The sequence below is a fragment of the Alcanivorax sediminis genome (assembly GCF_009601165.1).
Taxonomy (GTDB): domain Bacteria; phylum Pseudomonadota; class Gammaproteobacteria; order Pseudomonadales; family Alcanivoracaceae; genus Alcanivorax; species Alcanivorax sediminis.
This window is the reverse complement of the sequence record NZ_WIRE01000001.1, coordinates 3,038,855-3,096,525: the sequence shown is the minus strand read 5'-3', so window position 1 is coordinate 3,096,525 and position 57,671 is coordinate 3,038,855. Positions and strand designations below refer to the sequence as shown.

General features: G+C 53.8%; 48 protein-coding genes and 1 tRNA gene (2 of these 49 running past the window's edge). 43 read left to right on the top strand and 6 right to left on the bottom strand.

Features of this window, described 5'->3' with window-relative positions:
- The 27 genes from GFN93_RS14135 to galE form a co-directional block, all read left to right on the top strand.
- Positions 1 to 138, top strand: the end of a protein-coding gene (locus GFN93_RS14135) for a capsule assembly Wzi family protein (RefSeq protein WP_153501665.1). 1,395 nt of this gene lie to the left of the window's left edge; only the last 138 of its 1,533 coding nucleotides appear in the window; the start codon falls outside the window, past its left edge; it ends in the stop codon at positions 136 to 138.
- 24 nt (positions 139 to 162) lie between these two features.
- Complete coding sequence (locus GFN93_RS14130; RefSeq protein ID WP_153501664.1) at positions 163 to 1,293, top strand: polysaccharide export protein; 1,131 nt, start codon at positions 163 to 165, stop codon at positions 1,291 to 1,293.
- Positions 1,293 to 1,721 carry an arsenate reductase/protein-tyrosine-phosphatase family protein gene (locus GFN93_RS14125; protein ID WP_153501663.1) on the top strand — a complete coding sequence of 143 codons (429 nt, stop codon included), beginning with the start codon at positions 1,293 to 1,295 and terminating at the stop codon, positions 1,719 to 1,721. The genes GFN93_RS14130 and GFN93_RS14125 overlap by 1 nt, the downstream gene beginning before the upstream one ends.
- A 216-nt stretch (positions 1,722 to 1,937) precedes the next feature.
- Positions 1,938 to 4,148 carry a polysaccharide biosynthesis tyrosine autokinase gene (locus GFN93_RS14120; protein WP_235901857.1) on the top strand — a complete coding sequence of 737 codons (2,211 nt, stop codon included), beginning with the start codon at positions 1,938 to 1,940 and terminating at the stop codon, positions 4,146 to 4,148.
- Between the two features lie 498 nt (positions 4,149 to 4,646).
- Positions 4,647 to 5,921: a Vi polysaccharide biosynthesis UDP-N-acetylglucosamine C-6 dehydrogenase TviB gene (gene tviB / locus GFN93_RS14115; protein ID WP_153501662.1), complete on the top strand. Its 1,275-nt coding sequence runs from the start codon at positions 4,647 to 4,649 to the stop codon at positions 5,919 to 5,921.
- 351 nt (positions 5,922 to 6,272) lie between these two features.
- Positions 6,273 to 7,298 (top strand): NAD-dependent epimerase/dehydratase family protein, encoded by a 1,026-nt coding sequence (locus GFN93_RS14110; RefSeq protein WP_153501661.1) that lies wholly within the window; start codon positions 6,273 to 6,275, stop codon positions 7,296 to 7,298.
- Positions 7,295 to 8,509, top strand: a complete 1,215-nt coding sequence (locus GFN93_RS14105; protein WP_153501660.1) for an oligosaccharide flippase family protein — start codon at positions 7,295 to 7,297, stop codon at positions 8,507 to 8,509. Before GFN93_RS14110 ends, GFN93_RS14105 begins: the two co-directional genes overlap by 4 nt.
- Positions 8,506 to 9,504, top strand: a complete 999-nt coding sequence (locus GFN93_RS14100; protein WP_153501659.1) for an ATP-grasp domain-containing protein — start codon at positions 8,506 to 8,508, stop codon at positions 9,502 to 9,504. Before GFN93_RS14105 ends, GFN93_RS14100 begins: the two co-directional genes overlap by 4 nt.
- The gene (locus GFN93_RS14095) at positions 9,497 to 9,970 is read left to right on the top strand and encodes an LbetaH domain-containing protein (protein ID WP_153501658.1); all 474 of its coding nucleotides are present in this window, start codon (positions 9,497 to 9,499) and stop codon (positions 9,968 to 9,970) included. The genes GFN93_RS14100 and GFN93_RS14095 overlap by 8 nt, the downstream gene beginning before the upstream one ends.
- A gap of 11 nt (positions 9,971 to 9,981) precedes the next feature.
- Entirely contained in the window at positions 9,982 to 11,115 is a 1,134-nt protein-coding gene (locus tag GFN93_RS17590) for a glycosyltransferase family 4 protein (protein ID WP_153501657.1), read from the top strand.
- 2 nt (positions 11,116 to 11,117) lie between these two features.
- Positions 11,118 to 12,296, top strand: a complete 1,179-nt coding sequence (locus GFN93_RS14085; protein WP_153501656.1) for a hypothetical protein — start codon at positions 11,118 to 11,120, stop codon at positions 12,294 to 12,296.
- Positions 12,293 to 13,420 (top strand): glycosyltransferase family 4 protein, encoded by a 1,128-nt coding sequence (locus tag GFN93_RS14080; protein WP_153501655.1) that lies wholly within the window; start codon positions 12,293 to 12,295, stop codon positions 13,418 to 13,420. Before GFN93_RS14085 ends, GFN93_RS14080 begins: the two co-directional genes overlap by 4 nt.
- Positions 13,420 to 14,049, top strand: a complete 630-nt coding sequence (locus GFN93_RS14075; RefSeq protein WP_153501654.1) for a sugar transferase — start codon at positions 13,420 to 13,422, stop codon at positions 14,047 to 14,049. The genes GFN93_RS14080 and GFN93_RS14075 overlap by 1 nt, the downstream gene beginning before the upstream one ends.
- The gene (locus tag GFN93_RS14070) at positions 14,046 to 14,678 is read left to right on the top strand and encodes an acetyltransferase (RefSeq protein WP_153501653.1); all 633 of its coding nucleotides are present in this window, start codon (positions 14,046 to 14,048) and stop codon (positions 14,676 to 14,678) included. The genes GFN93_RS14075 and GFN93_RS14070 overlap by 4 nt, the downstream gene beginning before the upstream one ends.
- Before the next feature lie 2 nt (positions 14,679 to 14,680).
- Positions 14,681 to 15,856: a DegT/DnrJ/EryC1/StrS family aminotransferase gene (locus GFN93_RS14065; RefSeq protein ID WP_153501652.1), complete on the top strand. Its 1,176-nt coding sequence runs from the start codon at positions 14,681 to 14,683 to the stop codon at positions 15,854 to 15,856.
- 244 nt (positions 15,857 to 16,100) lie between these two features.
- A complete protein-coding gene (locus tag GFN93_RS14060) occupies positions 16,101 to 17,534 on the top strand; it encodes an MBL fold metallo-hydrolase (RefSeq protein ID WP_153501651.1) in 1,434 nt (477 codons plus the stop codon).
- 725 nt (positions 17,535 to 18,259) lie between these two features.
- The gene (locus GFN93_RS14055) at positions 18,260 to 20,218 is read left to right on the top strand and encodes a polysaccharide biosynthesis protein (protein WP_235901856.1); all 1,959 of its coding nucleotides are present in this window, start codon (positions 18,260 to 18,262) and stop codon (positions 20,216 to 20,218) included.
- A gap of 639 nt (positions 20,219 to 20,857) precedes the next feature.
- Positions 20,858 to 21,031 carry a hypothetical protein gene (locus GFN93_RS14050; protein WP_153501650.1) on the top strand — a complete coding sequence of 58 codons (174 nt, stop codon included), beginning with the start codon at positions 20,858 to 20,860 and terminating at the stop codon, positions 21,029 to 21,031.
- 47 nt (positions 21,032 to 21,078) lie between these two features.
- Positions 21,079 to 22,851, top strand: coding sequence for an SLC13 family permease (locus GFN93_RS14045; protein WP_328594684.1), 1,773 nt, complete (start codon positions 21,079 to 21,081; stop codon positions 22,849 to 22,851).
- A gap of 91 nt (positions 22,852 to 22,942) precedes the next feature.
- Entirely contained in the window at positions 22,943 to 23,299 is a 357-nt protein-coding gene (locus GFN93_RS14040) for a four helix bundle protein (RefSeq protein WP_153501649.1), read from the top strand.
- Between the two features lie 58 nt (positions 23,300 to 23,357).
- Positions 23,358 to 23,978, top strand: a complete 621-nt coding sequence (cysC, locus tag GFN93_RS14035; protein ID WP_153501648.1) for an adenylyl-sulfate kinase — start codon at positions 23,358 to 23,360, stop codon at positions 23,976 to 23,978.
- A 160-nt stretch (positions 23,979 to 24,138) separates the two neighbouring features.
- The gene (locus tag GFN93_RS14030; protein ID WP_153501647.1) at positions 24,139 to 24,516 is read left to right on the top strand and encodes a VanZ family protein; all 378 of its coding nucleotides are present in this window, start codon (positions 24,139 to 24,141) and stop codon (positions 24,514 to 24,516) included.
- Positions 24,509 to 25,387: a UTP--glucose-1-phosphate uridylyltransferase GalU gene (gene galU / locus GFN93_RS14025; protein WP_153501646.1), complete on the top strand. Its 879-nt coding sequence runs from the start codon at positions 24,509 to 24,511 to the stop codon at positions 25,385 to 25,387. The genes GFN93_RS14030 and galU overlap by 8 nt, the downstream gene beginning before the upstream one ends.
- Positions 25,387 to 26,664, top strand: coding sequence for a UDP-glucose dehydrogenase family protein (locus GFN93_RS14020; protein ID WP_153501645.1), 1,278 nt, complete (start codon positions 25,387 to 25,389; stop codon positions 26,662 to 26,664). The genes galU and GFN93_RS14020 overlap by 1 nt, the downstream gene beginning before the upstream one ends.
- A gap of 2 nt (positions 26,665 to 26,666) precedes the next feature.
- Positions 26,667 to 28,319, top strand: a complete 1,653-nt coding sequence (gene pgi, locus GFN93_RS14015; RefSeq protein WP_153501644.1) for a glucose-6-phosphate isomerase — start codon at positions 26,667 to 26,669, stop codon at positions 28,317 to 28,319.
- Positions 28,320 to 28,427: 108 nt separating this feature from the next.
- Positions 28,428 to 29,807 carry a phosphomannomutase/phosphoglucomutase gene (locus GFN93_RS14010; RefSeq protein ID WP_153501643.1) on the top strand — a complete coding sequence of 460 codons (1,380 nt, stop codon included), beginning with the start codon at positions 28,428 to 28,430 and terminating at the stop codon, positions 29,805 to 29,807.
- A gap of 17 nt (positions 29,808 to 29,824) precedes the next feature.
- Entirely contained in the window at positions 29,825 to 30,844 is a 1,020-nt protein-coding gene (galE, locus tag GFN93_RS14005) for a UDP-glucose 4-epimerase GalE (protein ID WP_153501642.1), read from the top strand.
- Positions 30,845 to 30,856: 12 nt separating this feature from the next.
- Here galE and GFN93_RS14000 read toward each other — a convergent pair whose 3' ends face one another.
- Both GFN93_RS14000 and GFN93_RS13995 read right to left on the bottom strand, forming a co-directional pair.
- On the bottom strand, positions 30,857 to 32,134 hold the full coding sequence (locus GFN93_RS14000) for a sugar transferase (RefSeq protein ID WP_153501641.1): 1,278 nt from the start codon (positions 32,132 to 32,134) through the stop codon (positions 30,857 to 30,859).
- 78 nt (positions 32,135 to 32,212) lie between these two features.
- Positions 32,213 to 33,199 carry a glycosyltransferase gene (locus GFN93_RS13995; protein WP_153501640.1) on the bottom strand — a complete coding sequence of 329 codons (987 nt, stop codon included), beginning with the start codon at positions 33,197 to 33,199 and terminating at the stop codon, positions 32,213 to 32,215.
- A 173-nt stretch (positions 33,200 to 33,372) separates the two neighbouring features.
- On the opposite strand from GFN93_RS13995, the gene rfbB reads away from it, so the two are divergent.
- From rfbB to GFN93_RS13940, 11 genes are read left to right on the top strand one after another with little or no spacing between them, the layout of a single operon-like run.
- A complete protein-coding gene (rfbB, locus tag GFN93_RS13990) occupies positions 33,373 to 34,434 on the top strand; it encodes a dTDP-glucose 4,6-dehydratase (RefSeq protein WP_153501639.1) in 1,062 nt (353 codons plus the stop codon).
- Positions 34,431 to 35,300, top strand: a complete 870-nt coding sequence (gene rfbA / locus GFN93_RS13985) for a glucose-1-phosphate thymidylyltransferase RfbA (RefSeq protein WP_153501638.1) — start codon at positions 34,431 to 34,433, stop codon at positions 35,298 to 35,300. The genes rfbB and rfbA overlap by 4 nt, the downstream gene beginning before the upstream one ends.
- Entirely contained in the window at positions 35,300 to 35,701 is a 402-nt protein-coding gene (locus GFN93_RS13980) for a sugar 3,4-ketoisomerase (protein ID WP_153501637.1), read from the top strand. Before rfbA ends, GFN93_RS13980 begins: the two co-directional genes overlap by 1 nt.
- Positions 35,694 to 36,158: an acyltransferase gene (locus GFN93_RS13975; RefSeq protein ID WP_153501636.1), complete on the top strand. Its 465-nt coding sequence runs from the start codon at positions 35,694 to 35,696 to the stop codon at positions 36,156 to 36,158. Before GFN93_RS13980 ends, GFN93_RS13975 begins: the two co-directional genes overlap by 8 nt.
- Complete coding sequence (locus GFN93_RS13970; protein WP_153501635.1) at positions 36,155 to 37,270, top strand: DegT/DnrJ/EryC1/StrS family aminotransferase; 1,116 nt, start codon at positions 36,155 to 36,157, stop codon at positions 37,268 to 37,270. The genes GFN93_RS13975 and GFN93_RS13970 overlap by 4 nt, the downstream gene beginning before the upstream one ends.
- 3 nt (positions 37,271 to 37,273) lie before the next feature.
- A complete protein-coding gene (locus GFN93_RS13965; protein ID WP_153501634.1) occupies positions 37,274 to 38,575 on the top strand; it encodes a flippase in 1,302 nt (433 codons plus the stop codon).
- Between the two features lie 7 nt (positions 38,576 to 38,582).
- Positions 38,583 to 40,202, top strand: coding sequence for an aldolase catalytic domain-containing protein (locus GFN93_RS13960; RefSeq protein WP_328594681.1), 1,620 nt, complete (start codon positions 38,583 to 38,585; stop codon positions 40,200 to 40,202).
- A complete protein-coding gene (locus GFN93_RS13955) occupies positions 40,199 to 40,891 on the top strand; it encodes an acylneuraminate cytidylyltransferase family protein (RefSeq protein ID WP_153501633.1) in 693 nt (230 codons plus the stop codon). Before GFN93_RS13960 ends, GFN93_RS13955 begins: the two co-directional genes overlap by 4 nt.
- On the top strand, positions 40,888 to 41,550 hold the full coding sequence (locus GFN93_RS13950) for an HAD family hydrolase (RefSeq protein ID WP_153501632.1): 663 nt from the start codon (positions 40,888 to 40,890) through the stop codon (positions 41,548 to 41,550). The genes GFN93_RS13955 and GFN93_RS13950 overlap by 4 nt, the downstream gene beginning before the upstream one ends.
- Positions 41,547 to 42,434: a hypothetical protein gene (locus GFN93_RS13945; RefSeq protein ID WP_153501631.1), complete on the top strand. Its 888-nt coding sequence runs from the start codon at positions 41,547 to 41,549 to the stop codon at positions 42,432 to 42,434. The genes GFN93_RS13950 and GFN93_RS13945 overlap by 4 nt, the downstream gene beginning before the upstream one ends.
- Complete coding sequence (locus GFN93_RS13940) at positions 42,431 to 43,336, top strand: glycosyltransferase family 2 protein (protein WP_153501630.1); 906 nt, start codon at positions 42,431 to 42,433, stop codon at positions 43,334 to 43,336. The genes GFN93_RS13945 and GFN93_RS13940 overlap by 4 nt, the downstream gene beginning before the upstream one ends.
- Here the strand turns inward: GFN93_RS13940 and GFN93_RS17480 are convergent.
- From GFN93_RS17480 to GFN93_RS13925, 3 genes are all read right to left on the bottom strand, one after another.
- Entirely contained in the window at positions 43,330 to 44,391 is a 1,062-nt protein-coding gene (locus GFN93_RS17480; RefSeq protein ID WP_153501629.1) for a glycosyltransferase, read from the bottom strand. The genes GFN93_RS13940 and GFN93_RS17480 overlap by 7 nt on opposite strands.
- Positions 44,392 to 44,908: 517 nt before the next feature.
- Positions 44,909 to 44,984: transfer RNA gene (locus GFN93_RS13930), tRNA-Asn, on the bottom strand.
- Positions 44,985 to 45,052: 68 nt separating this feature from the next.
- Positions 45,053 to 46,243 carry a pyridoxal phosphate-dependent aminotransferase gene (locus tag GFN93_RS13925; RefSeq protein ID WP_153501628.1) on the bottom strand — a complete coding sequence of 397 codons (1,191 nt, stop codon included), beginning with the start codon at positions 46,241 to 46,243 and terminating at the stop codon, positions 45,053 to 45,055.
- Between the two features lie 400 nt (positions 46,244 to 46,643).
- Here GFN93_RS13925 and uvrB point away from each other — a divergent pair, with 400 nt between their 5' ends.
- Positions 46,644 to 48,662, top strand: coding sequence for an excinuclease ABC subunit UvrB (uvrB, locus tag GFN93_RS13920; RefSeq protein ID WP_153501627.1), 2,019 nt, complete (start codon positions 46,644 to 46,646; stop codon positions 48,660 to 48,662).
- Positions 48,663 to 48,804: 142 nt separating this feature from the next.
- Here uvrB and cysZ read toward each other — a convergent pair whose 3' ends face one another.
- Positions 48,805 to 49,581, bottom strand: coding sequence for a sulfate transporter CysZ (gene cysZ, locus GFN93_RS13915; RefSeq protein ID WP_328594679.1), 777 nt, complete (start codon positions 49,579 to 49,581; stop codon positions 48,805 to 48,807).
- Between the two features lie 551 nt (positions 49,582 to 50,132).
- Between cysZ and smc the strand changes: the two genes are divergently transcribed.
- From smc to GFN93_RS13895, 4 genes are all read left to right on the top strand, one after another.
- Positions 50,133 to 53,630 (top strand): chromosome segregation protein SMC, encoded by a 3,498-nt coding sequence (smc, locus tag GFN93_RS13910; RefSeq protein WP_153501625.1) that lies wholly within the window; start codon positions 50,133 to 50,135, stop codon positions 53,628 to 53,630.
- Positions 53,631 to 53,702: 72 nt separating this feature from the next.
- A complete protein-coding gene (zipA, locus tag GFN93_RS13905) occupies positions 53,703 to 54,617 on the top strand; it encodes a cell division protein ZipA (RefSeq protein WP_153501624.1) in 915 nt (304 codons plus the stop codon).
- Positions 54,618 to 54,868: 251 nt separating this feature from the next.
- The gene (gene ligA / locus GFN93_RS13900) at positions 54,869 to 57,202 is read left to right on the top strand and encodes an NAD-dependent DNA ligase LigA (RefSeq protein ID WP_328594678.1); all 2,334 of its coding nucleotides are present in this window, start codon (positions 54,869 to 54,871) and stop codon (positions 57,200 to 57,202) included.
- Positions 57,199 to 57,671, top strand: partial view of a transglycosylase SLT domain-containing protein gene (locus tag GFN93_RS13895; RefSeq protein ID WP_153501623.1) — the 5' portion only. The gene runs 112 nt beyond the window's last position; only the first 473 of its 585 coding nucleotides appear in the window; it begins with the start codon at positions 57,199 to 57,201; its stop codon lies off the right edge, out of view. The genes ligA and GFN93_RS13895 overlap by 4 nt, the downstream gene beginning before the upstream one ends.

The window sequence follows — 57,671 nt, the reverse complement described above, 5'->3', positions numbered from 1 at the left end:
ATGCGTATTGGCCACCCCCTGCTGGGTGGAACGGCCCACTGGCTTCTCTCCGCCAGTGATGAGCCCATTGTGACTCCCTTTGAAGAACGTGAACGCTGGACTGCCGGGCTACAGTGGACCCGGGATTTTGCGTGGTAATCCATAAAGATAATGAAGACTGCAATGAACGCATTGGTTAAAGGTTTGTTGGTTTCCGGTTTCGTCCTGATGGCAGGCTGCACCCTTGTGCCCGGCTCCCACATCTCGCCAAACCAGGGCTGGTTCCAGGATGATGACGGCAGCGACGATGCCGAGCCGCTGCCCGATACGGTGAAAGTCCACGCCATCACCACCAATATCCTGCGTCAGGAACAGCAGCACAAGCCTGAGCCCGCCAGCGAGCTGCTGTCCGAACCCGAATCCTATGATTACGTGGTCGGCATCGGGGATGTACTGCAAATCACCGTTTGGGATCACCCGGAACTCACCATCCCTGCAGGCTCCATGCGCAGCCCCTCGGAATCCGGTAACTGGGTGCATAACGACGGCAACATCTTTTATCCCTATGTGGGCAAGATTCAGGTAGAAGGCCTGCGTGTTACCGAAATCCGGGATCTGATCGCCAGCCGAATTGCCGAATACATTGAAAACCCGCAGGTAGATGTCACCGTAGCAGCGTTTCGCAGCCAAAAGGTTTACGTCACTGGCGCCGTGAAACAGCCCGGTGCCTATCCTGTTACCAACGTGCCCCTGCGACTTCTGGATGCCGTGAATGCTTCCGGTGGCGTCACCGAATTTGCCGACTGGACTGATGTCACCCTCACCCGGGAAAGCAAGGAATATCGTCTGTCCCTGCGCGCCGTCTACCAGGAAGGCAACCCGGCCCACAATGTACTGCTGAAAGAAGGCGACGTAGTGCATGTGGCCAGCAACGCTGACAACAAGGTCTTTGTCATGGGCGAAGTCATGCAAGCCCAACCGGTACCCATGACCCGCAATGGCCTGAGTCTGGTGGAAGCCTTGTCTGCCAGCGGCGGCTACAACCAGGAAATCGCTGACGCCTCCGGCATCTTCGTGGTCCGTCGCGCCCCGCCAGGCAGCGAGCATCTGGTCGATCTGTATCAACTCAACGCCAAAGACGCCACCGCCCTGATTCTGGCCGACAGCTTCCCGCTGCAACGCCGCGACATCGTCTATGTCACCGCCGCGCCGCTGTCTCGCTGGAACCGGGTAGTGAAACAGATCCTGCCCACCTTCCAGACCATCTACTATGGTGCGCTGGCAACAGACCGTGTACGGGATCTGGACGAATAATGTTTAACCGTATTCTGGTGGTCTGCGATGGCAACATCTGCCGCAGCCCCACCGTGGCCTTCATGCTGCAGGTTCTCAAGCCGGAAAAGACGATTTCGTCCGCGGGGCTGATCGGCCTGGTGGGGCAGGGCATGGAGCCCACCGCCCGAGCGGTGGCAGAAGACAATGGTCTGGTATGCGGCGAGCATACCGCCCGCAAGCTGAGTAGCGAGATCTGTCGCGATAGTGACCTGATCCTGGTCATGGAAAGCCGTCAGAAAGAACGCCTGGCGCAAAGTTACCCGGAAGCGAGCGGCAAAACCTTCCTGCTGAGCCACTGGAACGGCAAGCACGATATCCCGGACCCGTACAAACGCGGCCGTGACGCCTTTGAAAGGATCTACCCAATGATGCAGGCCGCCACACAGGCCTGGTCGGAAAAACTGTAGGGCAGCTGCGAGCGACTAGCTATGAGCTGCGAGGAAAAGACAAAACCCGTAGGAGCCCACTGTGCTCGTCAGGGTATAAGAGGCGAATTGGGCGGAAGCCCAGTCTTTGCTTTTCCTCAAAGCTCGTAGCTAGTGGCTCATAGCGTGAGGCCTGCAGCTTGAAAAAATCGCCTGCAGGCATACGCCTACGGGAAAAGACTAACGGATATCGATTGAATGGCAGACAACAGCAGCATGACACAACGCCAACATCAGGCTTCCGCTATGGCAGACGAAATCGACCTTCATCGCCTGTGGGGCCTGCTGGTAGACCACCGCTGGGTGATTATCGGCACCACCGTGCTGGCCTTTGTGCTTGGTGCCGCCTATGGCCTGCTCGCCACTCCCATCTATAAAGCCGATGCCTTGCTGCAAGTCGAAGACAAGCAGGGTGGGGTGCCCGGTTTCTCGGAACTGAACGAACTGTTCACCGAAGAATCCTCGGCCGATGCGGAAATCCAGATCATCCGCTCGCGGATGGTGCTGGGCCAGGTGATCGAACAGCTGCAGATGAATATCGAGGTAAAGCCGGATCGGTTGCCCCTGATCGGCAGCCTGGGCGCCGCGGCACCCGCAGCAGAATTCCTGCCCAAACCCCTGTTTGCCGGTTACCGTGACAGCGAAACCTTTGTCACCATCACACAGTTCAGCGTGCCGGAGAGTCTGCAGGGCAGAGCCTTCACCCTGATCGCCGAAAACGGCCAGCCCGCCCTGTACTTCAATGGTCAGATGGTGGGCACCGCTCCCCTGGGTACACCGATCAAAAGCGAAGATGGCCGAATTACCCTTGAGCTGGGCGAATGGCAATACGGCAACGAGCCGCTGGTTCTGGTTCAGCAGCCGATGGCAGAAGCCGTAAACCGGTTACGTAGTCGGCTTTCCATCAGCGAGCAAGGCAAGTCCACCGGCATCATGGCCATGGCCATCACCGGTTCCCACAAGGCTCGCATCCAGAAAATTCTCGATGCCATTTCGGAAACCTACCTGCTGCAGAATATCAAGCGCATGTCGGCCGAAGCGGAAAACAGCCTGAAGTTCCTTGATAACCAGCTGCCGGAAATCAAGGGCAAGCTCACCGAAGCCGAAGAGAAGCTCAACCAGTACCGGCTGGAAAGTGAATCCGTTGATCTCACCCTGGAAACCCAGTCCGTGCTGGAGCGCCTGGTTGCCATCGAAGCCAAGCTCAACGAGCTGAAAATCAAGGAAAGCGAAATTGCCGCCCGCTTTACCCGCGAGCACCCGGCCTACCGCACCCTCATTCAGCAGCGAGGCTCCCTGGAGCAGGAAAGGCAGCAGCTCAATAACCAGATCAAGGAGCTGCCGGAAACCCAGCAGGAAGTCCTGCGCCTGATGCGCGATGTGGAAGTGAATCAGGAAATTTATGTGGGCCTGCTCAACAAGGTGCAAGAGCTGCGCATCATGAAGGCGGGCACGGTAGGTAGCGTGCGCATTATCGATCAGGCCATGGTTCAGCCTGGGGCCGTCAAGCCGAAGAAGGCGCTCATCGCCATCCTGGCCGCCATGCTGGGGGCCATGGGCTCCATCGGCATTGTTCTGCTCAAGGCGGCCTTCAATAAAGGCATTGAAACCCCGGATCAGCTCGAAGAGCAGGGTATCTCCGTCTACGCCGCCGTGCCGATATCGGAGGCCCAGTCCAAAACCGATCGCCTTGCCCTGCTGCGCCGCAAACGCAAACAGGTGCAGAAAACCATCCCGCTGCTGGCGACAACCGTCCCCGAAGATCTGGCCGTAGAAGCTTTGCGCAGCCTGCGCACCAGCCTGCATTTCGCCATGCTGGAAGCCAACAACAAAGTACTGATGATTTCCGGCCCCAGCCCGGGGGTGGGGAAATCCTTTATCGCGGCCAATCTGGGGGCTGTGCTGGCGCAAGCGGGCCAGAAGGTCGTGATTGTGGATGCGGACCTGCGCAAAGGGCACATGCATCGCTACTTTGGCGGTGGCAATGAGAAAGGCCTGTCTGATTACCTTTCCGGCCAAGTTCAGCCGCAAGACATCCTCCAGGCAACGGCTACGGCAAATTTATCGTTCATTTCCCGTGGCCAGGTGCCGCCCAATCCTTCTGAATTGCTGATGCAAGCACGATTGAAACAACTGGTGGATACCCTGAGCAGCGAATACGACCTGGTGTTGATCGATACCCCGCCCATCCTGGCTGTTACCGATGCCGCCATCGTCGGCCAGCTGGCGGGCAGCAGCCTGCTGGTTACCCGCTATGGCATCAACAGCGTGAAGGAAGTGGATATTGCGCTCACGCGTTTTGCCCAGAACAAGGTGGAAATCAAAGGCGCCATCCTCAACTGCATGGAGCGCCGCGCCACCAACGAATACGGCTATTACGCCTACGAATACGGCAAAAGCAACGATTAAGGGAAAGCAGCTGCGAGCTTTGAGCTACGAGCTGCGAGGAAAAGACAGAACCGTAGGAGCCCTCTGTGCTCGTCAGGGTATGCCTGCAGGCAAAGGTTTTATGTAGGAGCGCCGCTTGAGGCGCGAACCGCCGAGGCGGGGCCCGAAGGGCCAGGTTTTCACCCGCACCAGCGGGTAAAGCAAACCCTTCGTCCCTCACCAAGCGCAGCGAAGGAACGCACGAAGTGCGGCCCCGAAGGGGTGAGCGCAGCGAATAACCGGAACTCCTACAAAGGGAAAAAACTTCGCTATGCTTGCATGGCGATTCGGGCGAAGCCCGAGGGCGGAAGCCCTGTTTTTTGCTTTTCCTCGAAGCTCGCAGCTCATAGCTAGTAGCTAGTAGCTTCACAGGATCGCCTGCAGGCAGGCTCCTACGGCGAAATTGGCGAGACCGGCGAAATCGGTAAGCTCGGCAACACAGAACACCAAACCAGCACCATAGCCGGACAGGACAGCGAAATGGAATTGGCAAACATCAAATTGGCCATCATCGGCCTGGGTTACGTGGGGTTACCTCTCGCCGTGGAATTCGGCAAGCACCGCGCGGTGGTGGGCTTCGACATCAACCAGTCGCGCATCGATGCCCTCAACGCGGGCCACGATGCTACCCTGGAAGTGGACAACGACGAACTGGCCAGCGCCAGCCAGCTTTCCTTCAGCGCCGATCCTGCCGCCCTGAACGACTGCAACGTCTACATCGTCACGGTGCCTACTCCCATCGATGAGCACAAACGCCCGGATCTCACCCCGCTGATCAAGGCTTCCGAAACCATCGGCAAAACGCTTAAGCGCGGCGACATCGTCATCTACGAATCGACCGTTTACCCCGGCGCCACTGAAGAAGATTGTGTTCCTGTACTGGAGCGAGTCTCCGGCCTTACCTTCAACAAGGATTTTTTTGCCGGCTACAGCCCGGAGCGCATCAACCCGGGCGACAAGGAGCACCGCGTCACCACCATCACCAAGGTGACCTCCGGCTCTACGCCTGAAATTGCCGAACTGGTCGATCAACTCTACGGCTCCATCATCGCCGCCGGCACCCACAAGGCCTCCAGCATCCGTGTAGCCGAAGCCGCCAAGGTAATCGAAAATACCCAGCGCGATCTCAACATCGCGCTGATCAACGAACTGTCCATGATCTTCACTCGAATGGGCATCGATACTGAAGAAGTGCTGCAAGCCGCCGGCACCAAATGGAACTTCCTGCCGTTCCGCCCCGGCCTGGTGGGCGGCCACTGCATCGGGGTAGACCCGTACTACCTCACCCACAAGGCTCAGGCCATTGGCTACCACCCGGAAATCATTCTCTCCGGCCGCCGCATCAACGACGGCATGGGCCGTCACGTGGCCAGCGAACTGGTAAAAGCCATGCTCAACCGCTGCATCCAGGTCAACGGTGCCCGGGTATTGGTCATGGGCCTTACCTTCAAAGAGAACTGCCCGGACCTGCGCAACACCCGTGTGGTGGATGTGGTGAATGAACTGCAGGACTACAACATCCAGGTCGATGTTCACGACCCCTGGATCAACCCGGCAGAATCCGAACACGAATACGGCATCACCCCGGTAGAAAAACCGGAGCAGGGCGCTTACGACGCTATCCTTCTGGCAGTAGGCCACAGCCAGTTCAAAGCCATGGGCGCACAGGACATCAGAGGTTTCGGCAAACCCGAACACATCCTCTACGACCTGAAATACACCCTGCCAAAGGAAGAGGTAGACCTGCGGCTGTAAAAGCAGCGATGAGCTATGAGCTACGAGCCACGAGGTTCAAGCTACAAGCTACAAGGAAAAGAAAGAACCGTAGGAGCCTGCCTGCAGGCGAAGAACTAAATGTAGGAGCCTCGCTTGAGAGGCGAATATCCCGAACGGGCGAGCGAAGCGAACATATCGCTGTAGGAGCACCACTTGAGGTGCGAACCGCCGCAGGCGGGGCCCGAAGGGCCAGGACAAAGGGGCGAAGCCCAGGGCGGTACCCCGCCTTTGACTTCCCTTGTAGCTTGTAGCTTGCAGCTCATAGCTCGCAGCTCGAAGCTCACAGCTAGTAGCTCGCAGCTAGATAACGAACAAACGAATGGAACCAACATGACAACCCGCTACGAAAAAGTGCAAGCAGATTTGAAAGCCAACCCCAAAACCTGGCTCATCACAGGCGTAGCAGGTTTTATTGGCTCCAACCTGCTGGAAACCCTGCTGCAGCTGGACCAAACTGTCATCGGCCTGGACAACTTCGCTACCGGCCACCAGCACAACCTTGTCGAAGTGCAAGGCGAAGTTACCCGAGAGCAATGGACTCGCTTCACCTTCATCGAAGGCGACATCCGCAACCTCGAAGACTGTAAAAAAGCCGTCACTGGCGCAGACTACGTTCTCCACCAGGCAGCGCTGGGCTCCGTACCCCGTTCCATTGAAGACCCAATCACCACCAATCAGGCTAATATCGATGGTTTTCTGAACATGCTGGTGGCAGCCAAGGATGAAGGCGTCGAAAGCTTCACCTACGCCGCCTCCAGCTCCACCTATGGCGACCACCCAGGCCTGCCCAAAGTCGAAGACAAGATCGGCAAGCCCCTGTCACCCTATGCCGTCACCAAATACGTTAACGAACTCTATGCCGATGTCTTCGCCCGCACCTACGGCTTCAACACCATCGGCCTGCGCTACTTCAACGTGTTCGGCAAACGGCAAGACCCCAACGGCGCCTACGCCGCCGTCATCCCCAAATGGACCGCCGCCATGATCAAGGGCGAAGAGGTCTTCATCAACGGCGATGGCGAAACCAGCCGCGACTTCTGCTTTATCGAAAACGTGGTGCAGATCAATCTGCTGGCCGCTACAGCACAAGATGATGCTAAAAGCCAGGTCTATAACGTGGCGCTGGGTGATAGAACCACGCTGAACACACTATTTGATGCGTTAAAAGTGGCCTTGAACGAATGTGGGGTCCAATACGGAAAGGACCCCGCGTACCGAGACTTCCGTGCTGGCGATGTGCGTCATTCTCAGGCGGATATAAATAAGTCGAAGGAAAGATTGGGATATGAGCCTGCATATCGCATCTACGATGGCATCGGCAAGGCCATGCCTTGGTATGTAAGTGACTTGACATGATGGACCAAGCCAAGCGGCGCGTTGTGAAAAACATGTTCTCCCTACTTTCCTTAAAGGGAGTCGATGTTCTCGTGCCGCTGGTGGTAACCCCGTATCTCGTGAGGGTTGTAGGGCTTGAAAAATTCGGGCTGATAGCCTTTTCTCTTTCATTTGCCGCATATTTCGGGGCGTTAATCAATTACGGGTTCAATATTACTGCGGCAAGAGATATCGCTAGGTGCCGGGAGAGTGGCGAAGAGGTATCCAGGATATATAGCAACACCATGGCGGCGATTGGAATCTTATCGGTTTTTACGCTGCTTCTGTCGTCGATGCTGATCGCATTAATGAATGTAGATGAATGGCTTTTTTTTGGTGCCGTTTTTCTGGTGATTTTTCAGTCTTCACTGCCTGTTTGGATGTTTGTCGGCCATGAGAGAATGACGCTAGTCGCAGTGCTGGGGGCTTTTTCCAAGGTAGTGTATGTTTTCTCGTTGTTTGCCTTGGTGCAAAGCGAAGATGACTACATTTATGTTAATGCTCTTTACGCTGCGAGTGCCTTACTCACGCTGATTCTCTCCATGGTCCTGGTCAAGTTACTGCTAAAAGTGAATTTTTCCGGGGGGGGGGTGAAAGGTGTTAAGTCCAGCTTTAAATCCGGGTTCTCGGTTTTTGTTATGCAGGTGTCTCCTGTCCTATACAACAACTCCTCCACTTTTATTCTGGGTTTGGTGGCCGCCCCGGCAGCTGTGGGTGTTTATAGTGCAGCGATGAGGGTGGTTGAGGTGTGTATAACTTTGGGGCGGCTTATTGCAAATGCATTTTTGCCTTATGTAGCGGTAGATATGAGGTCTAGGCATGGCTACTTTGCAAAGCTGATGTTGTTGATTGGCGGCGTAGCTACATTAATGACTTTTGTGTTTTCTGAATTTATATCAACTCTGCTTTATTCAACGGAAGGGGCGCAGGTTGCCATTTGGCTAGAGTGGCTTTCTCCCAGTATTTTATTTGGCTTTTTTTATTTGGTTTATGGTGTGGGTTACATGCCGCTGGCGGGTCAAGAAAAGGCTGCGGCAAAAATATCATTAACTGTTTCTTTAGTAGGGCTTTTAATGCTGTTGGTTTTCGTGCCGATGTTTTATTTGATGGCGGTTGTCTTGGTTTTGGTCGGATCAAGGTTTTTGCTGGCCGTAATTTCATATTGTTATTACAGAAAGAGCTTGCTTGTATGAAGCCCAATGTTTACGTGGCAACACTGCCTAATGGTTTTTTTGGTAGCGCGGGCTCCAGTTGGAAATCCCTTTCGGCCACTGAAATAGTTGAGGATTTAATGTGTTCCGGGTATGCAGCGAAGGTTATATCTGTTGACCAGATACCTCGCTTGGATCTAAAGCCTGATGATGTTGTTTTTTATACATCATCCGACGACCCTGATATAAGAACCTATGTCAAAGATCACATTTACTTGGCATCCAAGTTTTGTAAAGTAGTTCCATCAATGGATGTGCTGATGGCGCATGAAAACAAGGGTTTTCAGCAAATTTACAGAGAGAAAATGGGGTTTGGTGGCTTGGAGGGGACATATTTCCTTCATAAAGATGAAGGCCCCAAAAAGTACCCTTTTGTATTTAAAACGTCTAATGGTGCCGGGAGTGCAGGGGTTGAGTTAATTAAACATGAGCAAGACCTGAAAAAAGTAAGAGGAAAGTTTCGCGTTGGTCTAATGAGGTTTCTTATTAATCTTGCTAGAAAAATAAAGCTGACACCTAGTGAGTACGCTATATACAGCTATCGAAATAAAGGGAAGTGTCTGAGTGTCTCTCAGCAGTTTGTTCCAGACCTTGCTGGTGACTATAAAGTCCTGGTGTTTGCCAATAAATACTTTGTCCTGAGGAGAGGGGTGAGGAAAAACAGTTTTAAAGCAAGTGGTAGCGGTATGTTTGAGTTCCCTGTTTCTGGCGATCTCCCCTGTGAAGTGCTTTCTTTTGCCGCTGATGTTTATAGAAGACTGGATTCCCCCTATGCCTCGCTTGATATCGCAATTTCATCGGGGGTTTGCTATTTGATAGAGTATCAGGCTACCAATTTTGGCCCCTATACGCTGGTTAACTCTCCAGGGTTTTATTCTATGGTGGGGGATAAGTGGGCGTATACGGAGGGAGGGAGTGATCTCCAGAAATGTTTCTCTGAAGCGATGATTGATTACTTGAGAAAGTTCGATGTTTGAAATAATAAAGTCCGATATAAAAAATAATCATAGAGCCGGGCTTTTGGCTGTGTTGCTATTGGTGAACTACAGGTTTGGTCGTTGTTTGATGTTGAAGAAAAAGACATTGCGGTTTTATTGGATTCCATACATTTGGTGCCTTTTGTTATCTCGTGGCCTGAGTTTGGTCTTTGGTTGCTCGGTCCCATTCTCCGCGCAGATTGGTAAATCCGTTGTTTTTAAACACGGTTTTTTTGGCGTTTTTATTTCGGGGTTGGCAGTTGTGGGGGATGGATGTGTGATTTTTCACCACGTTACAATTGGGTCAAATTTCGGATCAAGGAAGAATCTCGGTGCTCCTACGATTGGAGACAATGTGTTGATTGGTGCTGGCGCCAAGGTAATTGGCCCGCTTCGAGTTGATGACGAAATGGTGGTTCCTGCTGGATCTGTGGTTTTCTCCGATGTTCAGAAAAGGCATAGATAAGAGGCGGGCAAGTGATTAAAGTTCTTCATGTTATTGTTGGCCTCAATGTTGGTGGTGCTGAACTCATGCTTCAGCGGTTAATCAATAATAGCTCTGATAATGTTGAGCATATGGTTGTTTCGTTGACCACCAAGGGGAGGATAGGCGAGGAGCTTTCAGCGCGGGGAATTGTGGTTCGCTCTCTGGGGTTAAAGGGCCTGCTGACACTCCCTGGTTGTTTTTTTAATCTTCTTCGTATCGTCGCAAGTATTAAACCTGATGTGGTGCATACATGGATGTATCATGCTGACTTTCTCGGCGGATTGGCTGCTTTTTTGGTCGGCAGAAGAAATGTCGTCTGGTGTGTGAGAAGTACCAATATTGAACTTGCAGGGAATAAGGCAACGGTGTTGCTCAGGCGAGTATGTGCTTTTTTTTCACATATTATACCGCGGAAAATTATCTACGCGGCAGAGGCATCCCGGTTGGCTCATGAACGGCTTGGATACTGTGAAAAGAAATCCCTGGTAGTTCCTAATGGTTTTTTGGTTAATGATTTTTTGGGTAATGAGCACTGTAGAGATGAGGTCAGATCTGAGCTGTCAATAGAAGAAGGCGATATTTTAATTGGAACGGTCGGTCGTTATCACCCTGTAAAAGATCATGCAACTATGATTGCTGCTTTGAGTGCTTTGGTGAAAACTCGCCAGAACTTGAGGTTGGTAATGGTGGGGAGAGGGCTGGACAGCTCTAATATGGAGCTTTTGGCCTTGCTGGAACAATGGGGTGTAACCGACCAGTGTATCTTGCTTGGTCAGCGCTCAGATGTGGCCAGGCTGATGTCGGGGTTTGACATTTTTTGTCTTCACTCTATCTCTGAAGGGTTCCCTAATGTTTTGGGTGAGGCCATGCTTTCCGGGCTGCCTTGTGTTGTAACCGATGTAGGGGATGCATCATTTCTTCTTGATGATGCGAGGTTTGTTTCCAAGTCGAGAGATGTTGGCGAGTTGGTTGAGAATATGCTTTTGATGTTTTCACTTTCGGGCCATGAAAGAAAAAATATTGCTATAAGAAATAGAGACAGGATATTAAATGGTTTCTCGATTGAGAGCGTTGTGTCAGTGTATCGAGAAATTTACCAAAATATTGGATCTGATCGTAGTTGATAATGCCTATTCAGCTATATACGGAAAGTTATGAGTTGCTGTATGTGATGAATGTCGTCATGGCAGGGGCGCTTACTATTCCTCTGGTTGCTCGTTTTTTCAAAGTATCGATTTCATATGCCGCAGTTCTTTATGTTTGGCATTCCTTGTTTGCTGTGGCTTATGCGATGTTTGTTGTGGCCAATGGGGGTGACGCAAGGGAATATTACTTGCATAGCTTTAATGAACCATCTTTTTCTTTGGGTACGCATGCTGTAAGGGTCGGTGTTTCTTTTTTAAGTGTGGGTTTAGGGTACCCATTTTTAGCCTGTTCCTTAACTTTTGCATTTTTGGGCTATTTAGGAGTTGTCGCTTTTTACAGTTCTCTTAAGGAGGTGATGGCCACAGAGGGCGGGTGGTGGAGCTGGTTTATAGCAATGATTCCTCTTTTGCCATCATTGAACTTCTGGTCAGTAGGGCTTGGGAAAGATTCAGTGTCATTTTTCTCAATATGTATGATTTTGTGGGTTTCTTTTAACTTAAATAAAAGGTGGGGGTATGCAATCGTCCCGTTTTTACTGCTTTTTATTGTGCGGCCGCATATTGCCGGAATGGTTGGGGCCGCTTTTGCTGTTTCTTTTCTTTTTCGGCGTGGGATTACATGGCCTCAACGTGTCATTATTGGTGGGTTAGCGCTTCTTGTTTCTGCTTTTTTAGTCCCGTTGGCTCTTGATTATTCAGGTGTTGAAGGGGGTAGGCTTAGTGATGTTTCTGATTTCATTGAGGGAAGAGAGGGCGCCAATTTAAAGGGCGGCGGTGCTGTTGATATTTCGAATATGTCATTGCCTGAAAAAATGTTTACCTACCTGTTCCGCCCCACGCTGATTGAGGCCCGCAATCTGTTCTTTTTGGCGGCGGCGCTGGATAACACCATCTTGTTGTTCCTGTTTGTTGCCGGTACCTGGGCGTTGATCAAGAAACCGTTGCCCCCTTATTTGAGGGCTCACAACAGGATGTTCCTCTGGATTTACTCGCTGTGTGCCTGGCTGATTCTGGCGATGACGACGGCGAACCTGGGTATCGCCCTGCGACAAAAATGGATGTTTGCTCCCATGCTGATTTTTTTGCTGATTTCGGTGATTGGCCGTTCACGGTACCCAGCCGAGTCTGACGCTCCGGCTATTGAAGGGAGCAACCGATGACAAAGCCGGTTTTTTTGCTGGTGGCCAGTTTCCCGGATTCATTGATCAAGTTTCGTGGTCCGTTGATTGAGGCGCTGATTGAGACGGGATGCACGGTACATGTGGCGGTGCCAGGGCTTGATGCTGAATCCGATATTGCTGCACGCCTTTCCGGTTTGGGGGTAACGGTTCACGATATCCCGCTTGAGCGTACCGGTTTGAATCCAGTGAGGGATCTTGCTGCTGTGCAGGCATTGCGCAAACTGATGGGACGGATCCGGGCTGATTATGTACTTGGCTACACGATCAAGCCGGTCATTTACGGCACCCTGGCGGCCTGGTTGAGTGGGGTTCGCCATCGCTTTGCCCTGATTACTGGTTTGGGGTATGCCTTTACCGGTGAGGCGACAGGGCTGCGCAAGCTGTTGCGTGCTTTGATTCAGCAGTTGTATCGGTTTTCTCTGTCTCGCAATCGGTTGGTGTTCTTCCAGAACCCGGATGATGAGGCCCTGTTCAGGCAGTTGGGTCTATTGAAGCCCGCCATTCCTTCCCGTGTGGTGAATGGCTCTGGTGTCGATGTGGCGGAGTACGGGGTGTCGCCGCTGCCTGAGCCGCCGTCATTTCTTTTGATTGCCCGGCTTCTCGGTGACAAGGGCGTGCGTGAGTACGCCCAAGCCGCTGCTTTGGTAAAAGCGCAGTATCCTGATGCGGTGTTCCGGCTGGTGGGCTGGATTGATGATAATCCGGATGCGATACACCAGTCTGAGCTGGATGAGTGGGTGGCAACGGGTACGGTGGAGTTTCTTGGCAAGCTTGCAGATGTTCGCCCGGCAATTGCAGATAGCAGTGTGTACGTGTTGCCTTCTTACCGTGAAGGAACGCCACGCACCGTGCTGGAGGCCATGGCCATGGGGCGGGCTGTTATTACTACCGATGCTCCAGGATGTCGGGAAACTGTGGTTGATGGCGATAACGGATATCTTGTGCCGGTGCAGGACGTTGCAGCGCTGGCGGATGCCATGATGAAGCTGATTGAAAACCCGGATCGTGTTGTCTCAATGGGGGGACGATCACGTCAGATTGCCGAAGAGAAGTACGATGTGCATAAGGTGAATGCGGTAATGCTCAAGGAAATGGGGCTGTGATGAAACGGTTGATGGATATCGTGGGTGCCCTGTGTGGACTGCTGGTGCTTGGCCCGTTGATTTTGCTGTTGGCCTTGCTGGTCAGGGTGAAACTGGGTAGCCCGGTGCTGTTTCGGCAGGTTCGCCCCGGAATGGATGGCCGTCCCTTTGCAATGGCCAAATTTCGGACCATGACGGATGCCCGTGATGCCAGCGGTGACCTGCTGCCGGATGCGGATCGACTGACAGGCATTGGTCAGTTTCTTCGTTCCAGTAGTCTGGATGAGCTGCCTGAACTCTGGAACGTGCTGAAGGGGGATATGAGCCTTGTAGGGCCACGCCCTTTGTTGATGGAATATCTTCCTCTGTATTCAGATCGCCAGGCGCGCCGGCATGAGGTGCGCCCGGGGATTACCGGCTGGGCCCAGATTAATGGCCGCAATGCATTGAGCTGGGAAGACAAGTTCGAGCTGGATGTGTGGTATGTGGACAACCGTACTCTGTGGCTGGATGTCAAAATCCTGTTTCTTACCATGTGGAAGGTGGTAAGGCGAGATGGCATCAGCCAGGAGGGTGAGGCAACTATGTCCAGGTTTGAAGGTGAGAACTGTCGAAAAACCAATACGGATTCTTACAGGGAGAAAGCATGAAACCGGTTGTTGTCATTGGATTTGGCGGTTTCGGCCGAGAGATCGCTTGGCTTGCAAAGGAATGCGGCCGTTCAGTATTGGGTTTTCTTGATGATGGTATTGAGCCCGGCAGGAAAGGTGATTACGCGGTACTTGGGCATTCCTCTACATGGGTAGATTATCCTGACGCTGAGTTTGTAGTAGCGATTGGTAATCCGCGTGTAAGGCGCAGGGTTGTTGAAAGGCTTGACGCAGAGGGCATGGATAAATTTACGACATTAGTCCACCCCTCCGTCAAGATGGATGACAGTGTAGTAATTGGTGAAGGGGCACTTATTTGCGCGGGCTGTATGGCCACAGTCGATATTAAAATCGGTCGCCATGTGATACTCAACCTGAATGTTACTGTTGGGCACGATGATGTTATTGAAGACTTTGTAACTGTCGCTCCAATGGTTGCTCTCTCTGGAAATGTGACCTTGGAGTCTGGCGTTGAGGTTGGAACAGGCGCAGCTATCAGGCAGGGGGTCGTGATGTCTTCTGGTTCAATGCTGGGTATGGGAGGTGTCCTTACCAAGGACGCTGAGCCAAATAGGGTTTATATAGGCTCACCCGCCAAGCCATTCAAAGAACTACCTGAGTTTATCTGATTATGCTTAACGGCCCTTTCTCTCCCTGGCCTTCCTTTACCCAGGAAGAAGCCGATGCGGTGTCTCGCGTATTGCTTTCCAACAAGGTGAATTACTGGACTGGTCAGGAGGGCCGTGAATTCGAGCGCGAGTTTGCCGCCTTTGCTGGTGCCGAGTATGCCATTGCGGTGGCCAACGGCACTCTGGCGCTGGATCTGGCGTTGAAGGGGTTGGGAATTGGTGCGGGGGATGAGGTGGTGGTGACGCCGCGTACCTTTCTGGCCTCTGCCACGTCGGTAATCAATGCCGGGGCAACGCCGGTGTTTGCAGATGTGGATGCGGATAGCCAGAACATTACGCCTGAAACGGTGGCGGCGGTGATTACTCCGAAGACCAAGGCCATGATTTGTGTGCACCTGGCCGGCTGGCCCTGTGATATGGATGGCATGATGGCGCTGGCAGAACAGCATGGTCTTTATGTGATTGAGGATTGTGCCCAGGCCCATGGCGCAACGTACAAGGGCAAGCCGGTGGGTGGCCTTGGCCATGTGGGTTGTTGGTCGTTTTGCCAGGACAAGATCATGAGCACCGGCGGGGAAGGGGGCATGGTTACCTGTAATGACCGTGCACTTTGGTCGCGCATGTGGAGTTTCAAGGATCATGGCAAGAGCTGGGAGGCGGTGTATGAGCGTGAGCATGCGCCGGGTTTCCGCTGGTTGCATGAGAGTGTGGGCACTAACTGGCGGATGACGGAGATGCAGGCTGCCATTGGCCGTATTCAGTTGAAGCGCATGGCGCTATGGACGCAGCTGCGCCGGGCCAAGTGCGAGGCGATCTGGGATGCTGCGCGTTCCTGCACCGGCCTGCGGGTGCCTGAGGTGCCAGCGGAGATTGGCCATGCGGGCTACAAGTGCTATGTGTTTGTTGAGCCGGATGCGTTGTCTGCGGGTTGGGACCGTGACCGGATCATGAATGAGATTGCCGCCTGTGGGGTGCCGTGTTTTTCCGGGTCTTGCAGTGAGGTCTATCTGGAGAAGGCATTTGCGGATCTTGGCCTCGGGCCGGAGGAGCGGCTGCCGGTGGCACGGGAGCTGGGGGAGACCTCGCTGATGTTTCTGGTGCATCCTACGTTGACGGCGGATGAGATTGCTCGAACCTGTGATGTGTTGAAAAAGGTGATGGAGTTGGCGACGCTTTAGGTGATGAGAGAGCAGGCTTGCGCCTGCGGCCTTCGGCCGGATCGCCATGCAAGCATGGCTCCTGCAGCGGAGGTTTGCCGGTTTTTGTAGGAGCCTATGCTTGCATGGCGATGGAAGGGCAGCGCGCTGCGAGTGATGCTTTTACTGAGGTAAGTTTAAGGCTGCCCCAGGATGGGGTGTGTATAAAAGCATGGGCCTGTGCGCGGCTGCGAGCAGCGTGTCGCATGAAGCGGGGTTAAAAGACATGGATTGTCGTGATGCGCTCCGGGATGGGGGCTTTCCGTTTGTAGTGCACCACGGTGCGGTGCAGGGGGTGACGGGCTCTGCCCATGAGTGGGTGGTGGGTGAGTCGGCGTCTATGCTGATTGACTGTGGGTTGTTTCAGGGCCGCGATGCCGGCCCGGCTGGCGCGTCTGCGTCAGATCTTTCTATTGATTTCGATATTTCCCGGATTCAGGCGGTGGTGCTGACCCATGTGCATATTGATCACGTGGGGCGGCTGCCGTGGCTGTTTGCGGCGGGGTATGACGGCCCAGTGTATTGCAGCGAGCCTTCGGCGCGGTTGTTGCCGATTGTGCTGGAAGATGCGTTCCGGCTGGGGATCAGCCGCCAGCCGGAACAGGTAGACGCCTTTCTGCGCTTGCTGGACCAGCGGCTGGTGCCGGTGCCTTATGAAGCGTGGACCGGGTTGGCGCTGGGTGATGAAAAGGCCTTTATCCAGCTGCTGCCTGCCGGGCATATTCTGGGCTCTGCGTCGGTGTCCTGTCGGGATTCGCAGGGGCATGTGACGGTGTTTTCAGGGGATCTGGGGGCCAGGCTGGCGCCGATTCTTCGCTCGGCTCAGTCTCCCTACCGGGCGGACTGCCTGGTGATCGAGAGTACCTACGGGGATCGTTTTCATGAGGGCAGGGCGGCGCGCTCTGCCCGGCTTGAGCGTGCGCTGGTGCGCTCCATGGAGGACAAAGGCACCTTGCTGATTCCTGCGTTCAGCATTGGCCGTACGCAGGAGTTGCTGTATGAGCTGGAAGGGCTGATTCATCGTCACCGTTCAGCACCGCTGAATGAGCACCTTGATTGGGATGAGCTACCCATTGTGCTCGATTCACCGCTCGCCAGCCGGTTTACCCAGGTGTACCGGGAGCTGGATGCATTCTGGGATATGGAGGCACGGGAGCGGCTGGATGAGGGGCGTCAACCATTGAGCTTTGATCAGATGCTGACAGTGGATGATCATGATGCCCACATGCGTATGGTGAGGCATCTGGCGGACAGTGCCCGGCCTGCGGTGGTGATCGCGGCCAGCGGCATGTGTGCGGGCGGGCGGATCGTGAATTACCTGAAAGCCATGCTGGAAGATGCCCGGCACAACCTGTTGTTTGTGGGTTACCAGGCCAGGGGGACGCCGGGGCGAACCATTCAGCAGGAGGGGCAGGGGGGCGAGGTGACGCTGGATGGTGAGCGGTATGCCATTGCATTGCCTGTGACCTCCATCAGCGGTTATTCCGCCCATGGTGATCAGCGTGACCTGTTGGATTTTGTCGCGGGTATGGAAGACAAACCACGGCAAGTGCGAGTAGTGCATGGCGACCCGGAGGCCAAGGCGGGGCTGAAGAGTGCACTGGAAGAACAGTATGAGCGGTGGGGGCTGCCGGTTGAGGTGGTTTGCCCCGAAGGGTGAGCCGCCGGCCTGCGGCCGGATCGCCATGGCGAGCATAGCTCCTACAGGGGGAGGAGAGGAGTTCAACCCCCGGTGCGCGGGTGCTTCACTTGTAGGAGTCCATGCTCGCATGACGATGGTTTACGGGCTCTTGCCCGTCGGCCTGCGGCCGGATCGCCATGGCGAGCATAGCTCCTACAGGGGGAGGAGAGGAGTTCAAACCCCGGTGCGCGGGTGCTTCACTTGTAGGAGTCCATGCTCGCATGACGATGGTTTACGGGCTCTTGCCCGCCGGCCTGCGGCCGGATCGCCATGGCGAGCATAGCTCCTACAGGGGGAGGAGAGGAGTTCAACCCCCGGTGCGCGGGTGCTTCACTTGTAGGAGTCCATGCTCGCATGACGATGGTTTACGGGCTCTTGCCCGTCGGCCTGCGGCCGGATCGCCATGGCAAGCATAGCTCCTACAGGGGGAGGGGAGGAGTTCAACCCCTGGTGCGCGGGCGTCGGATATCAGAATGTAATAGAACGAAAAAAGGTCAAGATTGTGTGCTGGCCAGCACGGATTGCCGATTGAATGGCGTGTCTAATATTGCTTTCTGGATGCAGCGAATGACATTCAAATGTCACTTTTGCATTGGAATATATGGACACGCGCCTATAATGTTTCGCAATTGAGAATGTGAATTGAGTCGCATTGAGGCTCTCGCCTGGTCTGGCGGTTGCGTTGGTCACATGGATGGACCTGAATGTCGAGTAAATGGCTTTACCCTTCTGTTTATCGACTGGTGTCGATTTCGCGCTTCTTCAAGCGCTGCATCATGCTGGCGGCGGATCTGGTTGCGCTGCCGCTGTTGGTGGCTGTGGCCTACGGTTTGCGTTTGAATACCCTGGCCCCGCCGATCCATGACCTCTGGCTCTTTATCGCCGCTCCGCTTGTTGCGGTGCCGGTGCTGTACCTGACGGGCTTCTATCGTTCCATCGTTCGCTATCTGGGCGCTGAAGTTGCCTGGTCGTTGCTGACCGGGGTATTGGTGTCGGTGGCGGTGTTGGCAGGGGCGTCCTATATGGTGCCGGATGCTTCGGTTCCCCGTTCAGTGTTCCTGATCTGGGGCATGCTGGGCATTCTGTATCTTGGTGGCAGCCGTTTTCTGATGCGCCGTTTCCTGGTGAATGTGCTGGGCGGCGCGCTGAATCGTCAGCCGGTGGCGGTGTTTGGAGCAGGCCATGCCGGTGCTCAATTGGTGTCCGGTTTGCAGTCCAGTACGGAGTTCTTCCCCGCGCTGGTGGTGGATGATGACCCCAGCAAGCAAGGCACGCTGCTTGCCGGTGTGCCGGTGGTTGATCGTGCGGCGCTGGAGAAAGCCGCCCAGAGGAAGAAAATCGCTGCGGTACTCATGGCGTTGCCCTCCCTCAATCGCTCCCGCCGCATGGCGATTGTCCGCTGGCTGGAAACCCTGAACATTCGGGTGCAGACGGTACCTGGCCTGGCCGATATCGCCATGGGCAAGGCACGTCTGGAAGAAGTGCGTGATGTGGCCATTGAGGACTTGCTTGGCCGGGATTCGGTACCGCCGCGTCAGGATCTGCTGCATCGCTGTATCAGCGGCAAGGATGTGCTGGTGACCGGAGCGGGCGGCTCTATCGGCAGCGAGCTGTGTCGTCAGATTCTGGCTTTGTCTCCCAGTCGCCTTGTTCTGGTTGAGCAAAACGAATACTCGCTTTACATCATTGAGAAGGAGCTGCGTCAAACCATTGCCGCACGCAAGCTCAAGGTGGAAGTTGTGCCCGCACTGGGTTCGGTGGTGAACCGTGGCTTGATGGAGCAGCTGTGCCGGATGCACCGTATCGATACGGTTTACCATGCGGCGGCCTACAAGCATGTGCCCATGGTGGAGGCCAACCCATCCTCCGGGGTGCGCAACAATATTCTGGGTACGCTGGAAGCTGCCCAAGGCGCTGAAGCGGCAGGTGTTAAGCACTTCATTCTGGTGTCTACAGACAAGGCCGTGCGCCCTACCAATGTGATGGGGGCGACCAAGCGATTTGCTGAACTGGTGCTGCAAGCGATGGCGGCTCGCGGTTCTGATACGGTGTTCTCCATGGTGCGATTTGGCAACGTGCTGGGATCTTCCGGCTCGGTGGTGCCGCTGTTCCGTGACCAGATTCAGCGCGGTGGGCCGGTGACAGTGACCCACCCGGATGTGATTCGCTATTTTATGACGATCCCTGAAGCCTCCCAGCTGGTAATCCAGGCTGGGGCCATGGCGAAAGGTGGAGACGTGTTCGTTCTGGATATGGGCGAGCCGGTGCGGATTGTGGATCTGGCGACCACCATGGTTCATCTCATGGGGTTGTCAGTGAAGGATGAAGAAAACCCCAACGGGGATATCGCATTGTCATTTACCGGGCTGCGGCCGGGCGAGAAGCTGTATGAAGAGCTGATCATTGGTGACTGCAGTGTGCGCACCGAGCATGAAATGATCATGCAGGCTTCTGAGGATGCCTTGAGCTGGGACGAAGTGCAGTTTGCGCTTGAAGCGTTCCGCAAGGCGCTGGAGCGTAGTGACAATGACTCCATGAAAGCGCTGTTGCGCAGCTATGTGGTGGGGTATGCGCCTGGTTCGGCCGGCAGCGAGAAAACCGCGGCCATGGCCACTCGTGAGCTGCCGCGACGGGCGGTTAATGCGGTGTCGCTGCCGGATTAACCTTTCGGAGCCTTGGCTGCAGGAGCGTCGCTGGATTTATCCCTCTGCTGTTCTGTCGGAGCCCAGCTTGCCTGGGCGAACAGGTTCCTTGGTCTGAAAGCTCATTCGTTCAGCAAGCTGAACTGCCCACAAGATACTCCTCTCCCTCTGTAGACGGTGATGCTCGCATGACGCTGGTTTGCGGGCTGACGCCCGTGGGCCTGCGGCCGGATCGCCATGCGAGCATGGCTCCTACGGGGTTCGACGTGATGCTTGTGTGCTTCTCTTGTAGGAGTCCATGCTTGCATGACGATGGTTTGCGGGCTGACGCCCTTGGGCCTGCGGCCGGATCGCCATGCGAGCATGGCTCCTACGAGGTTCGACGTGATGCTCGTGTGCTGCTCTTGTAGGAGTTCATGCTTGCATGACGATGGTTTGCGGGTTGACGCCCGTGGGCCTGTGGCCGGATCGCCATGCGAGCATGGCTCCTACGGGGTTCGACGTGATGCTCGTGTGCTGCTCTTGTAGGAGTCCATGCTTGCATGACGATGGTTTGCGGGCTGACGCCCGTGGGCCTGCGGCCGGATCGCCATGCGAGCATGGCTCCTACGGGGTTCGATGTGATGCTCGTGCGCTGCTCTTGTAGGAGTCCATGCTTGCATGACGATGGTTTGTGGGCTGACGCTCGTGGGCCTGTGGCCGGATCGCCATGGCGAGCATGGCTCCTACAGGGGTAGCGTGCGGGCTTTGCCTGCGGCGCTGAAGTTTGGCTGCGTCTTTGGTTATGCCAATATCGAATTAATAACCGCTTTTTATATCCCTTTTTCGCTGTAAAATGCGCCTTTTATGATCACGCGTGCTGCGCCGGAAGGATTCGCTGAGTGAGCCTGGATATTCTGATAACCCTGCTGATTGTGGTCTCGGTGCTGGGAGCACTGGCGACCAATCGTGTGCCGGCGGACCTGACCATGATGGCGGCGCTGGTGGCGGTGCTGGTAACGGGCATCATTACGCCGGGTGAGGCGTTGGCAGGCTTTGCCAATCCCGGCTTGATGACGATTGCCGCTCTTTATGTGGTGGCTGCGGCCTTGCGGGATACCGGGGCGATTTACTGGGTGGCCCATCGGCTACTCGGCCAGCCCAAAACGGTACTTTCCAGCCAGTTCCGCCTGATTGCCCCTGCGTCTTTATTGAGCGCCTTTCTGAACAACACCACCGTTGTGGCCATGATGATTCCTGCGGTGCAGGAGTGGGCCCAGCGGCTCAAGCTGTCTGCTTCCAAGCTGCTGTTGCCGTTAAGTTATGCCGCTATTCTGGGTGGCACCTGTACCTTGATCGGCACTAGCACCAACCTGGTGGTAGATGGCCTGGTACAGGCAAAAGGCCTGCCGGCCTTCGGTATTTTCGATGTGGCCTGGGTGGGCATTCCTGTGCTGCTGGGTGGCGGATTGTTCATGCTGCTGGTGAGCCGTTACCTGTTGCCTGAGCGAGAGGGCATGGTGGAGCAGTGGGAGCATGCCCGTGAGTACCACGTGGAAATGATTGTTGCCAAGGGCAGTAACCTTGCCGGGCGAACCATTCAGGATGCCGGTTTGCGTAACTTGACCTACGGCTACCTGACCGAAATCCAGCGTGGCGAAAAGCTGTTTACCGCAGTGGGCCCGCAGATGACCCTGCAGGAAGGGGATCTGCTGGCGTTTGTGGGTGTGCCGGAGTGTGCCCGTGAGCTGCAGCGGATCAATGGCCTGCAGTCGGCCCATGGGGCGGTGCACAAGCTGGGCCTGAATAATCACCAACGCCATCTGGTCGAGGTGGTACTGAGTCCGGAATTTCCGGGCATCGGCAAGACGGTGAAAGAAACCGGGTTCCGTACCCGCTATCAGGCGGCGATCCTGAGCATCAGCCGTAATGGCCAGCGCATGGCTGGCAAGGTGGGTGAGCTGGTGCTGCGGGTGGGCGATACCCTGTTGCTGGAGACCAGTGAGCAATTTGTTGAGCAATACCGCTACCGGCGCGATTTCATGCTGGTGAGCCCGCTGAAGGATTCTACGCCGCCGGATTTCCGGCGGGCGCCCTATGCCGTGGGTGTGCTGGTGCTGATGGTGCTGGCCAATGTGCTGGGGCTTGCGTCTACGCTGGAAGCCGCTATGGTGGCCGCCGGCTTGATGCTGGCGTTGCGCTGCGTGACGGTGAACCGTTCGCGTATGAATGTCAGTGTGAACCTCCCGGTGCTGGTGGTGATCGGTGCCTCCTTTGCCCTGGGCAAGGCCATGGAAAGCAGCGGCGCAGCCGCCTGGATTGTGCAGGAAGCCTTTCCGGACAGCGGCCTGTCGCCGTTTATGGCGTTGGTAATCGTGTACCTGCTGACGGCAGCGTTCACCGAGATGATTACCAACAACGCCGCGGCTGTGCTGGTGTTCCCCATTGCCGTTGGCGTGGCCGAGCAATTGGGTGTCAGCCCCATGCCCTTCATCGTCGCCGTGATGTTCGCCGCCTCCGCGAGCTTCATGACGCCGCTGGGCTACCAAACCAACCTGATGGTGATGGGCCCCGGCGGCTATACTTTCCGAGATTATGTGCGGATCGGGTTGCCGATGAGTGTGGTGGTGGGGGTGATTAGTCTTGCTGTGATTCCGATGGTGTGGGGGTTCTAAAAAGCAGTAACGAGGTTCGAGTATCGAGTTTCGAAAGGCAAAAAATCAATACGGGACAAGGATGTCTTTGTACGAAAGGAGCAAAGCAAGGATGCGATTTGAAGAAATGGAAGTGTGGCGCCGTTCTGTGGCGTTAAGCGTAGAAATGTTTCGGCACTTCAGGGAGTGCAGGGATTATGGATTTAAGGACCAGATTACGCGGTCAGCCTTATCGGTACCCAGCAACATTGCAGAGGGCTTCGAGAGGGTTTCTCTCAAGGATAGAGGAAGGTTTTGGAGCTATGCGAAAGGCTCGGTTGGCGAGCTCCGAACTCAGGTACATATTGGAAGCGAAATCGACTACATCGATGACACTGTAGCCGGGAAATGGCTTTCGGAAACCGACCAACTTTCCAGAATGCTTGGTGCTCTGATTTATGGCATCAGGCGGGAATTGAATGAGTGTTGAAGTTGCTTTTCGTAACTCGCAACTCGTGACTCGCAACTTTGAACTGAAGGAATTACGCATGTCTGACAAGTCTCCGTACCAGGAAAAAGCCAACGAATCCAAAGCCCACGTCGTGTGGCACGAGTCCAACATTTCCAAGGCGGACCGCGCCAAGGTCAAAGATCAGAAGCCCAAGTGTATCTGGCTGACGGGTCTGTCCGGTTCTGGTAAATCCACTCTGGCCAATGCTCTGGAAGTGGCGCTGACTGAGCAGGGTAAGCATACGTACCTGTTGGATGGCGATAATGTTCGTCATGGCCTGAACAAGAACCTGGGCATGAGCGACGAGGATCGTACCGAGAATATTCGTCGTGTGTCCGAAGTGGCGAAGCTGATGGTGGATGCCGGTCTGATCGTGGTCACCGCCTTCATTAGCCCGTTCCGCGCTGACCGCGATGCCGCCCGCGCGCTGTTTGAAGACGGCGAGTTTGTGGAAGTGTTTGTGGATGCGCCACTGGAAGAGTGCGAGAAGCGTGATCCCAAAGGCCTGTATCAGAAGGCTCGCCAGGGCATCATCAAGGAGTTCACCGGTATCGACAGCCCCTATGAGGCGCCTGATAAGCCGGAAGTGGTGATCAACACCGCCGAGAACGATATCGAAGCCTGTGTGAAGCAGCTGATCGCCGCTATTGTTGATTAAGCCTCAAAAGGCCTGTCTCAGTAGATAAAGAGCCACCTTTTAGGTGGCTCTTGTCGTTTTAGAAGCTCCTCCTTAGGAGGGTATACTACCGGCTCCCAGTGAAGACACTCCGAGGTGTGTAAAGTTGAATAGTCGACCTCCGTCAAGACGTTGCGAGTCAATGAGCGTATGGATTCGACGACAACTGCTGCTAGCGCAGTTCCTGCTCGTCTCTCTTGTTTTCATTGTAGGGGCGTTGCTCCCTGGGCCGTTTCGTGAGCATGTAAGGGACGTTATGATGCTCTCTAGGGTTGATGGCTATGCTCACCTGTTTTTCATTGGTTTGATGTCTTTCCTTTTGGCCCGAATGGGACTGCGCTGGTATCTTACACTTTTGTTGATGCTGGCTTTCGGCGCCATGATCGAAGTGGTTCAGATCTGGGTCCCTGGTAGATCTCCATCCTGGCAGGATTTTTTTGATGACGGAATCGGTGCGTTAATTGGCATTTTTATTGCGCTTCTGATTCCCGGAACCAGTCGAAGAGTTGTAAATGGTTAGAAAAGCGGTTTTACCGGTGGCGGGTTTCGGTTCGAGAATGTTGCCGGCGTCCAAGTCGATTCCGAAGGAGATGCTGCCTATCGTTGATCGCCCCGCCATTGAGTACGTGGTGAAAGAGGCGGTGCGGGCCGGGATCAAGGAAATCATCCTGGTGTCTCATTCTGCGAAAACGGCGATCGAGGATTACTTCGATACCCAATTTGAGCTTGAGCAGCAGTTGGCTGAGAAAGGCAAGAATGACTTGTTGGCCGAGGTACAGAATATCCTGCCCGCCGATGTCAGCGTGATTTCGGTGCGTCAGCATCGTGCGCTGGGGCTTGGCCATGCGGTGGCGTGTGCGGCGCCAGTCGTCGGCAACGAGCCCTTTGCTGTATTGCTGCCAGATGTGCTGGTGGACTGCGAAGGCATGGCTGAGGATTTGACCATGATGGTCGAGAACTATCTGAGCAGTGGCGCAGCCCAGATCATGGTCGAGGAAGTCCCCGCAGAACGCGTGGACCAGTATGGCATTGTCGCTTTGCAGGGGACGGTGCCTGCACCTGGGCAGTCGGCAGCGATGACGGCAGTTGTCGAGAAACCGGCCGTGGAGGAAGCGCCTTCTCGTCTGTCTGTGGTCGGGCGATACGTTCTGCCTGGTGAGATCATGGAAATCCTGGCCAGGACGGCCCCTGGCGCGGGCAACGAAATTCAGCTCACCGATGCCATTGCCACTTTGCTTGAACATGCACCTGTAGAGGCCTATGCCATGCAGGGTCGTACTTTTGACTGCGGGAACAAGGCTGGGTATCTCCAGGCAATTTTCCATTTTGCAGCGCGGCATCCCGAGCTGGGTGAACAGGTGCGGGCGATGATGGCGGCGGAGCTGGGGTAATGCAGATAACGGTTTATGGCGACACACTTTGCGCTCAGGTGACGGCAACTGCCATGGCACAGACCGGGCATCAGGTGCACTGGTGTGTGGTGGAGCCGGCCTCCCGTGACCGTCTTAAGGATGGTACCCCATTGTTTCGGGAGCAAGGGCTGGACCGGCTGTGTGTTGACCAGCTAAAAAGCGGTCGCCTGACGACTGGCTTCTGGGATGATGCACCGCTCACCACTCCCGATGCCGTTTTTCTGGCCTTGCTGCCGGGGCAGGAGGCCGTAGCGGAGCAGCTTGTTGCCAGGCTGGCTGCCTCAACAGGCTGTGGTGTCATCGTAAACCAGACCGTTGGCCCGGTGGGAAAGGCGGAGCAGTTGCGCGCCATCGCCAAACAAGTCGACCCCCGCTCTGCCCTGGTCGCGCTGCCAGATCTGATTCAGGAAGGGAATGCGTTTCAGACGTTTACCCGCCCGGACAGCATTCTGCTGGGGTGTGAGGAAGGGGAGGGTGAAGCGCTGGTGCGGGAGCTGCTGCGCCCGTTCAATCGCCGCAAGGATGTGATTCAGGTGATGAGCCTGCGCGAGGCTGAGTTCTCGAAGCTGGCAATCAGTGGCATTCTGGCTACGCGGATCAGTTACATGAACGACATGGCCAGTTTGTCTGAATCCCTGGGTGTCGACATTGATGTGGTGCGAGTTGCCATGGGTGCAGATCCTCGCATTGGCGAATCGTATCTCTATCCTGGCTGTGGCTTTGGTGGCCCCGGCCTCAGCCGAAACGTTTTGGCACTGGTGGAAGCCCTGAATGAGCGAGCGGCTGAGCCAGGCCTGCTCGAGCAAGTCCTGCAAACCAATGAGCGTCAGAAGGAAGTACTGTTTCGCAAGTTCTGGCAGTTCAATCAAGGGAATGTGGCTGGCAAGAAAGTGGCACTCTGGGGAGTGGCATTTAAACCAGGCACGCACCGTGTGGATAACGCGCCAGCACTCAAAGTGATTGAAGCCCTGTGGGCTCAGGGGGTGGCTGTGGCAGCCCATGATCCCAAAGCCCTGGCGGACCTTGAAGCCTGGGCCGATGGGCGAGGTGAGTTGACTCTCTGCGATGACCCTTATGACGCGGCTGAGGGTGCTGATGCCTTGATGCTGATTACGGAGTGGAAACCTTACTGGAGCCCCGATTGGCAGCGACTTAAACGGGCCATGCGCGAGCCCCTGATCCTGGATGGCAGAAACATTTATGAGCCGACCTTTGTCAGGGAGCAGGGGCTGGTGTATAGAGGGATTGGGCGTTAATCATGGTTCCGGAACAGGACTTTCTCACTATCAGTACGATCTGGTCACAGCTGGCACAACGTGCCGAGCAAGATAAATCCCTTCACCTGGCAGACTTGTTTGCGGCGGATAAGACCCGTTTTGATAGGTTCAGCCTGGAGTGCTCGGGGTTGTTGGCTGACTTTAGCAAGCAAAGACTTACTGATGAAGGCTGCGATTTGCTGGTGAAACTTGCGGATGAGCGCAATTTGGCAAGCTGGATAAATGCCTTGTTCAGTGGTGAAGTGGTGAACTCCACCGAGGACCGCTCGGCAAAGCATTGGTTTTTGCGAGAGCCTGCGGATAAAGCCCCATTGGTTCATGAGCAACTTGGCTCTATGGCCGCTATGGTGAACCGTATCCTTCATGGGCACTGGCGTGGTGTGCTGGGCGATGCCATAACGGATGTGGTGAATGTGGGGGTGGGAGGCTCTGACCTCGGGCCTCTGATGGCTGCTTTTGCGCTTCAGTCGAGCCTGCCTCCGGAGGGTTTAACCCGGCCTCGTGTTCATTTTGCATCCTCCATGGACGGCAGCCAGGTGTCTCAGGTGCTGCAGGAGCTCAATCCAAGGACGACCCTGTTTCTGGTGTCCTCCAAATCCTTTACTACCGTAGACACCCTGCACAATGCCAATACCGCTCGCCGATGGCTGGCGCGTGGTCTGGGGTTGAGTCCGGATGACGATTCCCTGTTGCGGTGCCATTTTATCGGTATTTCAGCCAGCCCTGAGCGAATGACAGACTGGGGCATTGTGTCCGAGAACCAGCTGCTGTTCTGGGACTGGGTGGGTGGCCGTTACTCACTGTGGTCCGCCATTGGCATGCCTATCGCACTGACGGTGGGTATGGAGGGGTTCCGAGAGATGCTGGCGGGTGCTCATGAGATGGATCAGCACTGCCGCTCTCAGCCCTGGGAGCAGAATATTCCGGTAATGCTGGCACTGGTGGACGTGTGGAATATCAACTTTCTTGATATCCGGGCCCGGGCGGTATTGCCTTACGATGGTCGGCTGAAACACTTGCCCGCTTATCTGGAACAGTTGGAGATGGAATCCAATGGCAAGAGTGTTTCCCGCGCTGGTGACCCTGTCGATTATGACACTTGCCCTGTGATCTGGGGGGAAGTCGGACCCAACGCCCAGCACGCGTTCTTCCAGCTGCTGCATCAGGGTACCCAGGCTATTGCCTGTGAGTTTCTGATGACGGCGAGGCGCTATACAGAAGACGTCCACTCAGAGTCCCTTGCTGAGCTTGAAGGTCAACATGCGCTTTCCAATGCCAACTGCCTGGCCCAGTCCCGGCTTCTGGCGCTGGGGGAGAGGGCGCTGGACCCTTCTCTGGCGCTGCCTTCTTACAAGCGATATCACGGTAATCAACCCAGCACCACGCTGGTGCTGGACGAACTCTCCCCGCGAGTGCTGGGCTCCTTGTTAGCAATGTATGAGCACAAGGTGTTTGTCCAGGCCGTGATTTGGGGAATCAATCCCTTTGATCAGTGGGGGGTGGAGATGGGCAAGGTCATTGCCACTGATATGCTGGAGGTGCTCACAGATCCGGATTCCGCCGCTGGCCTGGATTCCTCCTCGATGGCGCTGGCGCAACATATCGCAAACAAGCAGGGGAAACGCTGCGGCTAGAGGCTAGCCCGGTTCGTTTGGCCATGCCCCCAACTGGCCCAGCTGCAGCGTTTCGATTCACATATCATCGCCGACCAAGACCATGGCAAACATCAGGACTGATTCACTATGATTCCTCCCGTTCCCGCCTCCATTTTTCGAGCTTATGACATCCGCGGTATTTATGGCGAAACGCTTTCTGATGAGATTGCTTGGCAGATTGGACGTGCCATCGGCTCCGAGGTTCTTGCGCAGGGGCAACAGACCATTGCCGTTGCCCGCGACGGCAGGCTCTCTGGTCCCGCGCTGGTCAAGGCGTTGAGCGACGGTATCCGTGCCACCGGCTGCAATGTGGTGGATGTGGGCATGGTGCCGACGCCGGCGCTGTACTTTGCGACGTATCATCTTGATGGCCTGAACTCAGGCGTCATGCTGACGGGGAGCCATAACCCCGGAAATTACAACGGCTTCAAGATTGTCATTAATGGCACCACCCTGTCCGGTGACCGGATCCTGGCATTGCGTCAGCGCATCGTTGAGGGTGATCTTGCGGAAGCTGAAGCGCCGGGGGGGCGTGAAGAGTGCGATGTGCTTCAGCCCTATCTGGATGCCTTCTTGAAAGTGCATTCTCTGGCTCGACCCATGAAGGTTGTTGTGGATTGTGGCAACGGCATTGCGGGTGCTCAGGCTCCGGAGGCACTCAAGGCACTGGGTTGTGACGTTGTGCCGCTCTTCAGTGACGTGGATGGCACTTTCCCGAACCATCATCCGGATCCGGGTGACATGAATAATCTTGTGGACCTGATTGCCTGTGTAAAAGAAGAGCAGGCGGATCTGGGGCTGGCCTTTGACGGCGACGGTGACCGTGTTGGTGTTGTGACCCCGTCGGGAGAGGTGGTGTTTCCCGATATCCTGCTGATGGCGTTAGCGGAAGATATGGTGAGCCGTAACCCGGGCGCGAAAGTCATTTTTGATGTGAAGTGTACAGGGGCTTTGTTCGATGTGATTCGTGCTGCGGGCGGCGAGCCGGAGATGTGGCAGACCGGTCACTCGCTGATCAAGGCTCGGATGAAGGAAACCGGGGCGCTTCTGGCGGGAGAAATGAGCGGACACATCTTCTTTGCAGAGGACTGGTATGGTTTTGATGACGCTCTGGTGGCTTCTGCCCGGATTCTCGGGATCATCAGTCGCTCAGAGGGTGACGCGGATGCCTTTTTTGCGCGCTATCCGGTGTTGTGTACTACGCCTGAAATCAATATCGATGTCACTGAAGAAAACAAGTTCGCCATTGTGAATTACCTGCAAACTCAAGCCGAGTTTGGTGAAGGAGAGCGTCGTACCATCGATGGCATTCGTATGGATTATGCGGATGGCTGGGGCTTGTGTCGGGCCTCCAATACTTCTCCCAAACTGGTGCTTCGGTTCGAGGCAGATACTTCTGAGGCTCTCGCACGTATCCGTGATCTATTCTCGGCGAATGTTAAGAAAGCAATGGACGCTGTTGGTTAACAAAGAAGGGTAGCTGAATGAAGTCCGTATTGGTTACAGGTGGTGCAGGTTACATAGGTTCCCACACCGTACTGCGATTACTGGAAGAAGGTGTATCTGTCATTGTGCTTGATAACCTTTCGAACAGTACTCCAGAGGCGCTACATCGAGTTGAGGCTCTTACGGGGAAATCTGTGCGCCTCGTGCAAGGCGATATCCGGGATCGTGAACTTCTGGATCGGATTTTTACTGAACATCACATAGAATCCGTCATCCATTTTGCGGGGCTGAAGGCAGTGGGAGAATCGGTAGCGAAACCGTTGCAATACTACGATTGCAATGTGGTTGGCTCCCTTCGTTTGCTGGAGGCGATGAGCCGCGCAGGTGTGAAGAATTTGGTGTTTAGCTCATCCGCGACTGTATATGGCGATCCCGAGAGTGTGCCAATACGTGAAGATTTTCCGCTTGGCTCGACCAACCCTTATGGGGCGACGAAGCTGCATGTTGAAGACATGTTAAGAGATGTGCATGTTTCCGATCCTGAATGGAATATCGCTCTGTTGCGTTATTTTAACCCCGTAGGAGCTCATGAGAGTGGGCAGATTGGTGAGGACCCCACTGGCACGCCTAACAATCTAATGCCTTATATTGCCCAAGTAGCGGTGGGTAAACGCGAAAAGCTGAGTGTCTTCGGTGGTGACTATCCTACTGCCGACGGGACGGGGGTGCGTGATTATATTCATGTGATGGATCTGGCGCAGGGACACTTGGCCGCACTGGATGCATTACAGCGCGATGAAGGTCTGTTGACGGTCAACTTAGGGACTGGCCGCGGTTATTCTGTCTTGGAGATGATTGAGGCGTTTGTCGCAGCTTCTGGGCGGGATGTGCCTTATAGCATCACTGATCGACGCTCAGGTGACGTGGCGGCTTGTTATGCTGATCCCGCTCATGCGGAGGCAGTTCTGGGGTGGTGTGCAGAGAAGGGAATTGATGAAATGTGTCGTGACCACTGGCGATGGCAGGAAGCAAATCCCAGTGGTTACGCGACAGAATAATGGCGGTGCCGTCTATCTGGCGCCAAAGCCAGTCAAGACGGTACGGATGGTCTTTAGAATGATCAGCATGTCCATGGAAAACGAGAGATGCTTGATGTAGTAAAAGTCATGCATCAGCTTCTCCTGCGTTTCTTCGAGTTCACAAGCGTAACCTTGCTGCACTTGTGCCCAGCCCGTGATGCCGGGTTTGATCATATGGCGATAGCTGTAAAGAGGTAGCGCTTTTTCAAACTCCTCGACAAACCCCGGCTGTTCTGGGCGGGGGCCCACCAGACTCATGTTGCCCATAAGCACGTTCAATAGTTGAGGAAGCTCATCAATTCGGGTTTTACGGATGAGTGCCCCAACACGTGTAATTCTGTGTGTTTCTTCATTGGCAAAGCGATGTTCGGTGGTATCTGTAGGGGCCATTGAGCGAAACTTGTAGATCCTGAATGGCTTGTTCCCTTTGCCAATACGCATTTGGGTAAATAGCGCCGGGCCAGGGGAATCGATACGGATAATAAACGCCATCAGCAGGCAGAAAGGCGCAATGATCGGGGCAGCCAGGAGTACAGCGAAAATGTCTATTGCTCTTTTCAACAATCCGTAGAGGGGAGAGTATTGTAGATCATTGATGTCATTGACGGTCAGCGAGTTGAGGTCAACCTTGCCACGAATAAGTTCTGATATGTGAAGCGCATCAATGACTGGGATTCCCTGGATGTTGGCGTGACTTATGAAGCGCACCCACTCATCACTCAGAGTCTCCTTGAGGTCAACAATGATTCCGTCGAATCTACTGTCCTCAAATGAGGTGCTCGTCAGTGCTCGCCATTCAACATTCTTATGGGCTGGCAAGGTAGCAGGATCACAGCCGGGAACCACAGCAAACTTGTGGCGGCGGAAGCGTTGTGAAAAGCCGTAAGCCACAAACCTCAAAGTGAAGAAAAGTGACAGCCCTATAAAGAGCGAGGTTCTCGCGTATTCCGTGCGGGTGATGACCAGAAGCGCCAGAGTGATCCCGATAACCACAACGGTGAGCCCGAGTGTGTAGGTTGGCGAGCGCCCTCCGGGGAACTTTGAGATCTGAAACGTCAGGAGGCTGTTGGTAATGTACATGGCTGCCAGAATCAGCAGCGTTGACGTTTGAGCCGAGTCTTGAGGGAGCCCCTGGTAGCTAATCAACTGCGTAGCACAAAGGAGGGTCACTAGACCGATCAAATGGCCGGTAAAATTGTTCAGCAGTATCTTCTCGTACCACTTGTTGTATCTGGAGGGAGGGGCGAGAAGCAGGGTCTGTCGTTCCATAGGGAGAATTCTTTGGGGATTCGGCTATCAATTTGAAAAGAGCAGTATACCAGACATCTGGTGACGTGCCTGCGTTTGCTATTGCTGCTGCCTTTCGAGTTCGGACAGCCAATCAGCAATGCCACTTCGCTTAATGCAGCGAGTCCACTCATGTTCTGAAACGTCCGGAATCTGAAATGGAAAGCCTGCGAGGGTATCAGCGGTGAGATTCCTCAGCTCAGTGCCGGTGTCGTCGATGTACATAAATCGGGCTGAGTGGTTGTGCTCAAAGGATCTGGTCCAGCTGTGTTGGTTTGTGATTACCGGAAGCCCAAGCGCACAGTATTCCAGGGTTTTGGTTGAATCCTGCAAGTGAAAAGGGTGGTGATTTGGAGTCAGACTGAGCCCATATCGGGCTCGCCTAATGACCGGGGGCAGCTCATCGTGATTCACTCTCCCAGTGAAGGTGATGTTGCCGGCATCCCGGTGTTCTTCGTAGATGCTCTGTTCTGGCTCCCCGATCATCAAGACGCGGAGAGAGGATGCGCGCAAATTAGCAAGAAGTCGGTCAATCCCTCTGTTGGGGGAAATCGTGCCGCAGTAAACGAGGTCGTAATCTGTTGATATGGCTTGGGTTTTGCCTGCTTCGAGAAAGAGATTGCTGATGCCCATCGGTCGGATGAATGCCGGAATAATGTCGTTGAAGCCCAGCGCTGTCTGAACAGAGGTGTTAAGGAATACCCTGGCTGTCGGTTTGCGGTTTATACTGCGTTTCAGCAGGTCTTTGATTTTCGGAAGCGGTGGAATCGACAGTGAACCGTATTCATGGATGTTAAATCTGGCCTGTGGTTTCGTAAACCAAGGGTCCGTCCCCATAAAGTGCCACGCAACATCAGTATCAATCGCCATACCGGGCGCCAATTGCTTACACTCTATCCCCTCAATTGATGAAAAAAAGCGCATATACGCATCTGCCTCAGGCAGATAGACGCCTTCTGGTCGAATCAGTGATATACCCAACATCAATTGAAGCCTGCCCAGATCTGTGATCAGAACGCGAGAGTTTACGTCTTGCTCATCAGCCATGCCACGGATCGCGGAAAAATTTGGCAAACAATAGAAAATTGAGCTTCGGGGTGAAACACATCCTGCGTTGTCATGTAGAATCGACCCTTTTGCAGCTATGCCATAGTCGTGCCAGTCACCCTACTGGCGATTATTTGTTAAGCTATTGATTTATAAGTTTTTTGGCGGTTTAAATGAAGGTACTAGTCACCGGCGGTGCCGGCTTTATCGGTTCAGCAGTCATCAGACACCTTATCAACGAAACAGAGGTGCAGGTTGTCAATGTGGACAAGCTGACCTATGCAGGGAACCTTGAGTCGCTGGATTCGGTTGCTCAAGATGACAGATATCGTTTTGAGAAGGTCGATATCTGCGATTCTGCGTCTTTGGAGCGGGTATTTGAACTGCATCGGCCCACCGTTGTAATGCATCTGGCAGCGGAGAGTCATGTAGACCGCTCTATTGACGGACCTTCGGATTTTATCCAGACCAATATCGTGGGAACCTATACTTTGCTTGAGGTAGCCAGAAAATACTATCTTTCGTTAAGTCAGCATGAGAAAGCCTGTTTCCGTTTGCATCATGTCTCGACGGATGAGGTATACGGTGACCTTGAGTTTGAAGGGGATTTCTTTACCGAAAACACGCCTTATGCTCCAAGCTCCCCCTATTCAGCGAGTAAGGCAAGTTCCGATCATCTTGTTCGAGCCTGGTATCGTACTTTTGGACTGCCGGTAGTGGTAACAAATTGCTCCAATAATTACGGTCCATATCATTTTCCAGAAAAGCTTGTCCCATTGATGATTTTGAATGCACTGGAAGGTAAGGCGCTGCCAGTCTATGGGGACGGAACACAGGTTCGCGATTGGTTATATGTTGAAGATCATGCCAGGGCGTTATATGAGGTGCTGACATGTGGTGAGATTGGTGAGACATACAACATTGGTGGAAATAACGAAAAGCAAAATATCGATGTTGTTAAAAAAATCTGTGAGCTGTTGTCTGAGCTAAGGCCTGAGGCTGCACCTGAACAGGGGTATGAATCACTCATTCAGTATGTATCAGACCGCCCTGGGCACGATCATCGATATGCGATTGATGCCAGCAAGATCCAGCAGTCACTGGGATGGTTTCCCGTCGAGTCCTTTGAATCTGGCCTGAGAAAAACTGTTGAATGGTATTTAAATAATCATGAATGGTGCTCTCACGTTCAGGATGGCAGCTATCAAAGAGAACGATTAGGAGAAAAAGCATGAAGGGGATAATTCTTGCTGGTGGAAGTGGTACACGCCTTTACCCAGTCACCAAGGGCACATCTAAGCAACTTTTGCCGATCTATGATAAGCCGATGGTTTATTACCCCTTATCTGTTCTCATGCTGGCAGGGATTCGGGAGATCCTTTTGATTAGCACACCGAAGGATATTGAGGGTTACCGCCGTGTATTGGGCGATGGCAGTGACTTTGGTGTAATGCTTAAGTACGCAGAGCAACCTAGCCCTGATGGTTTGGCTCAAGCTTTTATTATTGGTGAGTCTTTTATTGGTGATGATTCAGTATGCCTTGTTTTGGGCGATAACATCTTCCATGGGCAGGGTTTAACACCAAAGTTGAGAGATGCTGCCGGTCGTGCTTCAGGCGCGACAGTGTTTGGTTATCAGGTAAAAGACCCTGAACGCTTTGGTGTAGTTGAGTTTGATGCTGACAATCGGGCGATCTCGATTGAAGAAAAGCCTGAGAATCCTAAGTCGAATTTCGCAGTAACGGGACTTTACTTTTACGATAACGATGTTGTGGGTATCGCAAAAACGGTTAAACCTTCTGATCGTGGTGAACTGGAAATTACTTGTGTTAACCGAGCCTATCTTGAGCGTGGAGATCTAAATGTAGAGCAGTTGGGAAGAGGCTTTGCGTGGCTGGATACCGGGACGCATGAAAGCCTTCTCGAAGCTGCTCAGTTTGTTGAAACGATCGAAAAGCGACAGGGCTATAAAATTGCCTGCTTAGAAGAAATTGGTTACAGGAATGGCTGGCTTACAAAAGAGCAGATTCTCAAGGCGGGAAAAGCTCTGAGCAAGAATAGTTATGGACAATACCTGATTGATTTGGTCGAGAAGCAATAATGAGTTTAGCCAGGTGGCATGACTTGCCCTACTTGGGGGATGGCAGGGGAGGGTTGGTAGCTGTCGAGGGGCTGAGCGATGTGCCATTCGAGATTCGGCGGGTCTATTATATTTTTGATACTGAGCGTGGTGTTTCCCGTGGGTTTCATGCTCACAAAGAGTTAAAGCAACTCATGGTTTGTGTTTCAGGCCGGTGTGAGATTTCGCTTGATGATGGCAAGGTAAAGGAAAACGTTACGCTTGATTCGCCTAAACGAGGCATCATCGTAGAAAGTATGATGTGGCGAGAGATGCATAATTTCAGTGAAAACTGTGTGTTACTGGTTATGGCAAGTGATCCTTATGATGAAAGTGATTACATTCGGGATTATCGCGAATTCCTGGAGGCCACAAATGTCTAGTATTCACCCTTTGGCAGACGTTAAGAGTCAACACATCGGTGATGGTACGCGGGTATGGCAGTTCAGTGTAATTTTTGAAGGCGCAATGATTGGCAAGAACTGCAATATTTGCGCTCATACTTTGATCGAATCGAATGTCGTTGTTGGTGATAACGTTACGGTGAAATCAGGTGTTTACCTTTGGGATGGTGTGCGCATTGAGGATGACGTGTTTATCGGGCCGAACGCCACTTTTACCAATGACTTGTATCCAAGATCCAAGGTCTACCCTGAAAAATTCATAGGGTGCCTTATCAAGAAGGGGGCAAGTGTTGGCGCGAATGCCACTATCTTGCCGGGTATTGTAATTGGTGAGCGAGCAGTAATCGGTGCCGGGGCAGTGGTAACGAAAGATGTACCTGCCGACGTGATCGTTACCGGCAACCCTGCAGTTGTAATAAGGCATGTTGATAAATGATACCTTTTCTTGATCTTAAAAAAGTTAATCAGCAGTACAGGAGTGAGTTGATAGAGGCGTGTACTCGAGTAATTGACTCTGGCTGGTACATAAAAGGCAGGGAGGTTGAAGCCTTCGAAAGTGCCTTTTCAGAATACTGCGGAGTTAAACACTGCGTGGGCGTGGCCAATGGGCTTGATGCGTTGACATTGGTTTTGCGGGCCTGGAAAGAGCAGGGCAAGCTTGTAGACGGTGATGAAGTCATCGTTTCCGCTAACACTTACATTGCCAGCATTCTTGCGATTACTGAGAATAACTTGATTCCCGTTTTGGTTGAGCCGGACCCCCAAACCTTCAATGTTTCGGTAGATGAAATAGCAAAGTCCTTAACACAAAAAACCAGGGTGATTATGCCTGTTCACCTGTATGGGCGAATGGTGGATATGCCATCGATAATGGCTCTGGCAAATAAGCATGACCTATTGGTTATTGAGGATGCGGCCCAGGCGCATGGTGCGTCTATTAATGGGGTTAAGGCTGGAGCATGGGGTCATGCGGCTGGGTTCAGCTTTTACCCTGGCAAAAACCTAGGAGCCTTGGGTGACGCGGGTGCCGTAACAACTAACGATTCAGAGCTAGCGAAATTGGTCGCCACGCTCGGTAATTATGGCAGTTTGAAAAAATATGTGAATGACTACGTAGGCGTTAATAGTAGGCTTGATGAAATTCAGGCTGCTATTTTAAGTGTGAAACTAAAGTATCTGGATTCTGAAATTGAAACTCGTCGCACTGTTGCTTCCTTATACTGCTCTTCTATTGAAAACGAGCTGCTTGTATTACCGTACGAAGACTCTGAGAGTGTCCTTGGGGATAAAAGCCATGTTTGGCATTTGTTTGTTGTAAAGAGTGAAAAAAGAGACGATCTGGCTCGTTACATGAGGGATGGAGGGGTTTCTACACTAATCCATTACCCTATCCCACCACACAAACAGCAGGCTTTTTCAACCATGAATGCTATCTGCTACCCTGTTACTGAAGCTATCCACTCTCAGGTTCTGAGTCTGCCAACAGGTCCAGTTTCAGAGGCAGACGAGCTTGACCGTGTGATTGATCTTTGCAATAGCTTCAAGTGAATCATGAATATTAGCTCCTCAGGCAGCCTGATAGGCGCATTCAAGCGTTATGCTTCGAACTCCATGTGGATGGTGTCTGAGCAAATATTGAGGCTTGTTTCCGGGGTTGTTGTAGGGATCTATGTCGCAAGATATTTGGGGCCCGAGCGGTTTGGCTTACTAAGTTATGTATTGGCAATTTCCGCTTTTCTGATAGCGATTGCACGCATGGGCATGGATGCGCTTATCATTAGAGAGGCCATCAAACATCCTGAGGAACGACATCGTATCGTTTCTACTGCTTTCTGGATGATGCAGGTGGCTGCTGCAGGGATATATGCCTTGATGGTTTTATCTTTAGTGTTTATTGATGAGACCGATGAAATAAAAGTCTTTTTTTTGATCGCATGCTCTGTTGTTTTTTTAACTCCTTTTCTATCGGTTGATTACTATTATCAGTCGCAAGTTAAATCAAGGTTCTCGGTTGCGTGTAAGATCTTTACATTGGTTGTGACCTCTATCGCTAAAGTAACGATGGTACTAGTGGAGGCTGATCTTGTCTGGTTTGTTGCTGTCATAGTAGCCGAGCAAATTATCCTTTCTCTGCTATTTCTGTTTGTTTATCGCGCGACGGAAAGGAAGCTGCTTTTTTCCAGCCCGGTGTTGGATTTTGTACGCCCTCTTCTTAAAGGGGCATGGCCAATGATAATGACGTCGGTCGCTGTTCTGGTGTATATGCGAATTGACCAGGTGATGATCAGAGCGTTGCTGGGTGATGATGAACTGGGAATCTATTCCGCAGCTGTAAGGATCTATGACGCGTGGGTGGTCTTTCCGTACATCATAACGGTTTCATTGCTGCCGTACATGGCAAACCTGAAGAAGGGTGATCATGACGTTTATGTCAAACGAATGACGCAGATATTCTCAGCAGTTATTTGGGTCGGGGTTATTGCTTTCACAGGTTCCCTTATTGTTTCAGATTTGGCCTTTCCATTAATGTTTGGTGCATCATTTAGTGAATCATCCTCTGTCTTTAAAATAATGATGGCTTCTTCTGTTTTTGTATCGATAGGGTCCGTTTCTGCGCGATATTTCGCTGTTGAACACATGGAAAAGAAAATCGCATTTAGAACGCTTGTTGCTGCAGTAATAAATGTGGCGATGAATGCGGTGCTGATCCCCAGGTATGGGATTGCTGGAGCGGCGTATTCAACTCTATGCTGTACTTTTGTGGCAAATTATCTTTTTGACTGGGTTGATCCAGAACTAAAAGAATTGCTTGGTATGAAAAACCAAGCCGTTCTTTCAAACCCTTTTAAGTGAGCAAATTGTGATTGATAACCAAGAAATACTGCTTGATTGTACTTTGAGAGACGGAGGGTACTACAACTCCTGGGACTTCCCAGTTGATGTTGTAATTACCTATGCGGAAGCAATGTGTGCAGCTGGTGTTGACTACGTGGAGCTTGGCCTTCGCTCCCTTTCAAATAACGGATACAAGGGCCCATTCGCATTTACAACAGATTCTTACCTTCGCTCCTTATCGTTACCTGAAGGGGTGAATTACGGAGTGATGGTGAATGCGGGTGAGATACTTAAAGGGGCAGGGCTTGAGGAAAGCTTGAAATTGCTTTTCCCGGAGAGCCAAGACTCCTCCCCTGTCAGCCTTGTACGGGTCGCCTGTCATATTCATGAGTTTGAGGCCGCATTACCTGCAGCGCAATGGTTAAAAGATAAAGGCTATACAGTCGGATTCAATCTGATGCAAATTGCTTCATGTTCTGATGATCGAATCAGGGAGCTAGGCAGTAAAGCGAAATCTTATCCTATTGATGTTCTTTATTTTGCGGACTCACTGGGCGGGATGGGGCCCGAGGACGTGGAGCGTGTTATCGCAGCTTTGAGGGTGGGCTGGAGCGGAGATTTGGGGATTCATACTCATGATAATATGCGCATGGCGCTTCAGAATACCCTGACCGCAAGTAAAAACGGTGTTGTATGGTTGGACTCTACTGTAACCGGTATGGGAAGAGGGCCTGGGAATGCCAGAACGGAAGAGTTACTCATAGAGAAAAGGTATGGGTTAGATCATGGCGTTGACATGATGCCCCTTTTGAGAATTATTGATAGTTTCTTTAAGCCCCTTCAAGAGCAATGCGGGTGGGGGAGCAACCCTTATTATTTTTTATCTGGAAAGTATGGGATTCACCCAACATATGTCCAGGAGATGCTGACTGATTCTCGCTATAGCGAAGAAGATATCATCGCAGTTTTGGACTATCTTAAGACCGCTGGTGGCGCTGGTTTCTCCAGCGATAAGCTGGAAGCAGCTCGACACTTTTACAGTGGCGTGCCATATGGAGCTTGGTCCCCAGAGTCCGTGCTGAAAGGTAGAGACCTACTCTTGCTAGGTACCGGCCCTGGCGTAGAAAAGCACAAAGTTGCGATTGAGCAATACATAAAAGTGAATAAACCAGTTGTCATAGCGCTGAATGCACAAAGTATCATCGCTAGTGAGCTGATTGATTTTAGAGCTGCTTGTCACCCTGCTCGTCTGCTAGCTGATATTGATTTACATGTAAACCTTCCTCAGCCATTGATTACTCCAGCATCAATGCTTCCTGGCAAGATCAAGAGCGCATTGTCTGGTAAGACTTTATACGATTTTGGTGTAGGTATTGAATCAAACACATTTGAGTTTGGCCGTAACTATTGCGTTCTCCCTTCCTCATTAGTTGTCGCATATGCTCTGGCCCTTGCTGCTAGTGGAAAGGCTGAGAGAGTATACATGGCCGGGTTCGATGGGTATTCCGGAGAAGATCCTCGCAACCAAGAAATGAATGCGCTTATTCGTCAGTATGAAAAGCAGGCTGGTTCAATCCAGCTTTATGCGGTCACGCCTACCCGTTACGATCTTGAGGCAAAAAGCATTTATGGAGCAGGTTTATGAATGATTCTGTAGTATGTTTTTTGCCATGTCGCAAGGGTAGCCAAAGGGTACCCAAAAAGAATATACGGCCTTTCTCAAATAGAGAGTATGGCTTGTTAAGTATCAAGATAGAGCAGATTCTCTCCGCAGAACATATAAAATCACTGGTCCTTTCTACAAATGACGAAGAGATCATCTCATATGCTCAATCGGTTGGTGATGACAGAATTGTCATCCATCGTCGCGCAGAGTTACTGTCCGGGAGCCAGACGAGTACGGACGAGCTGGTTCCTCATGTCGCTGATTTGATAAAGGATGAGCACATCCTCTGGACTCATGTGACCTCTCCGTTCGTTACGTCAAAAGTTTATGACGAAATGATTGTTTCATACTTTGAAGCGTTGCCTTTAGGTTTTGATTCATTAATGAGCGTCAATAAGTTGAAGGGATTTGTCTGGGATGATGATGGTCCTGTTAATTATGACCGATCTGTTGAGAAGTGGCCTAGGACCCAGACGCTCGCGCCATTAAATGAAATTAACAGTGCTGCATTTATTGCATCATCAGACATTTATATTGAATGCGGAGACCGAATTGGTCAAAAAACTTATCTTTATGAAACGCCAGGGTTTACTGGGTTTGATATCGATTGGGAGGAGGATTTTTTGATAGCGGAGTGTCTTTTGGAGAAAAAACTGGTTTCACTATGATTCAGAGAATTATAAATAACTCAGCCACAATCGTTTTCGACTGCGATGGTGTCGTTCTGGATTCTAATAAGGTGAAAACCCAGGCTTTCTATAATGCAGCCATCCCTTATGGGGAAGAGGCCGCCTATGCCCTCGTAGACTACCATGTTAAGCATGGTGGGGTTTCACGTTATCAGAAATTTCAATATTTCATTGATGAAATTGTTGGTGAGAAATTGGCCGGCTTTGGTTTTGAGGTCCTGCTTGACCGCTATGCTGAGTTTGTAATGCAGGGGCTTCATGAGTGCAAAATGGCTGATTCTCTAGTGGATCTCCGTGCTGCAACTCCAAATCAATCTTGGGTATTGGTGTCTGGTGGGGATCAGAGGGAGCTGAGGTCAGTTTTCAAAGCACGAGGAATAGAGCACCTTTTCGATGGTGGTATTTTCGGGAGTCCAGATAACAAAATCGATATTTTCACTCGTGAGATAGGTGGCAACATTAAGCTGCCGGCGGTCTATATTGGCGACAGCAAATATGATTATTATTCTTCGGCTGCCTTGGGATTGGATTTCATTTTTCTTGCTGGCTGGTCTGAGGTATATAATTGGGAGGCTTGGGTCGAGGCGGAGTCATTGTCCTGGTGCAATGATATATCTGAAATTTTGAGGTTGTTATGATTGAAAACTTTAAAAGGCAGGCCTCCTGCCTGAAGTTTTTCGCAAAGTTTTTTATCGTTGATTTGTGGGGTTTTATAAAGGCTCATCGTGCTGGTGCCCGCAGGATCGATCCAGCCATTTTTTCTGGTATTGCTAACAAAGCTGTTGTCCTCGGTAATGGGCCGAGCATAAAGAGTGATCGCGAAGAAATTAAATCTAGAGAGTCGGGCTGTGATTTTTGGTGCGTTAATAATTTTTGTGATGATCCACTATACGAAACCTTAAAGCCGAGGTTTTATCTGTTTTTTGATGAGTATTTCTTTAGCGATTCTGCTCATCATGATTTTGTTGAAAGAAGGAATAAGACGTTCGATAAAATCAATAGTGCGACAAGTTGGGGGCTGACAGTTATTGTTCCTTATCATGCGGATCTTGATATTATTCGTGCCCGAGTGACCAATCCTCTTATCTCATTCAAGAAAATTAATGTCAGGAACTATGAGGAAAAGGATTTTTCTGCGCTTGGAAATGTTCTTTTTTCATCCGGTTACTATAGCCCTCCACAGATTAATGTTCTGATTCTGGCCTGTTTTTTGTCAGTCTGGGCGGGGTATGAGGTAATTGAAATATTTGGCGCAGATATGAGCTTTCATAATGATGTTGATGTTGATCAGGTAACTAATGAGCTCGTAATTACTCATCGGCACTTTAATCTTCCTGATGAAAAGGAAGTGCTCCGGAAAAACCCTGAAAAAGTTGAGAAATGGCGAATGTCTGAGCTTTTGGATATTAGTGCGCGCACTTTTTATGCTCATCAGATGATAAATGAGTTTTCAAAACGGCGAAGTTGTTCTCTCATTAACCGCTCCTCTTATTCGCTGATTGATAGCTATTCCAGAAAATGACTAAAAAGAAATTCGAGCCTCTCGTTTCTATAATCGTTCCTCTGTATAACCACGAAGGTTATATACTTGATACTATTAACAGTATAATTGAGCAGACTTATAGAATGGTTGAGCTAATCATTATTGATGATGGTTCAACTGATTTTTCAGTAAATGCCGTGGAGTCAATCCGTGGTCTTTGCCAGGAAAGATTTTCTCGTTTTGAATTCCGTTCTCGTCCAAATAAAGGATTATGTGCGACGATTAATGAGGCTTTGGAGTGGTGCAAAGGAGAGTATGTTTCCATTATTGCGTCTGATGACTTGATGTGCCGAGACAAGACAGCACTGCAAGTAAATTTTCTTGAAGCCAATCCACAGAGTGCAGCTGTATTTTCGGGGGTTGAAATTATTCATGCTGATGGCAAGCATGAAGCTACAATGCCTACCCCGCGTCGTGTGTATGGGTTCGGCGACATTTTTTTGCATCGCCACTTCCTTCCTGCTGCCACTCAGATGGCAAGACTTAAGGCTCTCAAGGAAACGGGAGGATATCTCGATGGCATTATCCTTGAAGACTGGTACATGTTGCTCAAGCTTGCAGAGACAGGAAAAACGCTTGATTCGATTGAGGGTGTTGCCTGTCTGTATCGAAAGCACGGAACCAACATTTCTTCAAATATTACCAAGATGAATGAGGGAAGGGCGCAGGTTCTTGATTTGTACAGAAACCACCCACTATACCAGCGTGCATGCTCCAATGCATTTTTGGCAGCTTCGTCTGAGGCTGGACCTGATTCACTCCGAAGTGGTCTCAATTATTTGTGGAAGGCTTTCGTTACTTACCCTTTGGTTGTCCTTCAGCCGCGTTTTGTAAGGCAGGCTGTCAGATTGTTCTTTCCGGTTTTCTTTAAAGGCTATTGATCACTGGCTTGGTTTAAATATAGGTCAAGATAGTTCTGGGTTTTCTCCCGGATATCATACTTCTTGGCTTGTCTTCGTGCTTCCATGCTGAATCGAGAATAATCATTGATAATGGTGATTATTTTCTTTGAAATCTCCTCAGCGCTGTTTGGGGTTGTCAGCCCGTTAGTTGTGACTAGTTCAGGGCAGCCGCCCACTTCACTTAGCAGAACAGGGGTGCCGTTGGCGCATGCCTCTAGCGCTGACATAGGGAGACCTTCAGAGTCTGAAATTAGACAAAAGATGTGGTAACTGCCGAAGTCACTAAAGCCCTTGATTTCCCCAAGCCATTTTATTCGCTGATTATTTTCTGTGATTAGCAGGCTATTTTGTGGCCCATCCCCGACTATGGTTAGCTCTACCTCTACGCTGCTCAGGAGCTTTACCGCTTCAATGAGGAGGTCAGGTCTTTTGGGGCTTGCCAAACGACCTACAAAAAGTATTTTCCAGGGTGAGCGTGGAAGTGCCTGACTGATTTCCTTTTGTTCTGGAAAAATGGCATTCGTAATCAGTGTGCATTTTTCTGGAGCAATTCTGATTCTGTTCATGGCCCGCTCCAAATCAGATTCGGAGACGCACAAGACTTTGTGTGTCATTCGAGCTAGAAGGCGTTCTAACGAGGTGTAGACGGTTTCCAGCTTCCCCCCATTGTAGATGGACGACCAACCATGAGACACATAGACCACATATAGCCTGGGTAGGATTATTCTGACTAATCGGGCATAGATACCGGCGTTTGCGGAGCTTGCAACCAGGCTTGATACATTATTTTGCTTGAGTATACGAGAGAGGCGCCAGAGGCCTCCGGGGGTTGGTGGTCGACGTAGTAATGCTGGTTCGATGAAGACTTGAGCTTTCTGGATGGATTCACTCAGCCAACCTCGTTCACCTGTAATCACGATGCATTTTACATGCTGTTCAAGCAGCTTGATTTGATCCAGGACCCATCGCTGGGCTCCGCCCACTTCGCTTTTAGTGATAATGAAGGCAATACAGGGGGTAGGACTGCTTGGCATGCGGCACTCTGTACTCAATTATTTTGGATGGAATCTGAAACAAACTAACTTCAGGGTTGTGGTGGGGTGTTAAGTACGCCTTGCACTGATGAGCGCTGTTTGGCAGCTACATGATAAGGGATAACGTGCGGAGTTTCAGGTTGCGCTACTCCCCAGCCTGACTGAGCCTGTAGTGTCGTATCAGCTATTGATCGCTGTTATAAGAGAGCGGGGCTTGAGAATGGCTATGGAAACTTCTGTCTCAGTGAGAGGATTTGGCCTATCTGCATGGCTTAGCCGACAGGGTTGGTAATTTAGCACAACCCAGGGATGGGTTGTCGACCTCAGGGCGGCCAGTCATTGGGCAAAGAAAAAGGCCAGTACCTTTCGATACTGGCCTTTCCTGTTTGGCTCCGCCTGCTGGGCTCGAACTAGGTGAATTCAATTGAATTCACCAATGATTAACAGTCGACCGCAGGGCGAGCAATCATTGGACAAAGAAAAAGGCCGGTATCTTTCGATACCGGCCTTTTCTATTTGGCTCCGCCTGCTGGGCTCGAACCAGCGACCCAATGATTAACAGTCATTTGCTCTACCAACTGAGCTAAGGCGGAATGTCTTGAGGCGCGTATATTAGTGATGCCCCCCGGGGTCGTCAACACCCCGGGAGATCGTTTGCTGATTATTTAGCCAGAGCCTGCTCAATTCGGCGAATTGCTTCCTTGAGAGTGTCCATGCCAACGGCAAAAGACAGGCGCATGCAGCCCGGCGCGCCGAAGGCGGAGCCCGGTACCAGCGCCACTTCGGCGGTTTCCAGCAGCAGCGCGGCCAGGTCGGTATCAGATTCGACGCCGTCCATGTTGGCAATGGCTTCGGAGAAGTCCGGGAAGGCATAGAAGGTGCCGTCACCCTGGGCGCATTTCACGCCTGGCAAGGCATCCAGCGCCGCGGTCAGGTAGTCGTGACGCTCCTTGAAGTGCTTGACCATCTCGTCCACACAGCCCTGATCGCCGTTGAGGGCGGCTTCAGCCGCCGCTTGGCTGATGGAGGCCGGGTTGGAGGTGGACTGGGATTGCACCTTCTTCATGGCGCCGATCAGCTTTTGCGGGCCTGCAGCGTAACCAATCCGCCAGCCCGTCATGGAGTAGGCCTTGGAGACGCCATTCATGACCACGGTGCGGTCGTACAGCTCCGGGGTGGCGTTGAGGATGTTCACGAACGGCTTGCCGGTCCACAGAATGTGCTCGTACATGTCGTCGGTGGCGACGATGATGTTCGGGTGCTTCTTCAGTACCTCGCCGATGGCGGCCAGTTCTTCGACGGAGTAGGCCATGCCGGAGGGGTTGGACGGGCTGTTGATCACGAACAGACGGGTTTTTGGCGTGATCGCGGCTTCCAGCTGCTCAGCCGTGATCTTGAAGCGGCTGTTCACGTCGGTTTCGATGATCACGGGGACACCGCCAGCGACCAGTACCATGTCCGGATAGCTTACCCAGTAGGGGGCCGGAATGATGGCTTCGTCACCGTCGTTCAGCAGGGCCAGCGCCATGTTGAAGAAGGACTGCTTGCCACCGCTGGATACCAGGATCTGGTTCGCTTCGTAGTCCAGGCCGTTATCGCGCTTGTACTTGTCGATAATGGCTTTTTTCAGACCAGGAGTGCCGTCGACCGGGGTGTACTTGGTCTTCCCAGCGTTGATTGCTTCGATGGCGGCTTGCTTGATGTGTTCCGGGGTATCGAAATCCGGCTCACCTGCGCCCAGCCCAATAATGTCTTTGCCCTGCGCGCGAAGTTCACCGGCTTTGGCGGTGATGGCCAGGGTAGGAGACGGTTTGATGCGTTGTACGCGGTCGGAAAGGCTGATATCGGACATGCACTCCTCGTTCGTCTTAAAGAGTCGTATGGCTGCGCTTTTGGCGCAGAAAGGGGCCGGCATTTTACCGGATCTATACCCCAATGTCCCGTATTTCCTGTGGAGGCGGAGGGCGCCCGCTCTTTCGCAGGAGAGCCAACAGGTTGGCCGAAAGGGGCATGCTGGAAGGGGATTGGCCTTGGCCTATCTGGCAGCAGGGCGGCCAGCAGCGCCGATTTCCTCGCTGACGCTCGGTTCGCTCAACAAGTTGAGTCTCCTACAGGGGGCTTCGGCGAAGGGCTTTTCCGGTATTCATGGGGGCACCACTTATTCACGTGCGCTCTGCTACACTACGTGCCGATTTTGAATCGTTCGATTTTGCTGCCTGCCCGACAGGGTCGGCGGATATCAGGGTGTGTCCATGTCTGAAAGCCTGTTCAAGCTCCATTCCGATTACCAGCCTGCTGGTGACCAGCCTACGGCCATTGCCCAGCTGATCGAGGGGATCAACGATGGCCTTGGTCATCAGACCCTGTTGGGTGTAACCGGGTCGGGCAAGACCTTCACCATGGCCAATGTGATCCAGCAGACCGGGCGGCCCACCATCATCATGGCACCCAACAAGACGCTGGCGGCCCAGCTTTACGGCGAGTTCAAGGAGTTCTTCCCGGAAAATGCGGTGGAGTATTTCGTCTCCTACTACGATTACTACCAGCCTGAAGCCTACGTACCCAGCTCGGACACCTTTATCGAGAAAGATGCCTCGGTGAACGAGCAGATTGAGCAGATGCGATTATCAGCCACCAAGGCGATTCTGGAGCGGCCGGATACCATCATCGTGGCCACGGTGTCGGCGATCTACGGTCTCGGAGATCCGGCCAGCTACCATGCCATGGTGCTGCACCTGGTGCGGGGCGACAGTATCGACCAACGGGATTTGCTGCGCCGTCTGGCAGAGCTTCAGTACACCCGCAACGAAATGGACTTCCGCCGTGCCACCTACCGGGTGCGCGGGGATGTGATCGATATTTTCCCGGCTGAAGAAGAGAAAGAAGCGGTTCGCATTGAGTTGTTCGATGACGAAGTGGAATCCATCAGCATTTTCGATCCGCTTACCGGTGAGGTGATCAAGCGGGTGAGCCGCATCACTGTCTACCCCAAGAGTCACTATGTGACGCCCCGTGAGGTGGTGTTGAAAGCCATCGACATGATCAAGGAAGAGCTGGACGAGCGCCTCAAGGAATTGAAGGAGCAGAACAAGCTGGTGGAAGCCCAGCGGCTGGAGCAGCGTACCCGTTTCGATATCGAGATGCTGCAGGAGCTGGGTTACTGCAACGGGGTGGAGAACTATTCCCGGCTGTTTTCCGGCCGCGCGCCTGGTGAAGCACCGCCGACCCTGTTCGATTATCTCCCCGAGAATGCGCTGCTGATTGCGGATGAGTCACACGTGACCATTCCCCAGCTGGGCGCCATGTACAAGGGGGACCGCTCGCGCAAGGAAACCCTGGTGAACTTTGGTTTCCGGTTGCCTTCAGCCATGGATAACCGGCCGCTCAAGTTTGAAGAGTGGGAGCGCCTGGCACCGCAGATGGTGTTCGTGTCGGCCACGCCCGGCCCCTACGAAGAGAAATATGCTGGCCAGGTGGTGGAGCAGGTGGTGCGTCCTACCGGGCTGGTGGATCCGCAAATCGAGATTCGTCCGGCCTCCACCCAGGTGGATGACTTGCTGGGTGAGGCGAAGGAGGCCATCGAGAAGGGCGAGCGGGTGCTGGTGACCACGCTGACCAAGCGCATGGCCGAGGATCTGACTGAATATCTGGGCGAGCACGGTATTGCGGTGCGCTACCTGCACTCGGACATCGATACCGTGGAGCGGGTGGAGATCATTCGAGATCTGCGGCTGGGCAAGTTCGATGTGCTGGTGGGTATCAACCTGTTGCGTGAAGGCCTGGATATGCCGGAAGTGGCGGTGGTGGCAATCCTGGATGCGGACAAGGAAGGTTTCCTGCGTTCAGACCGTTCCTTGATCCAGACCATCGGCCGGGCGGCCCGGAACGTGAATGGTCGGGCGATTCTCTATGCCGACAAGATGACCGGCTCCATGGAGCGGGCCATCGGCGAGACGGACCGGCGCCGTGAGAAACAGGAGGCCTTTAACAGGGAGCACGGCATTACCCCGCAGGCCCTCAACAAGAAAGTCCGCGACATCATGGACGACAGTGGCGGCAGCCAGTTCGACCGCAAGGCAGGCAAGGGCAGGCACAAGAAAGTGGCGGAAGAAGCGTCACCCTACGAATCCATGTCCCCGGCCCAGCTGGCCAAGGAAATCGAAAAGCTGGAAGCGAAGATGATGGAGCATGCCAAGAACCTGGAGTTCGAGGAAGCTGCGGCGACGCGGGACAAGATTCATCAGCTGCGTGAATTGGGCTTTATGCGGTAGGTAGAGAGCAATTAATAGTTAATAATGAATAATTAATAACGTCGCGAGACAGGTTTTTCCTGTTCTGAAACGCATGAGGCCGCGCCCAGAGTTTGAGCGCGGCCTCATTGCTTTAAGATCAAGCCAAACGCTGCTCGCGCAGCTATTCATTATTAACTATTAATTCAGCGCTGAGCTGTTCCACCCAGATCAGCGTTCCCGCGATCACCGCCACTGGCATGATGAACAGGTTCACCAGCGGGATCATGGTCAGGGCCATGACGATGGCCCCGAAGGTGAGGACCAGCCAGCGTTTTTTCTGCAGCCGCTGCAGCATGACTTCGAAGGGCACCTGGCGGTTATCGGCGCCAAAGTCGATATATTGCATGCCCAGCAGCCAGCCGGACCACAGGAACCAGATGGCGGAAGCGAACACGTTGATTACTGGAATAAAGTAGATCACCCCTACCACAAGTAGCACCAGCAGGGCTCGCCACAGCCAGTACCAAGTCTTGCGCAGTTCGCGCTTGAAGGTGCGCACGATCATGGCCGGGATGGATTCTTCTGGCATGGGGTGGCCGGTCACCTGAAAGTCCACTTTCTCGGCCAGGAAACCCATGAAGGGGGCGGCAATCAGTTGGACGCCGATGGAGAAGATGCTGGCGAACAGGGCCAGCAGCAGAATCCAGACCAGGATGATGGCCGCGTCGAGCACGAACTCCAGGGCGCCGTTGAGGAAGCTCCAGAAGCCTGAGAAGGCCCAGTCCGCCGTGGACGCGGCGATCCAGCCACTGATCCAGCTGCCGCTGGTCCAGTAAAGCCCCCCGAAGACCACGATATTGAAAATCAGCGGGATGACCACATAGGGCCGCAGTTCCTTACTGCGGGCCAGAGTCAGGCTGCGTTTCAGGTAGTCGATGGCATCGGCGATCTGGGACACGGGCAATCCTTGTTAAAAAAACGCTGCACGCAACAACGCGGTTGAAGGGTTGTGCCGAATGGTACCTGTGAAGCTCCGCGCTGCACAGGGTGGGGGAAAAGCTGCAAGCTACAAGCCTCAAGCTGTAAGGAAAAGCGCAAGACAGGGGAGGAGCGCTGTGGGAGGGCCAACTTGTTGGCCGAATCAGGCATCAGAAGCGAGAGACGAGTTTCGAAAAGCAGCCATCAGACCGCGACGGGTTGTGGCCTCTCGTAACTCGCTTCTCGGCACTCGAAACTCCGGGGTTCGGCCAACAAGTGGCTCTCCTACAGAGAGAGGGGCGCCCTGAAATCGTCAAATCCGGTAAAACCATCACGGGTTTTTGGCATGTTGCGTGCTGCGTGAAGCCTGTAGCGGCCCTAATCGGTATTGTGCCTGATGAATTCGACTGCGGTTGTCGCTAGACTTACTCCTTTTAATGCCCGCGGTGCGTGATCATCGTTTCGGGGGGCGGCGAAAGTCGTTGATTTCGCCCAATTTTTGGCCTGCTGGCCCGAGTTTAAGCAAACACTATGCGACTGAAATCCATAAAACTGGCCGGGTTCAAATCCTTTGTGGACCCTACCACCACCAATTTCCCGGAGAACCTCACCGCGGTAGTGGGGCCCAACGGGTGTGGGAAGTCCAACATCATTGATGCGGTGCGTTGGGTAATGGGCGAATCCTCCGCCAAGCACCTGCGTGGTGAGTCCATGGCGGACGTGATCTTCAATGGCTCCAATGCCCGCAAACCGGTGGCTCAGGCCTCCATCGAGCTGATCTTCGATAACTCCGATGCCACCCTGGCGGGTGAGTACGGCAAGTTCAACGAGATTTCCGTCAAGCGCCTGGTTACCCGGGACGGCCAGTCCAACTACTTCCTGAACGGTACCAAGTGTCGCCGCAAGGACATCTCCGACATCTTTCTTGGCACCGGCCTTGGCCCGCGCAGCTACGCGATTATCGAGCAGGGCATGATTTCCCGCCTGATCGAGGCCAAGCCCGAAGAGTTGCGGGTTTATATTGAGGAAGCGGCGGGGATCTCCAAGTACAAGGCGCGTCGTCGCGAGACGGAGAACCGTATTCGCCGCACCCGCGAAAACCTGGAGCGACTGACCGATATTCGTGACGAACTGGGCCGCCAGCTCGAGCGTTTGAGCCGCCAGGCCAGTGCCGCCGAAAAGTACAAGCAGCTGAAGGAAGAGGAGCGCCTGAAAGGGGCGCAGCTCAAGGCCCTGCGCTGGAAGGGGCTGGATAACCAGGTGAAGCAGCTGGATCACGTGATCGGCGAACTGGATGTCTCCATGGAAGCGAAGGTGGCCGAGCAGCGCCATGTGGATGCCGAGGTGGAGCGCCTGCGCGAGAAGCACCATGAGGTGCAGGAGCGCTTCAACGAGGTGCAACAGCATTTCTATGCCCTTGGGGCAGAGGTGGCGCGTCTGGAGCAGAACATCCAGAACCAGCGCGAGCGCAAGCAGCAGCTTTACGAGGAGCTGGATCAGATCAACGCCAGCTTCCGCGAATCTGACGAGCATTTGAAGATGGACACCGAGAAGGTGGCCGAGCTGGATGCGATTCTGGCCGAGCGTGAGCCGGAACTGGAGATGATCAGCGAACAGCAGGAAGCCTCCAATGAGGCGCTGGCGCTGGCGGAAGAGACCATGCAGGCGTGGCAGCAGGAATGGGAAGAGTTTAACGGCCGGTCCGGTGAGTCTCGCCGGCAGGCTGAAGTAGAGCAATCCCGTATCCAGCACCTGGAGAAATCCCAGGAGCGACTGAATGATCGTATCGAGCGTCTCAAGAAAGAGCAGGAATCGTTGGATGCGGGTCCGCTGGCCCAGGAAATGCGTCAGCTGGAAGAGCAGGTGGAGCAGTTCCAGGCCCAGCGCGAGGAAAGCGAGCTGCGCAGCGAATCCCTGCAGGAAGAAATCAACCAGATGCGCCGCGAGAACGGCGATCGTGGCCGTCAGCTGGAAGACGCCCGCGAGAAGCTGCAGGCCCTGAAGGGCCGCCGGACTTCACTGGAAGCCCTGCAGAAGGCGGCCATGGGAGACGATGGCGCGGTTAGTGACTGGCTGAATCGTCATGAGCTGGATGATGAGCCCCGTCTGGCTGATCAGGTACAGGTGGCAGAAGGCTGGGAAAAGGCGCTGGAAGCGGTGCTGGGCGATGCCCTGCAGGCCGTCGCCATCAGTGGCCTGGATCAGGTCAGCGACTGGCTGGGCGATCTGGATCACGGGCGTTTGGCGCTGATTGGTCCTGCCTCCGTAAAGGGTGAGGGCAGTCTCGCTACATTGTTGCGCGACAAGGTAGAAGGGCAGGTGCCGGAGGGGCTGCTGGCAGGGGTTTATGTGGCAGACAATCTGGATGCGGCACTGACCCTGCGTGGCCAGCTGGCGGCTCATGAGTCTGTGGTGACCCGCGACGGCATCTGGCTGGGGCCGGACTGGCTGAAGGTGGCCAAGGAAGAAGATCAGGAGGCCGGTATTCTCGAGCGCCGCCGTGAGCTCGAAGGCCTGGTGGATGAGATTGAGACCCTGCAGGTCACCGTGGATGAGCTCAAGGAGCAACTGGAAAGCACCCGCGAGCAGATCGGTGAGCTGGAGGAAGAGCGCGAGGACGTGCAACGTCAGGCGGCCCGACTGAATCGGGATCTCGGTGAGATCAATGCCCAGGTCAGTGCCCGTCAGGTGCGCCTTGAGCAGATCACCATGCGCCGTGAGCGTCTGGGTCGGGAAATGCAGGAGACTCAGGAGCAGCTCGAGCAAGAACAGGAACAGATGAAAGAAGCCCGTGCGGTGCTGGCGGAAGCGCTGGACCTCATGGAAGCTGACAGCGGCCAGCGTGAGGCGCTGTTGTCTCGCCGTGACGAGCTGCGTCTGCGGCTGGATGAGTCTCGCCAGAAGGCTCGTCACGATCGTGACCATTCACACCAGATCGCCATGGAAGTGCAGGGTGCAAAGACCCAGGCGGACTCACTGCGCCAGAACCTGTCTCGTCTGGAAGCCCAGGTGCAGGCCATGGCTGAGCGCAAGGCGCTGCTGGAAGAGCAGACCCGCGAAGGCGACGAGCCCGGTGCAGAGCTGCAAATGCAGTTGGAAGAGAAACTGGAAGTGCGTCTGGAAGCGGAGCACAAGCTCATTGAGGCTCGCCGGGAACTGGAAACGGTGGACCACGAGATGCGTAATCTTGAAGGACAGCGTGGCCAGTTTGAGCGTCAGGCCCAGGAAATTCGCAGCACCATGGATCAGAAGCGGATGCACTGGCAGGACCTGAGCACCCGTCGCCAGACGGTGGCAGAACAACTGTCCGAGCAGAATTTCGATCTCAAGACGGTGCTGGATAACCTCCCAGAGGAGGCCAACGAGCAGGAGTGGGGTCAGGAAATGGACCTGATCGGCCAGCGGATTTCCCGCCTTGGCCAGATCAACCTGGCTGCCATCGATGAATACGAGCAGCAGTCGGAACGCAAGACCTATCTGGATAGTCAGAACGAGGATCTGGAAGACGCCCTGAAAACGCTGGAAAACGCGATCCGCAAGATCGACCGCGAAACCCGCGCGCGCTTCAAGGAATACTTCGACCGCATCAACCGTGGTTTGCAGGAACTGTTCCCGAAAGTGTTTGGTGGTGGGCACGCTTACCTGGAACTGACCGGGGAGGATCTGCTGGATACCGGGGTGGCGATCATGGCGCGGCCACCGGGTAAACGAAACAGCACCATCCATTTGCTGTCAGGTGGTGAAAAGGCGCTGACGGCGCTGTCGCTGGTGTTCAGTATCTTCCAGCTCAATCCGGCGCCGTTCTGTCTGCTGGATGAGGTGGACGCACCGCTGGATGACGCCAACGTGGGGCGCTTCTGTAACCTGGTATCGGAAATGTCTGCAAAAGTGCAGTTCATCTACATCACACATAACAAGATTGCGATGGAGATGGCTGCTACCCTGATGGGGGTCACCATGCACGAGCCGGGCGTGTCCCGTCTGGTCGCCGTGGATGTGGAAGAGGCTGCCGAAATGGCAGCCATGTAATACGATTTAAAGCGGAAATAATGGGGGGCTGCCGTTGTGCGGCCTGTCAGCGCAAGCAAGGAAGAAGAGGCAATGGGCCTGAACCTGGAAACACTGATTGGCATTCTGGTCATCCTGATTCTGCTGATTCTGGCAGATGGATTGCGGCGGATGTTCCGCGAGAGACAGGGGCGGTTGCGCATGCGTATCGATCCCCGCTTCCGTGATGCCCCGGACGAAGAGGAACCGGAAGCCTACAACCCGGAAGTGATCGGTTCCGCCCGGGTGGTTCGACGTGGCGACATACCGGTGTACCAGAAAGCGCCAGAGGCTGCCGAGCCGGATGTATTGCCGCCCACCATGATGGAGCCGGATGAAGCGGTGAGCGAGGCCCGTGCGGTTGAGCAGCAGAGCCTGTTTGCCGGTGACGAGCCCGAGGACGTGCCTGAAGCCGAGCCGCAGGTTCGAGTAGAAGCAGAGCCTGTGCCAGAGCCTGAACCCGTGCCTGAGCCGGCTCCTCGTGTTGAACAGCAACCTGCCGTTCGCCAGACTGAGCGCCCCCGTGAGCCTCAGCCGGTGCTGGAAGTGATTGTGGTACACCTGATCGCGCGACGTGGCGAGCCGTTCGCCGGTGGCGAGCTGCTGCGCATGTTGCTGGAATCCGGTCTTCGCTATGGCCAGATGAACATTTTCCACCGTCATGTGAAGGTGGATGGCAAGGACCAGCTGCAATTCTCCATGGCTAATGCTGTGGAACCCGGCACCTTCGATCTGGATACCATGGAAGACAAGACCTTTGCGGGTGTCACCTTCTTCATGAAGTTGCCGGGGCCAAGCGATGCCATTGGTTCCCTCGACAAGATGCTGTCCATTTGCAAGCGTCTTGCCAGCGAGCTGAATGGCGAACTGAAAGATGAGCAGCACAGCGTGCTGACCCCGCAGATGATGGAGCACCTGCGCCAGCGGGTTCAGGAATTCGAGCGCCGGCAGCGGGTGCCGAGCGCGTAACAAGCCGCAGCATGCATCACGCGGCACGCACCACGCGTAAACCCACGCGCGGGCCGATGTTTTTGTAGGAGCCCATGCTTGCATGGCGATCAAGGTGCGAGTAACGAGTTTCGAAAGGCAAAAAACCAAGCCGACGCCCGCTTTGGTTTTAAGGTTTTCGCAACTCGAAACTCGTACCTCGCAAATGCCTTAGATCGGCCTTTGTCTTTCGCTGTTAACTATTCACTATTAACTGTTCACCGCCCCCAAACGTGACCAATAACAACGACCTCTCCCAGAAAGCCCAATCCCTTCGCGACCAGCTCAATGACTGGTCCTACCGCTACTATGTGCTTGATGATCCTGCGGTTCCTGATGCGGAGTATGACCGCCTTTATCGGGAGCTGAAGGCATTGGAGGAAGCGAACCCCGAGCTGGTGACGGCGGATTCGCCGACGCAGCGGGTGGGGGATGTGCCACTGGATGCGTTTGATCAGGTGCAGCATGAAGTACCCATGCTCAGCCTCGACAATGTGTTCGAGGATGACGAGCTGCGTGCCTTTGACAAGCGTATTCATGAGCGTCTGGATGTGGCGGGCGATATCGCCTATGTGGCGGAGCCGAAGCTGGATGGGCTGGCGATTTCCCTGCTGTATGAAAACGGTGAGCTGGTGCGTGCCGCCACCCGTGGCGATGGGCAGACCGGCGAGAATATCACCACCAATGCGCGCACTATCCGCTCGGTTCCGCTGATGTTGCGTGGTGACACGATTCCTGCCCGTCTTGAAGTGCGTGGCGAAGTGGTCATGCCCCATGCCGGGTTTGCCAAGCTGAATGAGCGCCAGGAAGCGGCGGGACAGAAGGTATTCGCCAACCCGCGCAATGCCGCGGCAGGCAGCCTGCGTCAGCTGGATTCCCGGATTACAGCTGAGCGCCCATTAGAGTTTTATGCCTATTCCATGGCACAGCTGGAAGGCGTTGAAGAACCGGAGACGCACTCTGGCATGTTGGAAATGCTGCGTCAGTGGGGCCTGCGGGTGAACCCGGAGGTGCGTGTCTGCAGCGGCGTGGATGAGTTGTTGGTCTTCTACCACGGCATCCTCGACAAGCGAGACAAGCTGGACTATGACATTGACGGAGTGGTCTACAAGGTAGACAGCTTCGACTGGCAGCGTGATCTCGGCTTTGTCAGCCGTGCGCCACGCTGGGCTACGGCTCACAAGTTCCCGGCCCAGGAAGAACTCACTGTCCTCAACGGGGTGGACTGGCAGGTGGGTCGTACCGGTGCGCTGACCCCGGTGGCGCGGCTGGAGCCGGTCTCCGTGGGCGGGGTGACGGTCAGCAACGCAACCCTGCACAACATTGATGAGATCCAGCGTCTGGACATCCGCGTCGGCGATACTGTGGTGGTGTACCGCGCCGGGGATGTGATTCCCAAGGTAGTGCGAACCATCCCGGAGCGTCGCCCTGCGGATGCCGAGACCATTTCCCTGCCGGCCAATTGCCCGGTGTGTGGCAGCGATATATTGCGCGGCGACGGCGAGGTGGTGGCGCGGTGTACCGGCGGCCTGATCTGTGGTGCCCAGCAACGAGAAGCGATCAAGCACTTTGCGTCCCGTCGGGCCATGGATATTGATGGTCTCGGTGACAAGCTGGTGGATGCTTTGGTGGACCAGGAGCTGATTGCCACCATCGCTGACCTGTACCGCCTGAAAGCCGAACAGGTGGCTGGCCTGGAGCGGATGGGCGAGAAATCGGCGGATAACCTGATTGCGGCGCTGGAAGACTCAAAAAAAGTGAGCCTTGGCCGTTTCCTGTTCGCCCTCGGTATCCTGCAGATCGGAGAGGAAACAGCCAAGAATCTGGCGGACTGTTTCGGGGATCTGGACACCATTCGTCGTGCGCCTCCGATCCTGTTGCTGGCAGTGCCAGATGTGGGCATGGAAGTGGCCAAGGCTATCGGTGCCTTCTTTGCCGAGGCGGATAACGAGGCGGTGATTGATGGCCTGCTGGCGGAACGCGTGTCGCCCCAGTCGGATGGCCAGCCGTCTGCAGGCTTCGTCAGTACCCTGACGCTGGCGCATATGCTGAAGTCCGCCAAGCGACTGGGCATGAATCTGGAGGGGATTGGCGACAAGTCCCTGGAGACGCTGGCCAGCCATTACAAGACCGTAGCGGAGCTGGTTGCTGGTGCCGCAGAAGGTGCCGGTGCTGAGCCGAAAGGGGTGCGGTCCGGAGTGATGCTGCAGCTTCGCAAGGCGCTGGCTGAGGATAACTGGCAGGCTCGGTTGGAACAGGCAGAAGCCATGGCCGCTGAGCTTCAGGCTCGGGCACCGGAGCAGGCGGAGAGCAAGCCTCTGGAAGGACAGACCTGGGTGCTGACCGGCACGCTGGAGCAATTCACCCGTGATCAGGCCAAAAAGGGCCTGCAGCAGTTGGGTGCGAAGGTGGCCGGCTCGGTATCAAAGAACACCTCCATGGTCGCTGCGGGAGCCTCAGCAGGTTCGAAACTGGCCAAAGCGGAAGCGCTGGGGGTTGAGGTCTGTGACGAGGCCGCGCTACTGTCGTTATTTAACGAGCACGGTATCGATCCGGGAGCATTATGAAAATCAGGCTGGTCCTCTTGCTGATGGCAGGGATACTGAGCGGCTGTGCCAGTACGCCCACCAACACCGACAATGTCTGTTCGGTGTTTGATCAGCGGGGCGGCTGGTTCAACAACTGGTACAAGTACGCCAAGAACACGGAAAAGGAATATGGTGTGCCGGTCCCGGTGCTGATGGCGACCATCTACAAGGAATCCGGCTTCAACGCCAAGGCCAAGCCACCGCGTACCAAGTTGCTTGGATTTATTCCCTGGAAGCGCCCGTCATCCGCCTATGGTTACCCTCAAGCGCTGGATTCCACCTGGGATGGGTATAAAAAAGCGACTGGCCGACGCGGCGCGGATCGTGATGATTTCAAGGATGCGGTGCAATTTGTGGGCTGGTATCACTACCAGAGCTACAAGAAGAACGGTGTTCCCCGTAACGATACGTACAACCTCTATCTCAATTACTACGCCGGTCACGGTGG

Bases quoted from the DNA above. Each gene is read 5' to 3' on its own strand.
- GFN93_RS14130 (WP_153501664.1), top strand. From the start codon at position 163: ATGAACGCATTGGTTAAAGGTTTGTTGGTTTCCGGTTTCGTCCTGATG.
- GFN93_RS14125 (WP_153501663.1), top strand. From the start codon at position 1,293: ATGTTTAACCGTATTCTGGTGGTCTGCGATGGCAACATCTGCCGCAGC.
- GFN93_RS14120 (WP_235901857.1), top strand. From the start codon at position 1,938: ATGGCAGACAACAGCAGCATGACACAACGCCAACATCAGGCTTCCGCT.
- tviB (WP_153501662.1), top strand. From the start codon at position 4,647: ATGGAATTGGCAAACATCAAATTGGCCATCATCGGCCTGGGTTACGTG.
- GFN93_RS14110 (WP_153501661.1), top strand. From the start codon at position 6,273: ATGACAACCCGCTACGAAAAAGTGCAAGCAGATTTGAAAGCCAACCCC.
- GFN93_RS14105 (WP_153501660.1), top strand. From the start codon at position 7,295: ATGATGGACCAAGCCAAGCGGCGCGTTGTGAAAAACATGTTCTCCCTA.
- GFN93_RS14100 (WP_153501659.1), top strand. From the start codon at position 8,506: ATGAAGCCCAATGTTTACGTGGCAACACTGCCTAATGGTTTTTTTGGT.
- GFN93_RS14095 (WP_153501658.1), top strand. From the start codon at position 9,497: ATGTTTGAAATAATAAAGTCCGATATAAAAAATAATCATAGAGCCGGG.
- GFN93_RS14085 (WP_153501656.1), top strand. From the start codon at position 11,118: ATGCCTATTCAGCTATATACGGAAAGTTATGAGTTGCTGTATGTGATG.
- GFN93_RS14080 (WP_153501655.1), top strand. From the start codon at position 12,293: ATGACAAAGCCGGTTTTTTTGCTGGTGGCCAGTTTCCCGGATTCATTG.
- GFN93_RS14075 (WP_153501654.1), top strand. From the start codon at position 13,420: ATGAAACGGTTGATGGATATCGTGGGTGCCCTGTGTGGACTGCTGGTG.
- GFN93_RS14070 (WP_153501653.1), top strand. From the start codon at position 14,046: ATGAAACCGGTTGTTGTCATTGGATTTGGCGGTTTCGGCCGAGAGATC.
- GFN93_RS14065 (WP_153501652.1), top strand. From the start codon at position 14,681: ATGCTTAACGGCCCTTTCTCTCCCTGGCCTTCCTTTACCCAGGAAGAA.
- GFN93_RS14060 (WP_153501651.1), top strand. From the start codon at position 16,101: ATGGATTGTCGTGATGCGCTCCGGGATGGGGGCTTTCCGTTTGTAGTG.
- GFN93_RS14055 (WP_235901856.1), top strand. From the start codon at position 18,260: ATGTCGAGTAAATGGCTTTACCCTTCTGTTTATCGACTGGTGTCGATT.
- GFN93_RS14050 (WP_153501650.1), top strand. From the start codon at position 20,858: ATGACGATGGTTTGTGGGCTGACGCTCGTGGGCCTGTGGCCGGATCGC.
- GFN93_RS14040 (WP_153501649.1), top strand. From the start codon at position 22,943: ATGCGATTTGAAGAAATGGAAGTGTGGCGCCGTTCTGTGGCGTTAAGC.
- cysC (WP_153501648.1), top strand. From the start codon at position 23,358: ATGTCTGACAAGTCTCCGTACCAGGAAAAAGCCAACGAATCCAAAGCC.
- GFN93_RS14030 (WP_153501647.1), top strand. From the start codon at position 24,139: ATGAGCGTATGGATTCGACGACAACTGCTGCTAGCGCAGTTCCTGCTC.
- galU (WP_153501646.1), top strand. From the start codon at position 24,509: ATGGTTAGAAAAGCGGTTTTACCGGTGGCGGGTTTCGGTTCGAGAATG.
- GFN93_RS14020 (WP_153501645.1), top strand. From the start codon at position 25,387: ATGCAGATAACGGTTTATGGCGACACACTTTGCGCTCAGGTGACGGCA.
- pgi (WP_153501644.1), top strand. From the start codon at position 26,667: ATGGTTCCGGAACAGGACTTTCTCACTATCAGTACGATCTGGTCACAG.
- GFN93_RS14010 (WP_153501643.1), top strand. From the start codon at position 28,428: ATGATTCCTCCCGTTCCCGCCTCCATTTTTCGAGCTTATGACATCCGC.
- galE (WP_153501642.1), top strand. From the start codon at position 29,825: ATGAAGTCCGTATTGGTTACAGGTGGTGCAGGTTACATAGGTTCCCAC.
- GFN93_RS14000 (WP_153501641.1), bottom strand. From the start codon at position 32,134: ATGGAACGACAGACCCTGCTTCTCGCCCCTCCCTCCAGATACAACAAG.
- GFN93_RS13995 (WP_153501640.1), bottom strand. From the start codon at position 33,199: ATGGCTGATGAGCAAGACGTAAACTCTCGCGTTCTGATCACAGATCTG.
- rfbB (WP_153501639.1), top strand. From the start codon at position 33,373: ATGAAGGTACTAGTCACCGGCGGTGCCGGCTTTATCGGTTCAGCAGTC.
- rfbA (WP_153501638.1), top strand. From the start codon at position 34,431: ATGAAGGGGATAATTCTTGCTGGTGGAAGTGGTACACGCCTTTACCCA.
- GFN93_RS13980 (WP_153501637.1), top strand. From the start codon at position 35,300: ATGAGTTTAGCCAGGTGGCATGACTTGCCCTACTTGGGGGATGGCAGG.
- GFN93_RS13975 (WP_153501636.1), top strand. From the start codon at position 35,694: ATGTCTAGTATTCACCCTTTGGCAGACGTTAAGAGTCAACACATCGGT.
- GFN93_RS13970 (WP_153501635.1), top strand. From the start codon at position 36,155: ATGATACCTTTTCTTGATCTTAAAAAAGTTAATCAGCAGTACAGGAGT.
- GFN93_RS13965 (WP_153501634.1), top strand. From the start codon at position 37,274: ATGAATATTAGCTCCTCAGGCAGCCTGATAGGCGCATTCAAGCGTTAT.
- GFN93_RS13955 (WP_153501633.1), top strand. From the start codon at position 40,199: ATGAATGATTCTGTAGTATGTTTTTTGCCATGTCGCAAGGGTAGCCAA.
- GFN93_RS13950 (WP_153501632.1), top strand. From the start codon at position 40,888: ATGATTCAGAGAATTATAAATAACTCAGCCACAATCGTTTTCGACTGC.
- GFN93_RS13945 (WP_153501631.1), top strand. From the start codon at position 41,547: ATGATTGAAAACTTTAAAAGGCAGGCCTCCTGCCTGAAGTTTTTCGCA.
- GFN93_RS13940 (WP_153501630.1), top strand. From the start codon at position 42,431: ATGACTAAAAAGAAATTCGAGCCTCTCGTTTCTATAATCGTTCCTCTG.
- GFN93_RS17480 (WP_153501629.1), bottom strand. From the start codon at position 44,391: ATGCCAAGCAGTCCTACCCCCTGTATTGCCTTCATTATCACTAAAAGC.
- GFN93_RS13925 (WP_153501628.1), bottom strand. From the start codon at position 46,243: ATGTCCGATATCAGCCTTTCCGACCGCGTACAACGCATCAAACCGTCT.
- uvrB (WP_153501627.1), top strand. From the start codon at position 46,644: ATGTCTGAAAGCCTGTTCAAGCTCCATTCCGATTACCAGCCTGCTGGT.
- smc (WP_153501625.1), top strand. From the start codon at position 50,133: ATGCGACTGAAATCCATAAAACTGGCCGGGTTCAAATCCTTTGTGGAC.
- zipA (WP_153501624.1), top strand. From the start codon at position 53,703: ATGGGCCTGAACCTGGAAACACTGATTGGCATTCTGGTCATCCTGATT.